The following is a 50,436-nucleotide window of genomic DNA, read 5'->3' on the forward strand; positions in this document are numbered from 1 at the left end:
CCGCAGCCGGGGGGTGCGCCGGACTGGGGGGGGGGGCGCCCTGCGCCCCCCCCCCCCCCGCGGCCGTCGCCCCGCTGCCCGGTGCGCCGTGCCGCGCGCCGGGGCGCCCCTGAGGCGCGTTGTCGGTGCCCTGCCCTACCCTGCCGCCATGGTGACGTTCGACGAGTTCCGCGCGATGGCCCTGGCCCTGCCGGAGGCCGCCCAGGAGCCGACCTGGGACATCGAGACGCTGCGGGTCCGCGGCCGGATCTTCGCGATGGGCGCGCCCGACGGGGACCGCGTCACCGTCAAGGCCTCCCCCGAGGACCAGGCCGAACTGCTCGCCGCCGAGCCCGAGGTGTTCTCCTCCGCCCCGTACGTCGGGCGGCACGGCTGGGTGAGCGTCCGGCTGGGCCTGGTGGACCGGGACGAGCTGCGCGACCTGGTCACCGAGGCCTGGCGGCGGACGGCGCCGAAGCGCCTGGTCCGGGAGTTCGACGCCTGAGCGCGGCCCCGACCGGGCCGGCCGGCGGTACACCACCGTCCGAACCACTGGGAGACGCCACGCGGACACCCCCGGTTCATGTGATCCATCCCACAGTTTAGGCGTTCCCGCCACCCCCTCCGGGCCCCCTAGGCTTGCCCAGGGAAGTCAGCAGAACCATCGCACCCTCCGGGCACCGCCCGCGAAACGGTGACGGGCCCAAGGGAGTTGGTGCGGTGCGCATCCGTCGGCGCTGGAAGCGGGTACTGATAGGGGCGTTCGCCGGCTGCGCGGTGCTCGCGGACGCCGGAGCCGTCGCCGCCGCGGCCGCCGCCTCCTCCGAGCAGCTGGCGATCTCCACCCCTCCGGCCGGCAGCGCCGCCTGGGTCCAGGACCACTCCTTCGGCCGCTCCCTGCCCGACCCGGCCACCACCACCCCGGCCGCCGCCGCGGCGTTCTTCGCCTCGCTCGCGCCCACCGAGCTGGACCGGCTGATCCAGGAGTACCCGCTGGTCGTCGGCAACTACGACGGCGCCCCGCTGGACCTGCGCTACCGCGCCAACCGGATCGCCCTCGCCGCCGAGCGCGACCGGGCCCACGCCCGCGCCGCCGACCAGGCGCTGGACTCCGAAACCCGCGCCCTGGCCGTCTCCCGCGCCAACGACGTCGAGCACCTGCTCGCCCCCGACCGGCAGATCCTCGCCTTCGACCCGCGCGGCCGCGGCCTGGTCACCGAGGTGTGGGGCGACCTCGCCGACGCCGAGCGGATCTCCGTGCTCGTCCCCGGCTCGGACGCCGACCTCGGCCACCACGACCAGGCCGCCGAGCCGCTGCGCTCCCCGGCCGGCATGGCCCGCGCCCTGTACGCCGAGGAGCGCCGCCAGGCCCCGGACACCCGGACCGCCGTGGTCTCCTGGACCGGCTACGTCACCCCCTCCGGCCTCGGCCCGGACGCCGCCACCTCCCGGCTGGCCGACGTCGCCGCCCCCCGGCTGGAGCGGCTGCTCGCCGGGCTCAAGGAGACCACCCGCCCGGACGCGCCGCCGGCACTGCTCTGCCACTCGTACGGCTCGGTGGTCTGCGGCACCGCCGCCCCGGACATCCCGCGCGCGGCCGCCTCGCCGTCCGACACTTCCGGCATCACCGACCTGGTGGTCTTCGGCAGCCCGGGCATGGGCGTGCAGAACACCACCGAACTGGGCGCCGGCGTGCACGTCTGGGCCACCCGCAACCCCAGCGACTGGATCGGCAACGTGCCGTTCCTGGAGGTCGGCGGGCTCGGCCACGGCGCCGACCCGACGGCGAGCGGCTTCGGCTCCGAGCAGATCTCCTCGGCCCGCGCGGCCGGCCACAACGGCTACTTCACCGAGGGCACCGAGAGCCTGCGCAACTTCGCGGCGATCTCCCTCGGCCGCTACCAGGACGTGGTCCGGGTCAACCCGGCTCCCTGAGCCGGCCCCGCTCCCGCCGTGCCCCGCTCCCGCTGTGCCCCGCTCCTAAGCTACGGTGCCTGGTCCTGGTACAGCCGCAGGGCGTCGGCCGCCGCCCGGGCCAGCTCGCGCCGGGCGGCCGGCGGGGCCAGCACCTCGACGTCCGCGCCGAAGGCCAGCAGCGACCGGACGGCGGCCGGAGCCGGGAAGGCCATCGGCACCTCGGCCCACTCCTCGGCCGGCCCGGCGGCCGGCTCCGGCGGCGGCCCGGTGACCCGCCCGCCGTGGATGCGCAGGAACATGTCCAACCGTCCGCGCCGGACCCGCACCCGTACCGGCACGTCCATCGGCAGCCGCTCCACCTGTTCGCGCAGCACCGCCCAGACCTCGCCGAGCCCCACCCCGGCGCGGCGCCGCACCGCCTCCTCGGTGGTGTCGGCGGCCAGCACCCGGTCGGCCCGGAACAGCCGCGGCTCGCCGTGCAGATCGGCGACCAGGTACCAGACCGCCGCCTTGCTCACCAGCCCGTACGGGTCGACGGTGTACTCCACCGGCGCGGGCGTGCCGCCGTGCCGGTAGCGCAGCCGCAGCCGCCGGTCGGCGAAGACGGCGTACTGCAGCTCGCCCAGGTCCGGCCCGGCGGCGGAGCCGGTCGCGCCGGGGGTCTGCATCCAGCGGGCCGGGTCGACCAGGATCCGCTCGCTGATCCGCTCGGCGGCCGGCCGGTGCGGGGCCGGCAGCGCCGCCATCACCTTGCGCAGCGCCGAGCCGAGCGCGCCGTCCAGCCCGAGGTCGCTGTGCGCGCCCTGGGCGGAGAGCACGAACAGCGCCCTGGCCTCGTCCGCGGTCAGGCCGGTGACGTCGGTGCGGTAGCCGGGCACCAGGCCGATGCCGCCGTGCCGCCCGCGCTCGGTGAACACCGGTACCCCGGCGGCGGAGAGCGACTCGACGTCGCGGTAGATGGTGCGGACGGACACCTCCAGCCGCTCGGCGAGTTCGGTGGCGGGCACCCGGCCGCGGGTCTGGAGCAGCAGCAGGATCGAGAGCAGGCGGTCGGCCTTCATGTCCCAAGAATCCCAGCAATCCTGACGGCGGTTGTCAGGTTTTACTGGGAGATTGCGTTCCGAGCCCGAAGAACCACCCGACACCAGGGAGTTGAGCACGGATGACCGCTCTCCAGGATGCCCGCCCGCAGTACCAGTCCGCCCTCGACCAGCTGGCGAAGCTGTTCGCCACCGTCACCCCGGCCGACCTCGAACGGCCCACCCCCTGCGACGAGTTCACCCTGCGCCAGCTGCTGAACCACGTGGTCGGCGGCATCCACCGGTTCGCGTACATCGGCGAGGGCGGCCACGCCCAGGACGTCGTGGCCGCGATCGAGGACCCCTCGGACGAGGGCTGGCCGGCCGCGCTGGACCGGGCCCGCGCCCGGGTGACCGCCGCCTGGGCGGACGACGCCGCGCTCGCCCGCCCGGCCGTCGCCCCCTGGGGCGAGGTGCCCGGCGCGATGGCGGTGGGCGGCTACCTGATGGAGCTGGTGACCCACTCCTGGGACATCGCCACCGCCCTCGGCGGCGGCTTCGCCCTGGACGACGAGCTGGCGCGGACCGCGCTGGGCGTCGCCGAGGCCGTGCTGACGCCCGAGCGGCGGGTGCCGGGCGTCCCGTTCGGCGCCGTCCGGCCGGTCGCCGAGGACGCCGACGTGCACACCCGGCTGGCCGCCTGGACCGGCCGTACGGCCTGAACCCTCCGGACGGCGTGACGCCGCCGGCCCGGGAGCGTCCGGCGACGCCCCGGGCCGGAGAGTCCCGGGCCGGAGACCGTCGGCCCGGAGACGCGCCGGTGCCGCCCGCTACTCGCGCGCCGCCGAGGTCGAGCTCATGTCCGCGTAGCGGTTCCCCGCCACCCGGTCGGCCACCGGCTCCAGCAGCGCCAGCTCCTCGGCGGTCAGCCGCAGCGTCGCCGCCGCGGTGTTCTCGGCGAGCCGGCTGCGCTTGCGGGTGCCCGGGATCGGCACGACGGCCAGCCCGTGCACCTCGGCCCGCTGGTGCACCCAGGCCAGCGCGACCTGGGCGAGCGTCACGCCGCGGGCCGCCGCGATCTCCCGCAGCGGGGCGAGCAGTTCGCCGTTGGCGGCCGCGTTGTCGCCGGTGAACCGCGGGTGGGTGCGCCGGAAGTCGTCCGCCGAGAGCTCCTTGGCGTCCTGGAAGGCGCCGGTGAGGAAGCCCCGCCCGAGCGGCGAGTACGGCACAAAGGCGACGCCCAGCTCCGCCGCGGCCGGCACCGCCGTGCGCTCGACGTCGCGGGCGAACACCGACCACTCGGACTGGAGCGCGGCGATCGGGTGGACGGCGTACGCCTCGCGCAGCTCCGCGCCGGTCACCTCGGACAGCCCGAGGTGGCGCACCTTGCCGGCCTTCACCAGCTCGGCCATCGCGCCGACCGAGTCGGCCAGCGGCACGGCCGGGTCGCGGCGGTGCATGTAGTACAGGTCGATCACGTCCACGCCGAGCCGGCGCAGCGAGGCGTCCACCGCGGTCCGGATGTACGCCGGGTCGTTGCTGATGCCGCGCACGGAGGAGTCCTCCGCCGAGCGCACGATGGCGAACTTGGTGGCGACCACCACCTTGTCCCGGTTGGCCCGGACGAAGGAACCGATCAGCTCCTCGTTGCGGCCGGAGCCGTACATGTCGGCGGTGTCGAAGAGGGTGACGCCGGCCTCCAGCGCGGCGCCCAGGGTGGCGAGCGCCTCGTCGGCGTCGGTGGGGCCGTAGAACTCGCTCATGCCCATGCAGCCGAGGCCCTGGACGCCCACCAGCGGGCCGCCGGTGCCGAGTTCGACGGCGGGAAGGATGGTCTGAGTCATGCGCTCTGCTCTTCCTCTGCGGGAGTGTTCTGGCACGGGACCGGGACGCCGGCGACGGCGGCGGCCCTTCCCGCATAGAGATCGATCTTGTAGTCGAGGACGGCGAGGGTGGCCTGCAGGTCGGCGATCCGCTGCCGGACCTCCTCGCGCTGGTCCTCCAGGAGGCGCTGGCGCTCCGGGTAGGTCCGCTCGCCCTGGCGGGCCATGTCCACGTACCTGAGCATGTCCGCCACCGACATGCCGGTCAGCCGCAGCCGGCCCAGGAAGGCCAGCCGGTGCAGATCGGCGTCGCAGTAGCGGCGCTGGCCGCCCGCCGCCCGGTCCACCGGGTCCAGCAGGCCGATCCGCTCGTACCAGCGCAGGGTGTGGGCGGTCAGCCCGCTGGCCGTGGCGACCTCGCTGATGGTGTGCCTCGGCGTCCGGTCCGGATCGCCGGTCGGGCGGCTGAACACCTCGGCGCAGCTGCGCAGGTCGATCTCGATGCGTGCGGGTGCGGCCATCGCTCGTTTCCCCCTGTCCTGTGCGACGTCACCGACGCTACCGAGTTGGAGTGCACTCCAAGCAAGCCCGGTACGCGGGTGGCCCCACCACCACCTTTTCCGGCGGTTTTCCCGGCGACTACAGTCGGACCCCATGGAGAGCTTGCGGATGATCGAGAACTGGCCGGTGCCCCACGCCGCGGCGGCGGTGGTCCGGGGGACGGACGGCGCGGTGCTGGGCGCGCACGGGCCGCGGCAGCACCTGTTCCCGCTCGCCTCGGTGACCAAGCTGCTCACCTCCTACGCGGCGCTGGTCGCCGTCGAGGAGGGCGTGTTCGAGCTGGACGACCCGGCCGGGCCGCCCGGGGCGACCGTCCGCCACCTGCTCGCGCACACCTCCGGCCTGGGCTTCGACGAGGACCGGGTGTTCGCCGAGCCGGGCAACCGCCGGCTCTACTCCAACGCGGGCTTCGACGCGCTGGCGCGGGCGCTGTCCGAGGCCGCCGGGATCGAGTTCTCCCGCTACGTCGCGGAGGCGGTGTTCGAGCCGCTGGGCATGGCGGACACCCTGATCAACACGGCCCACAAGTCCCCGGCCGGCGCCGGCGGGCTGTCCACCGTCGCCGACCTCGCCCGGTTCGCCGCCGAGCTGCAGGCGCCCAAGCTGCTGGACCCGTCCACCCTCCGGCAGGCCACCCGCGAGGTCGCCTTCCCCGGCACCGGCGGCGTGCTGCCCGGCTACGGCCACCGGCGCCCGAACGACTGGGGCCTCGGCTTCGAGATCCGCGACGGCAAGAGCCCGCACTGGACCGGCACCGCCAACTCCCCCGGGACCTTCGGGCACTTCGGCCAGTCCGGCACCTTCCTCTGGGTCGACCCGCAGGCCGGCGCGGCCTGCGTCGCGCTCACCGACCGGGACTTCGGGCCGTGGGCCGTCGAGGCCTGGCCGGCCTTCTCGGACGCGGTGCTCGCGGACCTGCGGGGCTAGCGGAGCCGACCTAGCCGTACGAGACCGGCGAGTGCATCTCCCAGAGCAGGAGTTCGGCGCCGTTCTCGCCCGCCGTCGGGTCGGCGAAGGCGTCGCCGGTGATCCGCACGCTGTCGCCCGGGACCATCGAGCGGCCGCCGCCCTTGGGCCCCGGGACGGTCCGGTAGCCCAGCGCGCCGGCCGTCAGGTGCGCGTACCGCCAGGGCGCCTCGGGCAGCCGGGGCAGCGGCTGCCACGGCCCGGCGGTGGCCAGCCAGAGCGCGGCGTCGCCGCGGCGCAGCCGCAGCGCGTCCGTCCCGGCGTCGCGCTCCAGGCCGGAGGCGAGCAGCGTCAACCCGCCGTCCGCCGGTTCCACCCTGCGCAGGCCGTACGCGGGCGGCGCGTCGAACTCGTCCGGCTGGAGCCACATCTGGACGAAGCGGACCGGCCCGGTGGCACCGCCGACGTTGCGCTCGGTGTGGGTGACGCCGGAGCCGGCGCTGAGGTGCTGGACCATCCCGGGGCGGACCACCCCGCTGTGGCCGTTCGAGTCCCGGTGGGCCAGCGCGCCCTCCAGCACCCAGGTGAGGATCTCGGTGTCCCGGTGCTTGTGCTCCTCGAACCCGGCCCCGGGGGCGAGGAGTTCCTCGTTGCACGCGAGCAGGGCGCCGAAGTGGGTGTTCTTCGGGTCGTAGTGGCCCGAGAAGGAGAAGGCGTGCCTGGTCTCGACGCCCTCGGCCGGGGCGGAGCGGTAGCGCTCGGCGGTGCGGCGCAGGTCGGCACGGGGGCGGTCGGCGGCTTCGGTCACGCTCCCACCGTAGTGGCTGGGGCGCGGGGTGTGACCCTTGCCACCGCGCCGCTCCACCGGGGGGTGTGCACGAGCAGTCACTCGCGTGAGGCAGTCTTGTCCTTGTGCCAGCCGCTTCCGCGAACTCCAAGAGCGAACCCAGTCCCAGCCCCGCCGCCGAACCCACCGGGAAGGGCCCGGCCGCCCGGTCGGGCCGTGACCGTCCGGGCCGCGCGGCGCCCCGCCTGACCGCGCAGGAGCGCAGAACCGCCGCCGAGCGCGCCGAGCGCCGGGCGGCGACGCTCAAGCGGCTGGAGAAGTCCGCCGGCAAGCTGGCCACCGCCGCGATCTCGCGGATGGACGACCAGCTCGGCTGGTACCGGCGGATGCCGCCGGAGCACCGGTCCTGGATCGGCCTGGTCGCCCAGGCCGGCATCGCCGCCTTCACCGAGTGGTACCGCCACCCCGAGTCCGCGAAGGCGATCTCCACCGACGTCTTCGGCACCGCCCCGCGCGAGCTGACCAGGGCGATCACTCTGCGCCAGACCGTCGAGCTGATCCGCACCACGATCGAGGTGATGGAGGAGGCCATCGAGGAGGTGGCCGCCCCCGGCGACGAGGCGGACATGCGCGAGTCGGTGCTGGTCTACGCCCGGGAGATCGCCTTCGCGACCGCCCAGGTGTACGCCCAGGCGGCCGAGGCGCGCGGCGCCTGGGACGCCCGGCTGGAGGCGCTGGTGGTCAACTCGCTGCTGTCCGGCGACGCCGACGAGGGCGTGCTCTCCCGCGCCGCGGCACTCGGCTGGGGCCAGCCCAGCCAGATCCGGGTGGTGATGGGCAGCGCGCCGGACGGCGACAGCGAGCTGGTGGTGGAGGCGATCCGGCGGGCCGCCCGGTACGCCAAGCTGAACGTGCTGACCGGGGTGCTGGGCAAGCGCCTGGTGGTCGTGGTCGGCGGCGACAAGGAGCCGGTGCAGGCGGCCCGGGCGCTGATCGGCCAGTTCGCGCCGGGTCCGGTGGTGGTCGGCCCGACGGTGCCCGACCTGCTCTCCGCGACCCGCTCGGCCCACGCCGCCGCGGCCGGCCTGCGCGCCTGCGCGGCCTGGCCGGACGCCCCCCGCCCGGTGCTGGCCGACGACCTGCTGCCCGAGCGGGCGCTGGCCGGCGACCAGGCCGCGCGCCGTCAGCTGGTGGAGGAGATCTACACACCGCTGGACGAGGCCGGCTCCGCCCTGCTGGAGACGCTGAGTGTCTACCTGGAGCAGGCCTCCTCGCTGGAGGGAGCGGCCCGGATGCTCTTCGTCCACCCCAACACGGTGCGCTACCGGCTGCGACGTGTGACTGATGTCACGGGGTACGCCCCCTCCGACGTACGTTCGGCGTTCACTCTGCGGATCGCCCTGGCCCTCGGCCGGCTGGGCACCGCCGGGGAGCCCGGCTGAGCCGGAGTGTAGGGACCATACAATCCCGGATGGTTTTCTTCGTTACCGTCGCCTACCCGCCCCTGGGCGCCTGGCGAGAGAGGGTTGAACCGTGCTCGTAATCGTCGCCCCTGGACAGGGTGCCCAGTCCCCCGGATTCCTCAGCCCCTGGCTGGAGCTCGACGGCGTCGCCGACCGCCTGCGCGGCTGGTCGGAGGTCGCCGGGCTCGACCTGGTGCACGCCGGCACCGAGGCGTCCGCCGAGGAGATCAAGGACACCGCCGTCGCCCAGCCGCTGCTGGTCGCGGCCGGTCTGGTGACCGCCCGGGAGCTGTTCCCGGACGAGGACGCCGCCCGCAAGCTGGTCGGCGCCGTGGCCGGCCACAGCGTCGGTGAGATCACCGCCGCCGCCGGCGCCGGGGTGCTCAGCGCCCACGACGCGCTGACCTTCGTGCGTGAGCGCGGCCGGGCCATGGCCGAGGCCGCCGCCGTCACCGAGACCGGCATGCTCGCCGTGCTCGGCGGCGAGCCGGAGGAGGTCGCGGCGAAGCTGGCCGAGCACGGCCTGACCGCGGCCAACAACAACGGCGGCGGCCAGATCGTCGCCGCCGGCACGCTGGCCCAGCTGGAGGCGCTGAAGGCGGACCCGCCGGCCCGCGCCAAGCTGGTCTCCCTCAAGGTGGCCGGCGCCTTCCACACCGAGCACATGGCCCCGGGCGTCGAGCGGCTGGCCGAGCTGGCCCCGAGCCTGACCGCGGCCGACCCGCAGGTCCGCTACGTCTCCAACAAGGACGGCGGGGTCGTGGACTCCGGCGCCGAGGTGCTCGCGCGCCTGGTGTCGCAGGTCTCCAACCCGGTCCGCTGGGACCTCTGCATGGAGACCCTCGGACAGCTGGGTGCGACGGCCGTGATCGAGCTGTCCCCCGCGGGCACCCTCACCGGGCTGCTCAAGCGCAACCTCAAGGGCGTGGCCACGCTCGCCCTCAAGACCCCCGCCGATCTGGACAAGGCCCGCGAGCTCGTCGCGGAGCACGGCGGTCAGGAGCAGGAGACCCAGGCATGACCAAGCCCCAGATCCGCCCGGTGACCGGCGCCCAGTACTCGCGCATCCTCGGTGTCGGCGGCTACCGCCCGGTCCGGGTGATCCCCAACTCCGAGGTCCTGGAGTGGATCGACTCCTCGGACGAGTGGATCCGCACCCGCAGCGGGATCGCCGAGCGCCGCTGGGCGGGCCCGGACGAGTCCGTCGCCGAGATGTCGATCCAGGCCGCCGGCAAGGCCATCGCCCAGGCCGGGATCTCCGCCGACCGGATCGGCGGCGTGATCGTCTCGACCGTCTCGCACCTCAAGCAGACCCCCGCGATCGCCACCGAGATCGCCGAGCGGCTCGGCTGCGGCAACGCCCCGGCCTTCGACATCTCGGCCGCCTGCGCCGGCTTCGGCTACGGCCTGGGCCTGGCCGACGGCATGATCCGCGGCGGCAACGCCGAGTACGTGCTGGTCATCGGCGTCGAGCGGCTCAGCGACCTGACCGACCAGTCGGACCGCTCCACCGCCTTCATCTTCGGCGACGGCGCCGGCGCCGCGATCGTCGGCCCGTCCGACACGCCCGGCATCGGCAAGCTGATCTGGGGCTCGGACGGCTCGCAGTCCGAGCTCATCACCCAGACCCAGGCCTGGGACACCGCCTTCGCCAAGTCCGACGCGATCAACGGCGCGGGCGAGGAGACCAAGTGGCCGGCCCTGAAGATGGACGGCCAGCCGGTCTTCCGCTGGGCCGTGTGGGAGATGGCCAAGGTGGCCCAGCAGGCGCTGGACGCCGCCGGGATCACCGCCGACCAGCTCGGTGCGTTCATCCCCCACCAGGCCAACATGCGGATCACGGATGCCATGATCAAGGCGCTCAAGCTGCCGGAGTCGGTGCCCGTCGCCCGCGACATCGCCGAGACCGGCAACACCTCCGCGGCCTCCATCCCGCTGGCGATGGAACGCATGCTGGAGAGCGGTGAGGCCCACAGCGGGGACCTGGCCCTGATCATCGGGTTCGGGGCGGGTCTCGTGTACGCCGCGGCAGTCGTTACTCTCCCCTAGGCGCATTCGCCCGAATCACAAGCCTGTGTCCGGCCGCCGGCCGGACGCGTTCAACACCGAAGAGGAGCAGCCAGTATGGCTACCAAGGACGAGGTCCTGGAAGGTCTCGCCGAGATCGTCAACGAGATCGCCGGTATCCCGACCGAGGACGTCCAGCTCGACAAGTCCTTCACCGATGACCTGGACGTCGACTCGCTGTCCATGGTCGAGGTCGTCGTGGCCGCCGAGGAGCGCTTCGACGTCAAGATCCCGGACGACGAGGTCAAGAACCTGAAGACCGTGGGCGACGCTGTGGACTACATCCTCAACGCCTGAGCGATCGACTCGTTCGACCCGGTCAGCCCGTCCGGCGTCCCGTACGCCGGCCCGGGCTGACCCACCGGCCCGGCTCGTCGAGCCCGGCCGACCCTCCGGCCGGGACGCCCTCACCGGGGCGCCCGGCCGGGCCCGTCCTCGGCCACGCCGCCGACCCCCCGCACACGTGAGAGAAGAAGAAACCAGTGACCGCTGAAAACCGCACCGTGGTCGTCACGGGTATCGGCGCCTTCACGCCGCTGGGCGCCGACGCCGCCAGCACCTGGGAGAACCTGGTCGCCGGCCGGTCCGGCGTGGCGGCCCTGACCGAGGAGTGGGCCGAGGACCTGCCGGTGAAGATCGCGGCGAGGTCCGCCGTCGAGCCGGGCGAGATCCTGCCCCGCCCGCTGGCCCGCAAGCTGGACCGCTCGGCCCAGTTCGCGCTGATCGCCGCCCGCGAGGCCTGGGCCGACGCCGGCTTCGAGACGCCCGCCACCGACGAGTCCTCCAAGCTCGCCCCCGAGCGCCTGGGCGCCGTCATCGCCTCCGGCATCGGCGGCGTGACCACCCTGCTCGACCAGTACGACGTGCTGAAGGCGAAGGGCGCCCGCAAGGTCTCCCCGCACACCGTCCCGATGCTGATGCCCAACTCCCCGGCGGCCAACGTCGGTCTGGAGGTCGGCGCCCGCGCGGGCGTACACACCCCCGTCTCCGCCTGTGCCTCCGGCGCCGAGGCGATCGGCTACGCGATCGAGATGATCCGCACCGGCCGCGCCGACGTCGTGGTGGCCGGCGGCACCGAGGCGGCGATCCACCCGCTGCCGATCGCCGCGTTCGCCAACATGATGGCGATGTCCAAGAACAACGACGAGCCCGAGCGCGCCTCCCGTCCGTACGACAAGGGCCGCGACGGCTTCGTGCTGGGCGAGGGCGCCGGCGTGGTCGTGCTGGAGTCGATCGAGCACGCCGAGGCGCGCGGCGCCCGGATCTACTGCGAGGCCGTGGGCCAGGGCCTGTCCTCGGACGCCCACCACATCGCCCAGCCCGAGCCGACCGGCGCCGGCGTGGCCCGCGCGCTGGCCGACCTGTTCGAGCGCAACGAGCTGGACAAGGCCGAGATCGTGCACGTCAACGCGCACGCCACCTCGACCCCGCAGGGCGACACCGCCGAGCTGAAGGCGCTGCGCAAGGAGCTGGGCGACGACCTCGACCACATCGCCGTCTCGGCCACCAAGTCGATGACCGGTCACCTGCTGGGCGGCGCCGGCGGCATCGAGACCGTCGCCACCGTGCTGGCGCTGTACCACCGGATCGCCCCGCCGACCATCAACGTGGACGAGCTGGACGAGGACGTGGACGCCGACATCGTCCGCGACGAGCCCCGCACGCTGCCCGAGGGCCGGATCGCCGCGCTGAACAACTCGTTCGGCTTCGGCGGCCACAACGTGGTGCTGGCCTTCCGCACCCGCTGACGCCCACGGCGAAGGGGCCGGCGCTCTCCGCGAGCGCCGGCCCCTTCGTCATGTCCGCTCCGCCGGGTCCGTCCGGCCGTCGGGGCGGGCTCAGACCACCTGGTGCAGCCAGCGCACCGGCGCGCCCTCGCCCGCGTACCGGAACGGCTCCAGCTCGTCGTCCCAGGGCTTGCCGAGCAGCCGGGCGACCTCGGCCTCCAGGTCGGCGCCCTCGCTGCGGGCGCGCACCAGGACGGCGCGCAGCCGGTCCTCGGGGATCAGGATGTCGCCGTGGATGCCCGTGACGGCGTGGAAGATGCCGAGCGAGGGCGTGCTGCTGTACCGCTCCCCCTCCACCGTGGCGGAGGGCTCGCTGGTCACCTCGTACCGCATCAACTGCCAGCCGCGCAGGGCGGAGGCGAGCTTCGAAGCCGTACCGGGCTCCCCCTGCCAGGAGAGCTCGGCACGCCAATGCCCGGGTGCGGCCGGCTGGCGGATCCAGTCCAGGCTCACCCGCACACCGAGCACCCCCGCGACGGCCCACTCGACGTGCGGGCACAGCGCGCGGGGCGCGGAGTGGATGTACAGAACTCCACGTGTCGTCACCGGGACCTCCAGGCTGTGGACGAGGGTCGCCTTCCCCAGCTGCCTCGTGCCTGCAGTCGATCCGCAGTTACCCACGTTAGCCGACATTAAGCTACTAAATTGAGCAAAACGGACAGGCTTTCGCTCAATGCTAGTCGAATCCTCAACGAGGTCTACCCCTCGGCCGGATCTCTCCCCCGAACGGCCCCATCGCCGGCGGGACCACCGTACCGCGCGGCACCGCGGGATGGATGACGCACTTTCGGATCCGACCGGAATGCGGTAGTGCGGCCGGAGCGCCCGCACCCGACCGCGGACCGCCCCACAGCAGACCGCCCCGCCGCCCGGTCGGGGCGGCGGGGCGGTCAGCGCTCCTGACGGCGCGTCAGCCGTCCAGGCGGACGACCATCTTGCCGGTGTTGACGCCGCGCAGCAGGTCGAGGAAGGCCTCGGTCGCGTTCTCGAAACCGTCCACCACGGTCTCCTCGGTGCGCAGTTCACCGGACGTCAGCCAGCCGGCCACCTCCGCGACGAACTGCGGCTGCAGTCCGGCGTGGTCGGCCACCAGCATGCCCTCCAGGCGCAGCCGCTTGCCGATGGCGAGCGCGAGGTTGCGCGGGGCGGCGGGCGCGGTGGTGTCGTTGTACTGGGCGATCGCGCCGCAGAGCACCGCGCGGCCGTGCGCGTTCAGCGCGCCGATCGCGGCCTCCAGGTGGTCGCCGCCGACGTTGTCGAAGTAGAGGTCGATGCCGTCCGGGGCGGCCTCGGCGAGCTGCTGGGCGACCGGGGCGTCCTTGTAGTTGAAGGCCGCGTCGAAGCCGTACTCGTCCACCAGCTTGGCCACCTTCTCCGCCGAGCCGGCCGAACCGACCACCAGCGAGGCGCCCTTGAGCCTGGCGATCTGGCCGACCAGCGAACCGACCGCGCCGGCCGCGCCGGAGACGAAGACCTTGTCGCCCTCCTTGAGGCCGCCGACGGCGAGCAGGCCGGCGTAGGCGGTCAGGCCCGGCATGCCGAGCACGCCGAGGTAGGCGGAGAGCGGGGCGGCGGCCGGGTCGACCTTGACCGCGCGGGTGGCGTCCAGGGTCGCGTACTCGCGCCAGCCGAGGCCGTGCAGCACCGCGTCGCCCGGGGCGAAGCCCTCCGCCTCGGAGGCGACGACGTAGCCGACCGCGCCGCCGTCCATGGCCTGGCCGAGCTGGAACGGCGGGACGTACGACTTCACGTCGTTCATCCGGCCCCGCATGTACGGGTCCACCGAGAGGTAGGCGTTGCGGACCAGGATCTCGCCCGGGCCCGGGGTCCGGACCGGGGCCTCGACCAGGGCGAAGTCGGCGGGCACCGGCCAGCCCTGCGGGCGGGCGGCGAGGTGCCATTCGCGGGCGGTCGAGGGGGCGGCGGCGGTCTGCTCTGCCATCGGGGGCACTCCTTGCGGTTCGGGTGCGGGTTCGGGTGCTGCCCAGGTGCGGTTCGGGCACCTGAAAGGTTGAGCAACTGAAGTAACGATGGGCATGAAAGGTTCACCTTGTCAACTTTTCAGGTAGACTCTCGACCATGGAGACTCAGCCGATCGAGGACGCCACGCAGCAGCCCGACGAGATCACCCGCGAGGTCGTCGACCTGATGGCCAACCTGGTCGCGCTGTTCCACCGCGAGTACGAGGACGCCGCCGCGGCCCGCTCGCTCACCGGCGCCCAGGCCAAGGTGCTCGCCCTGCTGCGGCGCGGTCCGATGCCGATGCGCCAGATCGCCCAGACCCTCAGCTGCGAGCCGTCCAACATCACCGGCATCGTGGACCGGCTCGAATCGCGCGGTTTCGTCACCCGCGAGGCCGACCGGCACGACCGCCGGGTCAAGCTGGTCGCCGCCACCGACACCGGCGCCGCCGCCTCCGAGGAACTGCGCGAGTCGCTGAACTTCGCCCGCGAGCCGCTGGCCGCGCTCGGCCCGGACGAGCGGACGGCCCTGCGCGACCTGCTCCGCCGGATGCTCGCGGGCGCCTCCGGCCCCGGCGCGTGAGCAGCATCACAGGCCCAGCGGGCTATCCGTAGGCCCCAGGGGGGTAACCGAACCGCCTTCCGGAACGTCTAACGTTCGAACATCCGAACGCGAGATACCTGAAGACGGGGGGCACGGAGGATGAGCAGCAGCACGCGTCGGCGCCGCTACCTGCGCACCGCCATCGGCGTGGCCGCCGTACTGGTGCTGTCGGTCGTGGGCGGTGGGGCCTGGTTCTACCACCGGCTGGACAACAACATCACCACCTTCGACCCCGGCGGCGTCGCCACCGAGCGCCCGCCGGCCCCCGTCCCGGCCACCCCCGGCGCCTCCGTCCCGGTCAACGTGCTGCTGCTCGGTTCGGACACCCGCGACGCGGGCAACGACTCGCTGGGCGGCGGTGACGAGGGCGTCGGCCACTCGGACACCGCGATCCTGGTGCACATCTACGCCGACCACAAGCACGCCGTCGGCGTCTCGATCCCCCGCGACACCCTGGTCACCATCCCGTCCTGCAAGCTGCCGAACGGCACCTGGACGACGCCGAAGACCGACCAGATGTTCAACTCCGCCTTCACCGTGGGCCTGGCCCCCAACGGCAACCCGGCCTGCACCCAGAACACCGTCGAGAAGCTCACCGGGCTGCGGATCGACCACACCGTGGTGGTCGACTTCAAGGGCGCGGCCGCGATGTCCGACGCCGTGGGCGGTGTGGACGCCTGCGTGCCCAACGACGTCAACGAGTACGGCATCCACCTCAAGAAGGGCCTCCAGAAGCTCTCCGGCCAGTCCGCGGTGGACTACCTGCGGATCCGCCACGGCATCGGCGACAACTCCGACATAGGCCGGATGAAGCGCCAGCAGGCCTTCCTCTCCTCGATGATCCGGAAGGTGCAGAGCCAGGGCTTCTCGCTGCCCACCCTGCTGCCGCTGGCCGACGCGGCCACCAAGTCGCTCACCGTGGACGAGGGGCTGGGCACCGCGATGAAGCTGGTGGACTTCGCCCGCTCGATCGAGGACATCAAGCTCTCCGACGTCTCCTTCGTCACCGCCCCCTGGCGCTTCGCCGGCGACCGGGTGCGGCTGGTCCAGCCGGACGCCGACGCCCTCTGGAAGCTGCTGCGCGAGGACCGCACGCTGGACGGGCAGAGCACCTCCGGGACGGGCCAGGTGACCTCCTCCCCCACCGCCGCCCCGGGCGCCGCGACCGCCCCGGGGGCCCCGCTGCCCGCGCTCACCCCGGAGCAGGCCGCGGTGCCGGTCACCGTGGTCAACGGGGTCGGCACGCCCGGCCTGGCCGGCTCCGGCGCCGAGACGCTCAAGGCGCGCGGCTTCCGGAACGTCGCGCTCGGCTCCAACTCCCCCGGCCAGCAGGCCACCCTGGTCTCCTACGACCCCGCGCTGAAGGCCACCGCCGACCAGGTCGCGGCGCTCTTCCCCGGGGCCAGGGCGGTCGAGGAGCCCGGCTCGGAGGCGATCACCGTCACCCTCGGCGCGGACTACCGCGCGGCGGGCACCCGGATCGACTCGGCGGCCGCCCCGAGCCCGGAGCCCGGCGCCCCGGCCGGTGCCGCGGCGGGCGTCCCCGCCCCGGGCGCCACCGCGGGCAGCACTCCCGGCGCCGTCCCGAGCGGCGTCCCCACCGGCATAGCGGAGAACACCCGCAACGCCGACAGCGACCCGTGCGCCAATCTGACCTTCGGCTGATCGGCCGACGAGACCCGACCATGCCCCGGGGACGGGAGCCCGGGAACGGGTGCTACTCCGGGTCCGGCAGCCCGGTGACGACGGCGGTGAGGCGGGTCCCGGGCGGGAAGGCGCCCGCCGCCGCCAGGTCGGCCAGCGCGGCGAGCAGCTTGGCGACGTAGCGGCGCTCCAGCGGGACGCCGTGGCGGCGCTCGAACCGCTCGGCGAAGGCCGCCAGCTCCGCCGGCACCCGGCCGTAGCCGCCGCCGTGGTGGTCGTGGTCGATCCGCCAGTTGTCGAACCCGCGTCCGTACGCGGCCCGGTGCAGCCGGGCGACCTCCGCCTCCAGGTAGCCCTCGCCGCCGCGCAGCACGGCCACCCCGAGCGCCCGCGCACCGGTCGGCAGGCCGGCCGCGATGCCGGCCAGGGTGCCGCCGGTGCCGACCGGGCAGCAGACCACGTCCCGCGCGCCGAGGTCGGGCAGTTCGGCCGGGATCGCGGCCGCGCCGACGGCGGCCAGGGCGTTGGAGCCGCCCTCCGGGAGCACCAGGCAGCGGCCCCAGCGGCGGAGCGGGGCATCCGCGCCGTGCTCTCCCCCGGCCCGGCCGGTGGCCTCCCGGTACTCGGCCCGGGTCAGGAACTCCAGCCGCATCCCCGCCGCCTCGGCGGCCCGCAGCGACCAGTTGCGCGGCCGGTCGGCCAGCTCCTCGCCGCGGACCAGCCCGACGCTCTCCAGCCCGAGCGCCCCGGCGGCGGCCGCGACGGCCCGCAGATGGGTCGAGTAGGCGCCGCCGAAGGTCAGCAGCCGGGTGTGGCCCTGTTCCACGGCGGCGGCCAGGTTGGGCGCCAGCTTGCGCCACTTGTTGCCGGGGACGGTCGGGTGCAGCAGGTCGTCGCGCTTCAGCCGCAGCTCCACCCCGGCCCGGGCGAAGGCCTCGTCGGTGCAGTCCACCAGCGGGGTCGGCAGCAGGGCGGGTTCGAGCATCCGGCCAGCATAGGCGGACGCGCGGAGCCCGGCCGCCGACCGGCGACCGGGCTCCACTCCCCTTCGCGCGGGCCGTCACCCCCCTGAACGGCCCGTCAGGCCCGTCAGGCCCGTCAGCCCAGGGCCGCGCTCTCCGCCGCGTGGCCCGCCAGCCGCCAGGCCAGCGCCGTGCCGAGCGCGCGCGGGACCGGGCCGGCCGCCGGGGCCAGCTTCGCGATCCTGCCCTGGTGCTCCCGGCGTTCCCCGGCGCTCAGGACCGAGCGGAGCTTCCCCGCCGCGACCAGGGCGGTCAGCGCCGCGTCGGCCGGGTCGACCCGGCTGAGCGGTCCCTTCAGCGCCCCGGCGACGGAGGCCGCCAGCGCCTCGCGGCCCCCCGGGTCGGCCGGGGTGACCAGGGTCACCGGGAACAACCCGGCCACCCGGTGCGGCCGGACGGTGATCCGGCCGGAGTCCACCAGGCCGTCCCGGACCCGGCGGATCGGCTGGTCCCGTCCGGTGCTCCTGGCGCGGCCGACCCACGCGTTCCAGCTGGCCGGCCGGGCCGCCCTGATCTGGCCCAACAGGCGGGCGCTGCAGGGGTCGAGGCCGACTTCGAGGTCCTTGCCGCGGACCCGGGCGACGGCCTTGCGGCCCTCCTCGGCCAGCAGGCCCCGGCGCAGCAGCTCGGTCAGCGCCGCCGCCTGCAGCAGCAGGTTGAGCGAGGAGTGCTGGGTGGTCCGCCGGCGCCGCGGGTCGTAGGCGAGCAGGTACAGCTTCTCGGGGAGGGTGGCGGGCAGGTCCATGTCGGTCTCCGAAAGGTCTTCGTGTGCCCGGCCGCCGGTCAGCTCTCTTCGGAGCCGCCGGGCTCGGGGTCGTCCCCGGCCGGGCTCTCCCCGGCCGGGGCGTCCTCGGCCGGGCTCTGCTTGGGCGGGCGTCCGCGCCGGGGAAGCCGGGCCGCGCCGCCGGGCATCCGGCCCGCGTCGCCGAGGGCGCGGCGGAGCAGGAACTCGATCTGCGCGTTGGTGCTGCGCAGGTCGTCCGCGGCCCATCGGGCGAGTGCGTCGTGAACTGAAGGGTCCAGTCGCAGCAGGAGCTTCTTCCGTTCCGTCGCCAAGGCCTCGCCTTTACTGGTAGAGGGAGCCCGTGTTCACGACGGGCTGGGTGCCGCGTTCGCCGCAGAGCACCACCAGGAGGTTGCTCACCATGGCGGCCTTGCGCTCCTCGTCCAGGTCCACGACATCGCGTTCGGCGAGCCGTTCCAGTGCCTCCTCGACCATGCCGACGGCGCCCTCGACGATCAGCCTGCGCGCCGCCACCACGGCCCCGGCCTGCTGGCGCTGGAGCATCACCTGGGCGACCTCCGGAGCGTACGCGAGCCTGGTGATCCGGGACTCGACGACCCGCACACCGGCCGAGGCGACCCGGGCGGCGATCTCGGCGGAGAGCTTGCGGGCGATCTCGTCCGCACCGTCGCGCAGCGACAACTGGCCCTCGTGGTGGGCGTCGTACGGGTAGCTGGTGGCGATGTGCCGCACGGCCGTCTCGGTCTGGATGGCGACGAAGTCGACGTAGTCGTCCACCTCGAACATCGCCATCGCGGTGTCCTCGACCTGCCAGACCACCACGGCGGCGATCTCGATCGGGTTGCCGTCCGCGTCGTTGACCTTGGTGGTCTCGGTCTCGTGGTTGCGGATCCGCAGCGAGATGTGCCGGCGGTTGGTGAACGGGTTCAGCCAGGTCAGGCCCTCGGCGCGGACGGTGCCCCGGTAGTGCCCGAGCAGCTGGACCACCCGGGCCTGGCCGGGCGAGACCACCGTCAGCCCGAAGGTCAGCAGCAGCGAGCCGAGCACCAGCAGCGGCCCGGCGACCACCAGCGCGATGCCCAACCCACTGGTCCTGGAGGATAGTTGGGCCGCACCGGCGACGATCGCGCCGATCCCGGCGAGCAGGCCGAGCAGCGAGCCGCCGAGCACCGGCAGGCCGGCCGCCCCGGTGATGACCCGTTCGGTGATCTTGGGGACCGGGAGGTCCAGGACGGGGCCGTCCTCGACGGTGGAACGCGGTGTGGTCATGAGACTGATCTCCCCCAGGGCGAGTGTTCGCTTGTGCCATCAAAGTGATATCACTTTTTCTGCGCACGCCGCCAGGGTCGGGTCGGGGGCATCCGTGCGAAACGGCGGAGAGCCCAGCCGCTGGAACCGGAGGCCGGGCCGGTCGAACGCTTCGCCGGTGAGCTGCGGGCGCTGCGCCGAGCGGCCGGCGGCCCGGTCTACCGGGCCATGGCCGCCCGGGCGCACGTCTCCCCGAGCGCGCTGTCGGCCGCCGCCTCGGGCGACCGGCTGCCCACCCTCACCGTGACCCTCGCCCACGTCCGGGCGTGCGGCGGTGACGAGGTTGTGTGGGAGGCCCGCTGGCACGCCGCGGCCCGGCTGTCGGGGCGGGCGCCGGGGCCGGTTCCCGCGCCGGGGCCGTCCGCCGGTCCGGCCCGGCCGGTGCCGCGTCCGCCGGGGCGGGTCTGGGGCCTCGCCGCGACCGCCCTGGGGACCGCGGCGGCCGTGCTGCGCTCCGCCGGCCACCCGGGCCGGCGGGCGTGACATCCGCCCGCGGCCGCGCGCGGCAGGTCCACTGGGCGGGTGAACTCCGGGTGTCGGAACGGGCTCCGGAAGCTCCGGGCGCTAGAGTGCCTGCGTGCCCTTCGGGCGTTTGCGCAGGTCAGGGCGGACGTCGTCGGACAGTCCGTCGGCTGTGCGAGGTGGGGCGGGTGGGACTCGAACCCACGACCAAGGGATTATGAGTCCCCTGCTCTAACCGGCTGAGCTACCGCCCCGGTTCGCCGCGCGCGCCGGTCGTCGGCACGGCAGCAGCAGACGGCCCCAGCGAGGCCGTCCCGGGCAGCATAGCCGGTCGATCACCCGTGGTGCGCGCCGGGGGCGCAGCTGGGTGCGGGAGGGTGCGCACCTCCCGGGCGGCGCAGCCCGGGTGGCGGCGGGGCACCCTTACGGGGCAGCCTGGGCGGATGACGACACGTGGGACGGGGGCGGCGGCCGCGGTGTTCGCCCTGGTGCTGGCCGCGGCGGGCTGCACCACCGCGGCCGGGCCGGGCGGGGGCGCCCCGACCGTCACCTCGGCACCGCCCGCCGGCGCCGCCCCCGACAGCCACGGCTGGAACCGGCAGCGGCTCCGGGACGCGGCCGGCCGGCACACCGGGGTCACCCGCACCGCCAAGCCGTCCGTGCTCAACGGCCTGGTCGGCGCGGTGTTCACGCGCAACGCCGACGGCGACCACTTCTGCACCGCCAGCGTGGTCGACAGCGCCGGGCTCAACCTCGTCGTCACGGCCGCCCACTGCGTCTGGGACCCGGGGCTCGGCCGGCGCGCCGACCTGGTCTTCGTCCCCGGCTACCGCGACGGCGAGACCCCCAGCGGCGTCTGGCCGCTGCTGGCCGTCACCGTGGACGAGGGCTGGAGCGACCACGCCGACCCGGACGTGGACGTCGCCTTCGCGGTCGTCCAGGCGCAGGGCGGGCGGCAGGTCCAGCAGGTGCTCGGCGCCAACCGGCTGGGCGTCAACCGCGGTTACCGGCTCCCGGTGAAGGTCACCGGCTACCCGAGCAGCAGCGGCGTCCCGATCACCTGCGCCACCACCACCGCCCGGCAGAGCCCCACCCAGCTGCGGATCGACTGCCCCGACTACACCGGCGGCACCAGCGGCAGCCCGTGGGTCACCGACTTCGACCCGGCCACCAGGACCGGCACCGTGGTCGGCGTGATCGGCGGCTACCAGGAGGGCGGCGCGAGCCCGGACACCTCGTACAGCAGCTACTTCGGCGACCGCGTCCAGGCCCTGTACGACCGCGCCACCGGCTGACGAACGGCGGGCGGAGGGCGGGCGGAGGGCGGGCGGGCACCCGGCGCTGGCGCCGCCGGGCGCGGCCTGGTAGATCTTCCTCACGAACGGCGGAACGCACGGCCCCGGTGCCCGCCCCGAGGAACGAGACGGAGCCCCGATGGCCTCCCGCCCGGCCCGGCCCGCGCGCCCGGCACGAACGGTCGCGCTGGCCGCCCTGCTGCTGGCCGTCGGCACCGCGTGCGGCGGCCAGGACGGGGGGCCCACGGCCGAGGTCGCGCAGCGGAGCCCCGCCGGGGACCGGGTCGGCACCCTCTCCATCCACACCGCGCAGGGCCCGCGGGCCTGCACCGCGAGCGTGGTGCACAGCCCCCGGCGCAATCTGCTGGTCACCGCGGCGCACTGCGTGCAGACCCGCCGGATCGGCCTGCTGGACGGCCTGGTGTTCACCCCCGGCTACCGCAACGGCGCCACCCCGTACGGGACTTGGCCGGTGCAGGCGATCACCGTCGACCCGCGCTGGGCGGCCGACGACGACCCCGAGTACGACGTGGCGTTCGTCACCGTGGGCGCGGTCGGCGGCCGGCAGGTCGAGGACGCGGTCGGCGGCAACCCGCTCGGCACCGGGCAGGGCTTCGGGCTGTCCGTCTCGGTCACCGGTTACCCGAACGAGAGCGACGAGCCGATCACCTGTGCCGCCCGCACCAGCTCGCAGAGCGCCACCCAGGAGCGCTTCGACTGCGGCGGCTACACCGACGGCACCAGCGGCAGCCCGTGGGTCGCCGGGGACGGCGCGGTGGTCGGCGTGATCGGCGGCTACCAGGAGGGCGGGAGCACCCCCGGCACCTCGTACAGCGTCACCTTCGACCAGCGGGTCGCCGACCTCTACCGGAGGGCGACCGCCTGACCCGGGCGTCGCCGAGCGATGCCAGGCCTGGGCGGCACCCCCGTGGTGTCGTACGTCACGCCGCGGATCCGGGCGGGGACAACACGAAGGCCCCCCGGTCGACCGAGGGGCCTTCGCTCTGAGCAGTCACCGGGCGGACCCGGTGCAGCTCCCGCAATTGGACTCGAACCAATAACCTGCCGGTTAACAGCCGGCTGCTCTGCCAATTGAGCTATGCGGGATCGCGGTACTCAACTTCCGCACCACGGACGGGAACAGAGCCCCGAAGGGCCTTCTCCCGAGCTCCCCCAATTGGACTCGAACCAATAACCTGCCGATTAACAGTCGGCTGCTCTGCCAATTGAGCTATGGGGGATCGGCTTCCGCCTCGGCCCCCGGTTTCCCGGGCTCCTCGGCGCTCGCTGCGGGACATACATTAGCGCACTCGGGGGGGTGGTCCGCCAATCGCTTTCCCCGGTTGCCGCCCGGCCGGCGCCCGGCGTGCCCCGCGCGCGCCCGGCGACGGGGGCGGGGATGCTGGGGCGCGGACGGTTCGCCGTCCCGACGGACGGGTAGGGCAATGCGGCAGAGGCCGCCAGGAGAGGGTGGATCCGACCATGTGGAAGCTGTCGTTGGCCGCGGGTTTCGCGGCCGGCTACGTCCTCGGCTCGCGGGCCGGGCGCCGGCGCTACGAACAGATCGCCAAGGTCACCCAGCAGATCGCCCGGAACCCCGCGGTCCGGAGCGCGACCGACCGGGCCCGCCAGCAGGCCGGGGCGGTGGCCGGGAGGGCGGCCGGCGCGGTCGCGGACCGGGTCGGCGACCGGCTGCCGAACGCCGTCACCGACCGGGTGCCGTACTTCAACCGCTCCCGGGCGGAGGACGACGGCTGGGGTACCTTCCGCCCGTGACGGGAAGGTGACGCCAGGGCGAAGCGGACCCCACCCCGGGGTCGCGAACCGGCAACGGCTCACCCGGCCCGGACGCGTCCCGGGCCGGGCTGAGGCATGATCTCGACATGGCCATCGTCGCGGGGATAGACAGCTCGACCAACCGCACCCGGATCGTCGCGTGCGACGCCGACACCGGTGCCGTCCTGCGCTCGGGCAAGGCCCCGCACCCCGTCCCCGAGGACCAGGACCTGCGCCCGGGCGAGGCCGACCCGCAGGTCTGGCTGCACTCGCTCGGCGACGCCGCGACCGGCGGCCTGCTGGAGGGCGTCCGGGCGATCGGGGTCAGCGCCCAGCAGCACGGGATGATCGGCCTGGACGCGGGCGGGGTGCAGGTCCGCCCGGCGCTGCTGTGGAACGACCCGCGCTCCAGCGGCGCCGCCGCCAAGCTGCTGGACGCCCTCGGCGGCCCGGCCGCCTGGACCGCCGCGATCGGCGCCGTGCCCGCGCCCACCTACACCATCGCCAAGCTGCGCTGGCTGGCCGAGTTCGAGCCGGCCAACGCCCGCCGGGTCGCCGAGGTGCTGCTGCCGCACGACTGGCTGGTCTGGCAGTTGCTCGGCCACCCCAAGCGCCGCACCACCGACCGCGGCGACGCCTCCGGCACCGGCTACTGGTCGCCGATCACCGGCGAGTACCGGCAGGACCTGGTCGAGCTGGCGCTCGGCCACGAGCTCCGGCTGCCCGACGTCCTGCCGCCGGCCGAACCCGCCGGGCACACCCCCGAGGGCCTGCTGATCTCGGCCGGCACCGGGGACAACATGGCCGCCGCGCTGGGCCTGGGCCTCGGCCCGGGCGACGCGGTGGTCTCGCTCGGCAGCGCCGGGACGATCTTCGCGGTGCACGAGGAGGCCGTGGTGGACGCCTCCGGCCTGGTCTCCTCCTTCGCCGACGCCAGCGGCCGGCACCTGCCGATGGTCGCCACCCTCAACGCCGCCCAGGTGCTGCGCTCCACCGCCGCGATGCTCGGCCGGGACCTGGAGGGCCTGAGCGACCTCGCCCTGCACTCCTCCCCCGGCGCCTACGGCCTGGTGCTGCTGCCCTACCTGGACGGCGAGCGCACCCCCGCGCTGCCGCACGCGGCCGGCACCCTGACGGGTCTGCGGGCCGAGGCGATGACCCCTCAGCACCTGGCCCGGGCCGCCGTCGAGGGCATGCTGTGCAACATCGCCGACGCCCTCGACGTGCTGCGCGCCCAGGGCGTCGCGGTGAAGCGGGTGTTCCTGCTCGGCACGGCCGGGCGGCTGCCCGCCGTCCGGCACATCGCCCCGATGCTGTTCGGCGTCCCGGTCGTGGTGCCGCCGCCGGGCGCGCACGCCGCCCGCGGGGCCGCCCGGCAGGCGGCCTGGGCGCTGGCCGGCACCCCGGAGCCCCCGGAGTGGGAGCTGCCGGACGCCGAGACCGTCGAGCCGGACGGGGAGCAGGACCTGGCGATCGGTTCGGCGGTGCGCCGGCAGTACCGGGCCGCCCGCGACCAGATCCACCCGGAGGCCGCCGCCTGACCCGGGGTCGGGGCCGACGGACCGTGCGGATGCGTCACCCGGCGCCCGGTGGCAGCGTGGGACGGGACACGGCCACCGGAGCGAAGGGCGGCAGGACGCCATGGCGCTGCACCAGGGGGCCGGCGGCGACCGCCGGCTGAGCATCGGCCCGTACCCGACCGTCGCCGACCCGCTGGGCGCGATGAAGCTGGCCCCGCCGCTGCACCGGCTCGGCGAGGGCCCCGTCCCGGCCGACACCGCGTACCAGCTGATCCACGACGAACTGATGCTGGACGGCAACGCGAAGCTCAACCTGGCGACTTTCGTCACCACCTCGATGGAGGCCCAGGCCACCCGGCTGATGACCGAGTGCCTCGACAAGAACATGATCGACAAGGACGAGTACCCGCAGACCGCCGAACTGGAGCGGCGCTGCGTGGCGATCCTCGCCGACCTCTGGCACGCCCCCGACCCGGACGCCGCGGTCGGCTGCTCCACCACCGGCTCCAGCGAGGCCTGCATGCTGGCCGGCATGGCGCTCAAGCGCCGCTGGATGCGCCGCAACCCCGACCGCTACGCCGCCGGTGCCCGGCCCAACCTGGTGATGGGCGTCAACGTGCAGGTCTGCTGGGAGAAGTTCTGCAACTTCTGGGAGATCGAGGCCCGCACCGCGCCGATGGAGGGCGACCGCTTCCACCTGGACGCCGAGCGGGCGGTCGCCCTGTGCGACGAGAACACCATCGGCGTGGTCGGTGTGCTCGGCTCCACCTTCGACGGCTCCTACGAGCCGGTCGCGGAGATCTGCGCGGCCCTGGACGCCTTCCAGGAGCGCACCGGCACCGACGTCCCGGTGCACGTGGACGGCGCCTCCGGCGGCATGGTGGCCCCCTTCCTCGACCAGGAGCTGGTCTGGGACTTCCGGCTGCCCCGGGTGGCCTCGATCAACACCTCCGGCCACAAGTACGGCCTGGTGTACCCGGGCGTCGGCTGGGCGCTCTGGCGCGACGGCGAGGCGCTGCCGGAGGAGCTGGTGTTCCGGGTCAACTACCTGGGCGGCGAGATGCCGACCTTCGCGCTCAACTTCTCCCGGCCCGGCGCCGAGGTGGTGGCCCAGTACTTCGTCTTCCTGCGGCTCGGCCGGGAGGGCTTCCGCGCCGTCCAGGGCGCCTGCCGCGAGGTCGCGAGCTACCTGGCCGAACGGATCGGGCGGCTGGACGGCTTCCGGCTGCTGACCCGGGGCGACCAGGTGCCGGTGTTCGCCTTCACCACCGAGGGGGACCTCCCGTTCGACGTGTTCGACGTCTCACGGCGGCTGCGCGAGCGCGGCTGGCAGGTGCCCGCGTACAGCTTCCCGGCGAACCGGGAGGACCTGTCGGTGCTCCGGGTGGTCTGCCGCAACGGCTTCTCCCGGGACCTCGCCGACCTGCTGCTGGCCGACCTCGACCGGCTGCTGCCGGAGCTGCGGCGCCAGCCCGTCCCGCTCAGGGAGCTCGGGGTGCCGGCCCGGCCCGGCTTCCACCACTGACCGTTCGCACACCCGGGGAGACCTCACGGCGGGGAGGGCGCGGCGAAGCGCCCTCCCCGCCGGAGCATCCCGGTCGTCCCGGGGCAGCCTCCCCCCGCGAGGCTGCCTCGGAACGGTGGGGGAACCGGGAGCGGGTGCGGTCCGACGACGGGTGATCGAACGGCGTCCGAACGGTTCCACCGACGGGTGGACCGCACCGGCCAGAGAACTCTGCACGATGACCGCGTGATGGTGCGAGCGTCTCCGGGGGTTGTGAGACACTTCCGTCCGTCTCAGCGCCATGACCTGGGGTTTGGGACGCCAGGCCGATCAGGTTGGAGAAGCGGAGACGCCGAACGGCCCGGGCCGGGGCCCTGCCGCTCACCCGTTTCCCGTCCCCCGTTTCTCGAATTTGGAGCGCCCCCATGGGTTCCGCCTGGAAGCAGCTGCCCGAGGAGCTGTCCGAGCCCGCCAGACGCCTGGCGGAGGAGCTCCGGGCCGTCAAGGACGCCGCCGGACTGTCGCTGTCCGAGCTGGCCGCCCGGACGCACTACAGCCGGGCCTCCTGGGAGCGCTGGCTCAACGGCAAGCGGATCGTCACCGAGCAGGCGCTGGACGCGCTGGTCGGGGCGGTCGAGTGCGACGGGGCCGTGCTGCGGACGCTGTGGCGGCAGGCGGTGGCGGGGCCGGCCGAGGTGGTCGCCCCGACCGAGGTGGTGACGCCGCCGGGCGTCGCCGAGGAGACCCCGGTGGCCGCCGCTGGAAAGGTGCCCGCGGTCGAGGAGGAGCCGGTCCGGGAGGAGCCGGTCCGGGAGCCCGCCGTGGTCTGGTGGCGGCGCCCGGTGGCGCTGGTCTCCGGTGCGGCCGTGCTGGCGCTGCTGCTGGTGCTGGTGGGCCTGCGGATCAGCCGGCACGACGGGGAGGCCGCGGCGGCGGACGAGCCCACCGCCGACGTCTCCCCCAGCGCCAAGCCCGTCCCGGCCTCCCCGACCTGCCGGGCCGTCGGCTGCGCGCACAAGGACCCGAAGACCACCGGCTGCGGCAAGGACGCCCGGACCCTGCAGACCCAGGTGATCGGCAAGCGGGTCGTCTACCTCCGGTACAGCCGGACCTGCCAGGCCGCCTGGGGCGCCATCACCGAGGGCCAGCCCAAGGACTACGCGACGATCACCGACAGCACCGGCGACAGCGAGACGGCCCTCATCCACTGGGGCTACGACAACTACTCGCCGATGCTGAACGCGGCGGACCCGACCGTCACCTTCCAGGTCTGCGGCTACCAGCCGGACGGCCACGACTGCACCGCGGCGGTGTCCGACCTGGCCATGGTGGTGGACTCCACCCCGATCCCGATCGGCCCCGCCTCTCCCCCGCCGGGCACCGGCGCGGCGGCGCCCACGACCCCGGCCCCGGCCACCCTGGCCGACCCGGCGCCGACCGAGTCCGCCTCGGCCGACCCCACCTCGGCCGACCCGGCGGCGCCGGCCGGGTCCGCGGCTCCGTCCCCGGCGGTGCCGGCCGCCCCGGCCCCGGCCGTCGGCTAGTCGAGGTAGCCGCGCAGCTGCTCGGCGTAGGCGTGGTCGCGGAGCTTGACCAGGGTCTTCGACTCGATCTGCCGGATCCGCTCCCGCGTCACGCCGAACACCGCCCCGATCTCCTCCAGGGTGCGCGGGCGCCCGTCGTCCAGCCCGTAGCGGAGCTGGACCACCTGGCGCTCCCGCTCGCCCAGGGTGGCCAGCACGGCCTCCAGGTGCTGGCGCAGCAGCAGGAAGGTCGCGGACTCGGCGGGCGAGGCGGCGTCGGCGTCCTCGATCAGGTCCCCGAGCGCGACGTCCTCCTCCTCGCCGACCGGGGTGTGCAGCGAGATCGGTTCCTGGGCCAGCCGGAGCAGCTCGCGCACCCGCTCCTCGGTCAGCTCCAGGGCGGCGGCGATCTCGGCCGCCGTCGGTTCCACGCCGCGCTCCTGGAGCAGGCCGCGCTTCGCCCGGACCACCCGGTTGATCAGCTCGACCACGTGCACCGGCACCCGGATCGTCCGGGCCTGGTCGGCCAGCGCCCGGCTCATCGCCTGCCGGATCCACCAGGTCGCGTACGTGGAGAACTTGAAGCCGCGGGTGTAGTCGAACTTCTCCACCGCCCGGATCAGGCCCAGGTTGCCCTCCTGGACCAGGTCCAGCAGGGTCAGCCCGCGGCCGACGTAGCGCTTGGCGACGGAGACCACCAACCGCAGGTTCGCCTCGATCAGCCGGCGCTTGGCGATCCGGCCCCGCACCACCAGGGTGTCCAGCTCGCCGGCCAGCGGGTCGGGCGGCGGCGGGTCGCCGTTCAGCCGCTCCTCGGCGAAGAGGCCGGCCTCCACCCGGCGAGCCAGCTCGACCTCCTCCTCGGCGGTGAGCAGGCGGATCCGGCCGATCTCCCGCAGGTACTGGCGCAGCAGGTCGGCGGCCGGCCCGGTGTCCTCGGCCCCGACCCGCGCTCCGGCCCCGGGCCCTGGCCCGGGCTCCGGCTCCGAACCGTCCGGTCCATCCGAGACGTCCGAGACGTCCGGACTGTCCGGGTGGCCCTCCGGCAGGCCCTGGGCCGGGACCCGGGCGCCGTCCGGGGGCGCCGCCCCGGCCCGGCCGTGGTGGGTCTCCTGCTCCCCGGCCCCCGCCGGTCCGGCGGGGTTCACGCGCGTGCTGGTGGTGGTCGCTGCGACGAGGCCGTGCTCCACGGGCATCCCCTCGGGGCGGGCGCGACTCTGGCGGACCCGCGCTGGACGGAGGTGGGCGCCCTCCAGTGTGCGGTACGCCACACTCCGCGGCCGAGACTCGTGCGCCGGTTTTCTGTGTGCAGGTCCTGCGACGAACGGCGCGCCGGGCGTCACAGCCCCGCCGCACCCCGGCTCTTCAGCTGGTCACCGTACTGCTGGAGCTGCCACAGCTCGGTCTGCACCGCGTGCAGCTGCTCGGCCTCGGCCCGGGGGCCGAGCCGCTGGAGGTAGCCGCGGACCTCGGTGATCCGCCGGTCCACCGCCAGCAGGCGCAGCTTGACCAGGAACTCCCCCGCGTAGACCGCGTCCGCCTTGCGGCGCGAGCGCACCGGCTCCACGGTCAGCTCGGTGACCAGCGAGCGCACCCGGTCGTCCGGGGCCGCCTCGCGCACCGCGCTGGTGAAGTCGGGCAGGGTCGCCCCGTACGCGGCGCCGCCGGCCTTGGCGATGGCCTGCCGGACGGCGGTGTACGGCGGGGTCGGGAACTCGTCCTCGCCGTAGTGGTCGAAGGCCGGGCTGACCAGGTCCGGGTGCTGCAGCGCGAGCTTGAGCAGCTCCCGCTCGACGAACTGGGCCGGGTCGCGCGGGTTGAGCCGGAACGCGGGCTGGGCGGGGCGCTGCGGCTGGACCGGCTCGGGGCGGCGCTGGGCGGCCGCGCCGCGCGGGTTCTGCTGCCGCTCGCGGTCCCAGCGGGCCAGCTGGGAGATCCGGCGGACGACGAACTGCTCGTCCAGGATGCCGAGCATGCCGGCCAGGCGGACGGCGTACTCGTGCTGGATCGAGCGGTCCTTGATCCTGGCGACGATCGGGGCCGCCTCCTCCAGCGCCGCCGACCGCCCCTCCGGGGTGTCCACCCGGTGCCGGGCCACCACCGAGGTCAGCGCGAACTCGAACAGCGGGACCGGGTTGTCGATCAGGTGCTTGACCGCTTCGTCGCCCTGGGCCAGCCGCAGCTCGCACGGGTCCATGCCGCCCGGGCTGACCGCGATGGAGGTCTTGGCGGCGAACTTCTGGTCGTCCTCGAAGGCGCGCAGCGCGGCCTTCTGGCCGGCCGCGTCGCCGTCGAAGGTGAAGACGGTCTCGCCCCGGTACTGCGAGGTGTCCATCAGCAGCCGGCGGATGATCTTGATGTGGTCCTCGGCGAAGGCGGTGCCGCAGGTGGCCACCGCCGAGGTGACCCCGGCCAGGTGGCAGGCCATCACATCGGTGTAGCCCTCGACCACCACCGCGCGGCCCGACTTGGCGATCTCCTTCTTCGCCAGGTCGATGCCGTACAGCACGTGGGACTTCTTGTAGATCGGCGTCTCGGGGGTGTTGAGGTACTTCGGGCCGTTGTCGTCCTCGCGCAGCCGGCGGGCGCCGAAGCCGACCACCTCGCCGGCGATGTCCCGGATCGGCCAGACCAGCCGGCCCCGGAAGCGGTCGATCAGGCCGCCGCGCTGGCCCTGCGAGGCGAGGCCGCCGAGCAGGATCTCCTTGTCGGTGAAGCCCTTGCCGCGCAGGTAGCGGACCAGGTGCTCCCACCCAGCCGGGGCGTAGCCGACGCCGAAGGCCTTGGCGGCCTCCTCGTCGAAGCCGCGCTCGGCCAGGAAGCGGCGGCCGATCTCCGCCTCCGGCGAGCCCAGCTGCTCCTGGTACCAGGCGGCGGCCACCTTGTGCGCCTCGACCAGCCGGGTGCGCTCGCCCTGCTGGTGGCGGGGGCTGTAGCCGCCCTCCTCGTAGCGCAGGGTGATGCCGGCCTGGGCGGCCATCCGCTCGACGGCCTCGGCGAAGGTGAAGTGCTCGATCTTCATCAGGAACGCGATGGTGTCGCCGTTCTCCTGGCAGCCGAAGCAGTGGAAGACGCCCTTGGCGGGGTTCACGTAGAAGGAGGCGGACTTCTCGTCGTGGAAGGGGCAGACGCCCTTGTACTCGCCACCGCCACCGTTGGTCAGCTGTACGTAGTCGCCGACCACCGCGTCGATCGGCAGTGCGCTGCGCACCGCCTGTACGTCTTCGTCCCTGATCCGCCCGGCCACCCCGGAAGTCTACTGGGGTGGCCGGGGTTTCGAGCCGGGGCCGGCGGCCGGGGGCGCGGGCCGCCGGCGTCACGCCCAGGCGGCGCCGACGAGCTTGGCGTGCAGGGCCAGGGCCGAGGCGTCCGTGAGGGTGGCGATCTGGTCGATGACCGTGCGCAGCGCGGCGCGGTCGTCCTCGGCCTCGCGGTACATGGCGGCGAACACCGGGTCCAGCCCCTCGGGCGCGCGCTGGGTGAGGACATACGCCAGCTCGGCGATCACGATCCGCTGGCGGGCCCGCAGCTGGGCCTGCTCGTCGCGCTGCATCACGTAGCGGACGGCGACCGCCTTGAGCACCGCGCACTCCAGCCGGACGTCCCGGGGCACCACCAGCTCGGCGGCGTAGCGGGTGAGCCGCCCGGGGCCGTAGCGGGCGCGGGTGGCCTGCTCGGCGGCCAGGCAGAAGCGGCCGATCAGCTGGCTGGTGAGGTCCTTGAGGCCGGCCCGGGCGCGGGCGGTGCCGTCGTAGGAGCGGGGCCACCACTCCTGGGCGAGCAGCCGGTCCAGGGCGGCGGCCAGCTCCGTCGGCTCGGCGTCCGGGGCGTAGCGCTCGGCGACCTTGAAGAGTTCGGCGCGCTCGCCGGGGGCGCGCAGGGCGGCCGGGTCGATGTGGCCGGCCTGGAGGCCGTCCTCGACGTCGTGGGTGGAGTAGGCCACGTCGTCGGACCAGTCCATCACGGTGGCCTCGAAGCACTTGCGCCCGGCCGGGGAGCCGGCCCGCAGCCAGCGGAAGACCGACAGGTCGTCGGCGTAGACGCCGTACTTGGGCGAGTGCGGGTCGGTGGGGTGGGCGCCCTTGCTCCACGGGTACTTGGTGGCGGCGTCCAGGGCGGCCCGGCTCAGGTTGAGGCCGACGCTGCGGCCCGGCCAGGGGGCGAGCCGGGTGGCGGGCGGCTCCCCCTGGGGCGCGAAGCGCTTGGGTTCGAGCCGGGTCAGGATGCGCAGCGACTGGGCGTTGCCCTCGAAGCCGCCGCAGGCCTCGGCGGCCTGGTCGAGGGCCTCCTCGCCGGTGTGGCCGAACGGCGGGTGGCCGATGTCGTGGGCCAGGCAGCCGGTCTCCACGAGGTCCGGGTCGCAGCCCAGGGCGGCGCCCAACTCCCGCCCCACCTGGGCGCATTCGAGGGAGTGGGTGAGCCGGGTGCGGGGGAAGTCGCTGCGCATCGGGGCGACCACCTGGGTGGTGCCGGCCAGCCGGCGCAGCGCGGCCGAGTGCAGCACCCGGGCGCGGTCGCGCTGGAAGGCCGTGCGGCCCGGTCGCTTGTCGGGTTCGGGGACCCAGCGGGCCTCGGCGGCGTGGTCGTACGGGATCGGGGCGGCGAGGCGGTGCGTGGTGTCATCCATATGCCCCTCACGGTACGCCGGGCCCCCGACACGCGGGGGGTGCCGCGCGCGAAGCGGCGTGGACCGGGGCGTGAACGGTGCGGGGCGCGCGGGTGCCCGCCGCGGTGAGCCGGGCCCACCCGGACGGCGCAGCCCCGCGCGCCCCGTCCGTCCCACGCGCCCGGCCGCTCAGGTCCTGCGCGCCCGGGCCGCTCAGGTCCTGCGCGCCCCGTCCGTCCTCAGCCCTTGACCGCCTTCAGGACGACGGCCGCCACCGCCTCCTGGCCCCTGGCGTTGGGGTGGATCGGCGCCAGCCCCTGGGCCGGGAGCGGCGGCTCCACCCAGCGCTTGTCCTCCCCCGCGCACATGTCGTGCCCGGCCGAGGCCCCGGCGAGGTCCACGAACACCGCGCCGGCCGCTTCCGCCCGCTTCCTGAGCATACCGTTGAGCTGCTGCTCCTTCTCCACCAGGAAGCCCAGGTCGGAGGCGGCCACCGCGTTGCCGAGCACCGGCAGGCAGCTCGCCGGATCGGCCGGGAGCAGCCCCGGGTACCCGATCACGTACACCTTGGCCTTCGGCGAGCGCTTCCTGACGTCCTGGAGCACCTGGCCGATCCGGTCGCCGGCCGCGTCCACCTTGCGCTGGACCTCGTCGGTGCCGTTGCCGGCGGCGTAGTGGTCACGGCAGGGCGAGCTGCTGATCCGGTCCTGGCTGTCGGTGATCACGCCCTTGACGATGTCCACCAGGTTCTCCTTGGCGCACTCCGTCACGACCTCCATGAAGCCCGCGTCGTTGCCGCCGATCCCCAGGGTGACCAGCCGGGTGTCCGCGGTCAGCGCGTCCAGCTGGGCCGGGTTGGTGCCGTCGGCGACCTTCTGCGGGCCGGTCAGGTCCCCGGTGCGGGCGCTGCTGCAGCTGACGTCCTTGAACTGTCCGGCGGCGAGCGAGAGCCCCTTCGCCACCAGGGACGGGTAGTTGGCCCCGGAGCGGTAGCAGCCGCCGGGCTCGCCGATCTGCGGGGGGATCTTCATCCCGGCGGTGTAGGAGTCGCCGAGCGCGACGTACGGGCCGGTGGGCGGCGGGGCGGTGGTCGGCGACGAGGCCGCCCCCGCCCGGGCACCGGCGGGCGTCGTGCCCGCGGCGGCGCTCGCCCCGGTGTCCGAACCGGCGTTGTCGGTGCAGCCGGCCAGCAGTACTGCGGCCAGTCCGACGGTCAGGGCGATGGTCGGGCGTGCGGTCCTCGGCATGGTCTCCCCCCGGGGATACGGGTCGTGGTCGGCTCCTTACGGCGGCCCGTCCCCCGGGCACACCAGGGGCCAACGAACGGCCGTGGCCGATCACTCCCGCCCGGGCGAAACGGCCTTCCGGCGCGCCCGAACCGGCCGGAATCCGACCCGGCCCGCCCGGATCCGGCCGCTGCCCCGCTCGGCCGCCGGTCCCCGTCGGCCGCGCGCCGGCTACTCGGCGCCGCGCTCGTGCTCGGCCAGGAACTGCTCGAAGCGCCGCCCCAGTTCGTCCGCCGAGGGCAGGTCCACCGGCTCGGCCAGCAGGCTCTCCCGGCCCTCCGCGCCCGCCACCGCGTCGTACTGGCCCTCCATGCCGCGGATCGCCGAGCGCAACTCGCCGTCCCCCTGGGCCAGCTGCTCCTCGATGTCGGCGTAGACCTCGGAGACCCGCTCGCGCAGCCGGGTGCCGGGCAGCACCAGCCCGGTGGCGGACTGCGCCGCCTCCAGGATCTGCACGGCCGCCGCCGGGTAGGCGGAGCGGGCCACGTAGTGCGGGACGTGCACGGCGAAGCCCAGCACGTCGTGCCCGGCCTCGGCCAGGCGGTACTCCACCAGCGCCTGGGCGCTGCCCGGGACCTGCGCCTGCTCGAACCACTGCGGGTAGCCCGGGGCGAGGTCCAGCCGGTTGCCGTGCGGCGTCAGGCCGACCGGGCGGGTGTGCGGCACGCCCATCGGGATGCCGTGGAAGTCGATCGAGAGCCGGACCTCGAAGCGCTCCACCAGCTCGCGGACGGCGCGCGCGAAGCGCTCCCACTCGACGTCCGGCTCGGGGCCGGTGAGCAGCAGGAACGGCGCGCCGGCGGCGTCGTGGACGAGCTGGAGCAGGATCTCCGGCGGGTCGTAGGACGTCCAGCGGTCGTGGTCGAAGACCATCGACGGGCGGCGGGCCCGGTAGTCCACCAGACGGTCGTGGTCGAAGCGGGCCACCACCTGCGGCGACCCCGTCTCCAGCAGGTGGGCCACCACCTGGCCGCCGGCCTCCCCGGCGTCCATGAAGCCCTCGAAGTGCTGCAGCAGCACCAGGCCGGCACCGGTGTCGCGCAACTGCTCGTTGGCCGTGGCGACGGCGGCCACGCCCTGCTGATCCAGCTCGTACAGCGCCTGGAAGTCACGCACCGCGCACCCAACCCCGTTCTCTGCTCGTTCCGGTCGACCGGCTTCTCGTCCTCTCCAGCGTGCCGGGCGCCGCCGGAATTCCCGCCGCGGCCCCCGTCCTGCGCACGACCCGTCCGGGCACCACTCCGGGGCCCGTCCGGCGACCGCCCGCGGGGCGCGCCCGGGGGCCTCGGCCGACGGCTCCGGACCATGATCGCACCCGAAGGAAGAGCCCCTGGTCACGGGCCTGGAAGGGGCTCGTCCACGGGGCCCGGGAACGGCCCGCGCGGCCATTCGCGTGCCGCGAAGTGACGCACCGCCTTCTGACGGGTATCGTCCTCTCGCTGCCTCGCATCGTCGCGTCGTCGTCACGTCGTCCGTAACGCCGTCGGCCACGTCCCGGTCCGGTGCTCGGCCAGCCACCCACGACGCATCTTGCCTTCACCTGGCCGCCTGCTTCCCTTCGCGCTCTCGTACCCTTCTCGGCCATCTCGCGGACGCACACTGTCCCCTCGCTCTTCCCGCCGGACCGGTCCGAGGACCCGTGTCCGTTCCGGCACCCCGCGCCGCCCGTTCCGGGCCGCCGCCCCCACCCCGCCCGACCGGACTCCGGCGTGCGCGGGCAACCGGCCGGCGGACCCGGGCCCAGGCGTACCCAGCCCAGCGCACCCCGTGCCGTACCCCGGCCCGGGAGGCACCCTCCGACCGATGAAGGACCAAGGTTCCGTGCCCGTACCTGTCATCCTCACCGGCCGCACCGTGCGGCTGGAGCCACTCGCCGCGCACCATGCCGAGGCCATCGCCGAGGCCGGCGCCGAGGACCGTACGACCTACGCCTTCACCCCCGTCCCGCACGGCCTGGAAGCCGCCCGCGACTACGTCGCGCGGGCGCTCGCCGACCAGGCCGCGGGCCGTTCGCTGCCGTTCGCGACGGTGAACGTCGCCGACGGCCGGGTGGTCGGCTCCACCCGGTTCCTGGAACTCGACTACTGGCAGGGCCCGCTGGTGTGGCCGCCCGCGCCCGGCGTCCCGTTCGGCGACCCGGCCACGGCCGTCCCGGACGCGGCCGAGATCGGCAACACCTGGCTCTCGCCGCGCGCCCAGGGCACCGGCATCAACACCGAGGCCAAGCTGCTGATGCTGCGCCACGCCTTCGAGACCTGGGGCGTGCAGCGGATCTCGCTGCGCGCGGACGCCCGCAACCTGCGCTCGCGCACCGCCATCGAGCGGCTCGGCGCGACCTCGGAGGGCGTCCGCCGGGCGCACTCGCGCGGGCTGGACGGGGTGGTGCGCTCCACCGCCTTCTACTCGATCCTCGACGACGAGTGGCCGGCCGTCCGGGACATCATCGAGCTGCGGATCGCCGCCGCCACCTCGCCGAGCGCCCCGGATCCGGCGATCAACCAGGAGTGCCTTAGACAGGGCGGCAGCGGCGCCGGGCAGCTGATGATCACGGCCTGAGCGGGGCTCCGGCTACCGGCCGTAGCCCCTGGCGGCCAGGTCGAGGATCCGCGCCAGGAGGTCCGGGTCGGGAGCGCCCTTGTACCGGTCGGGATGCGTCTCGGCCAGGGCCGACACCGGCCGCCAACCGCTACCCCCCGCCGGGGCCACCGACACGCGCCAGATCTCGAAGCCGGTCCAGCTGCGGTGCAGGTGGAGGACGCCCTCGGCGGTGTACGACTCCCACCTGTGCTCCGTCTCGCGGGAGCGCAGCCCGGCCCTGATCCGCCGCCACTGCTCCTCGGTCCACACCACGTCCGGCACCGGGCAGGGGCGGGGCAGCAGCATGGGCTCGAGGAAGCCCTGCGTCGGAGCCGGCCGGACCGCTCCCGGCGCGTGGGGCAGCCAGTCGGGCAGCGGCTCGCGGGCGGCCAGCCAGGCGGCCGGGATGCCCTCGGTACCGGTGTGCGCGGCGACCACCCCGCCGGTGACGGCGGCAACGGTGTCCATGTCGCCGCCGGCCGCGATCGCCTCCCACACCGCCGTCCGGTAGTCGGCCAGGTTCCGGGCGGCGCACCAGAGGGCGTACGGGACGGTGTCGACGGCGGAGGTCCGGCTGCCGTTGCCGAGCACCCGCGCGACGACCGGCGGATCCGGCTCGGCGAGCAGGCCGATCGCCTCGGTCAGGGCGTCGTGGACGGCCCCGCGCGGGGTGAGTGCGGCGACCGCGGCCAGGAAGGTGCTCGGCGTCACGGCCTCGGTGCGCGCCCGCACGGCGTACGCGGCCGCCACCGCGACCGCGATCGCGCCGTCGACGGCCTGGGGGTGGGTATGGGTGATGACGGCCGTGTCGGCGGCGGGCCGGACGACGGCGGCCGGGTCCTCGGCGTACGCCGCCCCCAGCGGGGCGACCCGCATCGCGGCGCCGTTGCCGTAGGAGCCCTGGCCGTCGAAGAGTTCGGCGGCCAGCCGCTTCGCGTCGCCGCCCTCCCGGACCAGCCGCAGCAGCCGGTTGGCGGCCGGGCCGTAGCCGCGGTCGAAGTCGTGGCGGCGGGCGAAGGCGTGGGTGAGGTCGAAGGTGTCGATCGCGCCGCGTTCGGTGTGGGCGGCGTACACCGAGCAGGCCATCTCGGTGTCGTCGGTCCAGGGCCAGGGGCTGTCTCTTGGATTTTGTCGGATCAGGGCGCGGCGTTGGGGTGCGTGCATCGCAAGGCGGAGGAGGGAGCCACTGCGGAGCATTGGCGACCGACGACAACGCGGCGAGGTGCGTGCCCCGGCGTCGCGCACCCGGCAAGGGTCCAAGAGACAGCCCCTACGGGCTTGGCGGGTCGGTGCGGGCGGCGAGGTGGGCCCGGGCGGTCTCCGGGACGAAGAACTGGGCGCCGAGGGCGTCGCCCACGGAGAGGCCGAGGAGTGCGTCCAGCGCGGGGCCGGCGTGCGTGGATGGAATGGTCATATGGCCTCCAGCTCAGCGGCTCGTCGGCCGGTCCGTCAACACCCGTGACCGCCGGCCCCACCGACGGGGGATGTTTCGCATACCTCCGATCCCGGCGGGCAGGCCCCGGGCATGACCCGCGCGAACCCGCTCGACCCGGTCGCCCTGCTCGGCGCCGACCAGCAGCACATCGCCACCCGGGCGCAGCTGCGCCGGCTCGGCGTGCCCTCCGGCACCATCGCCCACCGGCTGCGGCCGGGCGGGCCCTGGCAGCAGGTGCTGCCCCGGGTGATCTGCCTCCAGAGCGGACGGCTGACGTTCCACCAGAAGATGCGGGCCGCCCTGGCGTACGCGACGCCGAAGGGGCGCGAGCCGCGGGCCGGGGAGGTGCTGCTGACCGGCTTCGCGGTGCTGGCCGAGGCCGGGCTGCCGAGTGCCGGGCACCCGTCCGACCTGACCTCGGTCGACATCCTGATCCCCGGTCAACGGCGCGTCTGCGACCGGGAGTTCGTCCGGATCCACCGGGCCTCCGGGGCGATGCCGGGCGGCTTCGAGCGGGACGACGGGCTGTGGAGCACCACGGTCGCCCGGGCGCTGGCGGACCTCGCACCGAAGGAGACGGGGCAGCGCCGGTTCCGGGCGCTGTGCGCGGAGGCCGTCCAGCGGCGGCACTGCGAACTCGGCGAGCTGCTCGACCAGTTGCTGTCCCGGCCGGGTGCGCTCGGGCTGCCCCAGGTGGCCCGGGTGGTGGAGGACCTGACGGTCGGGGTGCGGTCGGTGGTGGAGGGCGAGGCCCGCGAACTGCTGGCGCACGCGGGGCTGCCGGAGCCGCTGTGGAACCCGGTGCTCTTCCTGGACGGCCGCTTCCTCGCCGTCCCGGACGCCTACTGGCCGCACGCCTGCGTGGCCCTGGAGATCGACTCCCGCGCCTGGCACCTGCGCCCGGCCGAGCACGAGCGGGGCCTGGCCCGGGCCAACCGGCTCACCGCCGCCGGCCTCCCGGTGGTCCGCACCACCCCGACCCAGCTCCGCCGCGACCCGGCCCCGGTGCTCCACGAGCTGACGGCCCTGGTCACCACCGGCCCGCACCAGCCGCACCCCCGGGTCACCTGGCGGCGGGCGCGGTGAGGGGTGCCGTGCCCGCCGCCCCCCGGTGCGGTCCCGCTCAGCAGCGGGAGTCGATCTCCTGGAAGGTCGCGTAGTGGTCGGCGGACCAGTACTGCTCGCCGGAGTTGCCGGTCACCACCCGGCGGGTGCCGCGGTCGTTGGAGCCCGGGGTGACCACGGTGTACTCGTGGTAGTAGCCCTCGGCCTTCCTGGGGAGGCGGCTCTCCCGGTTCTCGAAGACGATGCCGTCGCGGCTGTACGGGTAGGGCCCGCCCTTGGCGATCAGACCGAGGGTGTCCACGGCCTGGCTGGGGAGCTTGCTGCGGCAGACGTCGGCCATGGCCGGGTCGGTCGGGACCCAGGTGCCGGCCGGGGCGGGGGTGGTGGCGCCCCCGGCGGGCGGGGTCGGCTTGGGGGCCGACGGCTTGGACGTCGCGGACCCGGACGCCGTGGCACCGGCGGTGGCGCTCGCGCCGGCCTTGGGGTGGTCGCTCCCCTGGTTGCCGGCGAGGAGGTACCCGACCCCGGCGAGGAGCGCCAGGAGCAGCACGGCCACGACGACGAGCGGGTTTCTGCGGTTGGTCATGCGATCCAGCTTGGCAGGCGGCCGGTCCGCACCGGGCGAGCTACACGCGTGGCCGCGGCCACACCGGGTGCCGTGCGGCTCAGCACCTCGTACGGCTCTGGGCCGCGTGTGCGCCCGGGCGCACACGTACGGCCGGGCGCACACGTACGGCCGGGCGGGAACGGACGCCGTTGTCCGTTCCCGCCCGGCCGTGTTCACGTACGCCGGTTCTCCTGCGCCGAGCTCCGGTGTACGCCCTCCCGACGGGAGGGGGAGCGGTCAGTCGTACCCGCGCGTGCGGAGGGGATGCCTACCCTCCTCAGCGCGAGTCGCTGCCCGCCGACTCGATGGCGGCGCGGCCGGCCTCCAGGCGCGCCACCGGGATCCGGAAGGGGGAGCAGGAGACGTAGTCCAGCCCCACCTCGTGGAAGAAGTGGACGGAGTCCGGGTCGCCGCCGTGCTCGCCGCAGACGCCGAGCTTGAGGTCGGGGCGGGTGGCCCGGCCGGCCTCGACGGCGTGCCGGACCAGCGAGCCGACGCCGTCGCGGTCGATGGTCTCGAACGGGGAGACCCCGAAGATGCCCTTCTCCAGGTAGGCGGTGAAGAACGAGGCCTCCACGTCGTCCCGGGAGAAGCCCCAGACCGTCTGGGTCAGGTCGTTGGTACCGAAGGAGAAGAACTCCGCGGCCTCGGCGATCTGCCCGGCGGTCACCGCGGCGCGCGGCAGCTCGATCATGGTGCCGAGCTTGATGTCCAGCGTCACGCCGGTGGACTTGGCGACCTCGGCGAGCACCCGCTCGCACTCGTCGCGGACCAGCTCCAGCTCCTGGACGGTGCCGACCAGCGGGATCATCACCTCGGGGCGCGGGTCCCCGCCGGCCAGCTTGCGCTCGGCGGCCGCCTCGGCGATGGCGCGGACCTGCATGCCGAACAGGCCGGGGATGACCAGGCCGAGGCGGACGCCGCGCAGGCCGAGCATCGGGTTCTGCTCGTGCAGCTTGTGCACCGCCTGGAGCAGCCGCAGGTCGTTCTCGTTCGGGTCCTTGCGGGCCTCGGCGAGGGCGACGCGCACCGACAGCTCGGTGATGTCCGGCAGGAACTCGTGCAGCGGCGGGTCGAGCAGGCGGACGGTGACCGGCAGGCCGTCCATCGCCTGGAAGAGCTCCAGGAAGTCGCCCTTCTGCAGCGGCAGCAGGGTGGAGAGGGCGAACTCGCGGTCCTTGTCGTTGTCCGCCAGGATCAGGTGCTCGACCTCCTTGCGGCGCTCCTCGCCGAGGAACATGTGCTCGGTGCGGCACAGGCCGATGCCCTGGGCGCCGTAGCGGCGGGCGCGCGAGCCGTCCTCGGCGTTGTCGGCGTTGGCGCGCACGGCCAGCCGGCGGCGGCCGTCGGCGTGCGACATCAGCCGGTGCACGGCCTGGACCAGCCCGCCCTGGACGTCGGCGCCGGCGTGCAGGGTGCCCTCGAAGTACTCGACCACGGGGGACGGCAGGACGGGCACCTCGCCGAGGTAGACCTTGCCGGTGGCGCCGTCGATCGAGACGACGTCGCCCTCGTGGATCACCTGGCCGTCGGCGGTGGTGAAGCGGCGGGCCTTGGTGTCGACCTCCAGCTCCTCCGCGCCGCAGACGCAGGTCTTGCCCATGCCGCGGGCGACCACGGCCGCGTGCGAGGTCTTGCCGCCGCGCGAGGTCAGGATGCCCTCGGCGGCGATCATGCCGTCCAGGTCGTCCGGGTTGGTCTCGCGGCGGACCAGGATGACCTTCTCGCCGGAGCGGGACCACTTGACGGCGGTGTACGAGTCGAAGACGACCTTGCCGATCGCGGCGCCCGGCGAGGCGGCCAGGCCCCAGGCGATCTGCTGCGACTCGGTGTTCGGGGCGAAGCGGGGGAACATCAGCTGCGAGAGCTGGCCGCCGGTGACCCGCATCAGGGCCTCGTCCAGGTCGATCAGGCCCTGGTCGACCAGCTGGACGGCGATCCGGAAGGCGGCCGCGGCGGTGCGCTTGCCGACCCGGGTCTGCAGCATCCAGAGCTTGCCGCGCTCGATGGTGAACTCGATGTCGCAGAGGTCGCGGTAGTGGTTCTCGAGCTTCTGCATGATCGCCATCAGCTCGTCGTACGACTTCTTGTCGAGCTTCTCCAGCTCGGCCAGCGGCAGGGTGTTGCGGATGCCGGCGACGACGTCCTCGCCCTGGGCGTTGGACAGGTAGTCGCCGTAGACGCCCTGGGCGCCGGTGGAGGGGTCGCGGGTGAAGGCGACGCCGGTGCCGGAGTCCTCGCCGAGGTTGCCGAAGACCATGGTGCAGACGTTGACCGCGGTGCCCAGGTCGTTCGGGATGCGCTCCTGGCGGCGGTACAGCCGGGCGCGGTCGCCGTTCCAGGAGTGGAAGACGGCGTGGATGGCGAGGTCCATCTGCTCGCGCGGGTCCTGCGGGAAGGCCCGGCCGGTCTCGCGCTCGACGATGCCCTTGAACACCTCGACCAGGCCCCGCAGGTCGGAGGCGTCCAGGTCCAGGTCGTTGACGGTGCCCTTGGCGTGCTTGGCCTCGTCCAGGGCCTCCTCGAACAGCTCGCCGTCGACGCCCAGGACGGTCTTGCCGAACATCTGGACCAGGCGGCGGTAGGAGTCCCAGGCGAAGCGCTCGTTGCCGGACTGGGCGGCGAGGCCGGTCACCGAGGCGTCGGAGAGGCCGATGTTGAGGACGGTGTCCATCATGCCGGGCATGGAGAACTTCGCACCGGAGCGCACCGAGACCAGGAGCGGGTTGTCGGCCTGGCCGAGCTTCTTGCCCATCTCCTGCTCGAGGGCGTCCAGGTGGGCGCTGATCTCCTCGTGGAGGGAGGTGGGCTCGCTACCGGTCTCCAGGAAGACCTTGCAGGCCTCGGTGGTGATGGTGAACCCCGGAGGGACGGGGAGGCCCAGGTTGGTCATCTCGGCCAGGTTCGCGCCCTTGCCGCCGAGAAGGTCCTTGAGGTCCTTGTTTCCTTCGGTGAAGGAGTAAACAAACTTCTGCTGGGACGTCACGGGAAGGTCTCCTCGTAAGCGGTTGCCCTGACGCCGGAGAACATACCCATTTCGAAGGCACTTCTCTGCCCTGAATAGGCCACCCGAGGCTGGTACCGAGCGGTAACCCGCTAGATCGAATGCACATAAAGGCGTTCACCTCTGTTGGTGAAATCGTCCTCCTGACGCGAGCCAGCGTTCAACTCTTGAACGCAGCGAAACCTGACGATCACATGATCCGGACGCACGGTGACCACCGTGGGTCCACGGCGTTGCCCCGGCTTGATTTCCTGCACCCGAATCGCCCGACCGGCGGCCGACCGGCTTCGGGAAGCGATCCACAGCCGACCTGTCCATTTCGTCCACTGACCGGCCGTCAGTCCCCAGCGTATGTGGCAAGCGTCACCAGCGCATCTCACGGGTCGAACGTAGAGCGCCTCCGCCGAACGTCGCACTGCGTCCAGAAACGTGCCCGCTCCGTGACATTCGACCGACGAAAAGGAGCCCTCTTGTCCAGAATGGACAAGAGGGCTGGGACCTAGTGGCAGTCGGCCTCGCGGGGCCCATTTCGCCGGTTCGTACAGATCATCCGCCAGAGGTGTCCGATTCGGCGTCGGCACCCGGCCGGGCGCAGTCGTACGGATCGTCCAACCAGCCCTCGGGCAGGACCACCCGGTTGTTGCCGCTGGTCCGCCCGCGCGGGCCGTCCGCACCGGCCGGCCAGCCCTGGGACTGCTCCACCTCGGAGAGGGTTTCGGCCAGTTCGGCCAACGAGGAGGAGTTGGCGAGCCGCACCCGCAGCTCGGAGCCGACCGAGAAGCCCTTGGTGTACCAGGCGACGTGCTTGCGGAAGTCGATCACACCGCGCGCCTCGTCGCCCAGCCACTCGCCGAGCAGCTGCGCGTGCCGCACCATCGCCCCGGCCACGTAGCCGAAGTCGGGGCGGGCGTAGTCCACGTCGCCCTCGAAGATCGCGACCAGGTCCTTGAACAGCCACGGCCGCCCCAGGCAGCCGCGGCCCACCACCACGCCGTCGCAGCCGGTCTCGCGCATCATCCGCAGCGCGTCGTCGGCCGACCAGATGTCCCCGTTGCCCAGCACCGGGATGTGCGCGGGGACGGACTCCCGCAGCCGGGCGATCGCCGACCAGTCGGCCGTCCCGCCGTAGTGCTGGGCGGCGGTGCGCCCGTGCAGGGCGATCGCGGCCACGCCCTCCTCGGCGCCGATCCGGCCGGCGTCCAGGTAGGTGAGGTGGTCGTCGTCGATGCCCTTGCGCATCTTCATGGTCACCGGCAGGTCGCCCGCGTTGGCGACGGCCTCGCGCAGGATCTCGCGCAGCAGGTTGCGCTTGTACGGCAGAGCCGAGCCGCCGCCCTTGCGGGTGACCTTGGGGACGGGGCAGCCGAAGTTGAGGTCGATGTGGTCGGCCAGGCCCTCCTCGGAGATCATCCGGGCGGCCTTGCCGACGGTCACCGGGTCCACCCCGTACAGCTGGATCGAGCGCGGCTTCTCGCTCGGGTCGAACTTGATCAGCTGCATGGTCTTGGCGTTGCGCTCGACCAGCGCCCGGGTGGTGATCATCTCCGAGACGTACAACCCGCGGCCGCCGCTCTGCTCCCGGCACAGGGTGCGGAACGGCGCGTTGGTGATGCCGGCCATCGGCGCCAGCACGACGGGCGGCCACACCTGGATCGGGCCGATGTCGAGCGGCGCGAACTCGGTGTCGGACGCGGTGGGTGCGGGCGTGGCTGTCATGCGCGGCTGACCTCGGGTGCTGGGGACGGGACTCTCCATTGTCCCCCACCCGGGTGAGCGGCCTCCGCCCGCGCCGGGGTGACCGGCTACGGCGCCGGGGACGACGTCGCCGCGGACGGTGTCGGCTCCGGCGGCTCCGGCGACGACGACTTCGACGGGTTGATCGAGATCGACCCCGAGGTGACCGCGGCGTGCACCCGGTTCCGACTGGAGGCGTCCGCCAGCACCGGGTCGATCCGGCCGTGGCCGCTGCCGACCTCGCTGGAGAAGGCGTACCGGCTGTCCTTCGGCACCGTCATCTCCACCGAGCCGGAGGTGGCCGTGGCCTCCACCGCGCTCGGGGCCCTGGCGAACTCCAGCGACACCGTGCCCGAGCCCACCTGCGCCGTCACCCGCCGGGAGCTGAGGTTGCCGCCCTGCACCAGCCCGGAGGTGGCGTGCGCGACCACCTCCCCCGAGGTGTCGGACAGCAGCAGCTGGCCGGAGGTCAGCTCCATCCGCACGTTCCCGCTCAGGCCCTCCACCTGGACGGTGCCGGAGCCCACCGCGCCGGACACCTCGGTCGCGGCCGGCACCTCCAGCTCGATCTCGGCGCCGCAGCCGAAGTCCGCGAACGGCAGGACCCGGCGGCAGCGCATGGAGACCTCCAGCACCCCGTCGACGACGACCGCGGACACCACCGGCTTGCGCACCAGCCAGTCCAGGCTCTGGCGGACCACCACGTGGCGGTCCCGGCCGGCCCGCACCCGGACCGAGGCGTTGCCGGTCTCCAGGTTCACCCGGTGGATCTCCACGTCGTACGGCCGGCTGGTGGTGGTGCGCTGCTGCACCGCCATCGACCAGGTCTGCAGTCCGGCGCCGATCATGACCAGGACGGTCACGACCGTCCCGGTGACCCGCCAGGCCGCCTTCCCCCCGCTCACGGCTACCCGACCTCCAGGAAGCGCAGCACCGCCATCACCCGGCGGTGGCTGTCCTCGGCCGGCGGCAGGTCCAGCTTGGTGAAGATCGAGTTGATGTGCTTGGCCACCGCGCTGTCGCTGACCACCAGCGAGCCGGCGATCGCGGCGTTGGAGCGGCCCTCCGCCATCAGGGCGAGCACGTCGCGCTCGCGCGGGGTCAGCTTCTCCAGCGGGTCCCGATGGCGGCGCACCAGCAGCTGGGCGACCACCTCCGGGTCCAGCGCGGTGCCGCCCTCGGCGACCCGCTGGAGCGCGTCCACGAAGTCGTCGACGTTGGCCACCCGCTGCTTGAGCAGGTAGCCGACGCCACTGGTGTTGGTCGCCAGCAGGTCCGCGGCGTAGCGCTCCTCCACGTACTGGGAGAGCAGCAGGACGGCGGTGTCCGGCCACTGCCGGCGGATCACCATCGCCGCCTTCACCCCCTCGTCGCTGAAGCCCGGGGGCATCCGGACGTCGGCGACCACCACCTTCGGGCGGTGCTCCTCGACGGCGGCCAGCAGTTCCTCGGCGTCCCCGACGGCGGCCACGACCTCGAAGCCCACCGCCTCCAGGACCTTGACCAGGCCGACCCTCAGCAGGACCGAGTCCTCGGCGATCACAGCGCGCACGGCAACTCCACGGTGATGGTGGTGGGGCCCCCGAGGGGGCTGAGAACGGACAGCGTGCCGTCGACCGAGGCGGCGCGCTTGCGCAGACCGGTGAGCCCGGTGCCGCGCGAGGGGTCGGCGCCGCCCACGCCGTCGTCGCTGATGACCAGGCGCAGTCGGCCGCCGGCCGTCCGCACCGAGAGGTCGACCCGGTTGGCCCGGGCGTGCTTGGCCACGTTGGTGAGCGCCTCGGAGGCGGTGAAGTAGGCGACCGCCTCGACGGTCGGGGCGATCTGCTCGGAGAGGTCGACGTCCAGGCGCACCGGCAGCGGGGCGCGGGCCGCGATGCCGGACAGCGCCGCGTCCAGGCCGCGGTCCTCCAGGACGGCGGGGTGCAGGCCGCGGACCAGGTCGCGCAGCTCGTCGATGGCCGCCTGGGCCTCCTCGTGCGCGTCGACGATCACCTGCATCGCCTCGGGCGGCACGTCCTTGAGGGTGCGCCGGGCCAGGCCCAGGTTCATCGCGAGGGAGGTGAGCCGCTGCTGGGCCCCGTCGTGCAGGTCGCGCTCGATCCGGCGGCGCTCGGCGTCCACCGCGTCGACCAGCCCGGCCCGGCTCTCGGCGATCTCCTCGACCCGCTGCTCCAGCACCTCCGCCCGGTCCGGGCCGAGCAGCCGCCGGGCCACCCACGCGTCCAGCCGGGCCAGCTGCGTCCCCGGGAGCGGGAGCACCGCCAGCAGCAGCAGCCCGCCGAGGGTGAGCAGGACGTCCTCCCCCGCCAGGCCGGAGCGCAGCGCGGTGCCGGCGGGCAGCAGCCAGACCCAGCCGTACACGGTGGCCAGCACCACGGCGGCCGCCCAGGCGTACAGCACCGCCAGCGCGCCCACCGCCAGCAGCGGGCCGGCCACCAGGTGGTAGAGGACCTGACGCCAGGTCGCCCCCAGCAACCAGAGCCGGCGCCCGGTCGCCGGCCGCAGCGGCGGCACCTCCACCCCGTGCAGGGCGCGCAGCCGGCCGCGCTGGAGGGAGGTCAGCGGGCGGGTGCAGAGCAGGGCGGCGGCGAGCACCGGGAAGAGCAGCTTCGACTCGGTGACGGCCAGCCAGACCGGCAGCGCCATGGGTATTCCGGCGGCGGTGAAGCGGACGTCCCGCCAGACCTCGGGCGACCACAACGGGCGCCGGAGGCTCCTGACGAGTGCTCGGCGCAACGTGGTGGAGGGCATGCCGGACAGCGTAGGGCCCGGTGATCACGGGCCGCCATGAAGGGGGCTTCCCGGTGGGGGTGTAGCTGGGTACACCCCCGATTCGGGGCGAGGCACCACCGACAGGACGGGGGTCGCGGCGGAAGGCTTGGGGGTATGACGAGCACTGCACCGCACTCCGCCACTCCGCCGCACGGACGGCCCGGCCCCGGGAGTGCTTCCGGAGCGTCGGCGCCGACGGGGGCGCGGGCGGCGGAGGCGCTGCCGGCGGGGGCGTTCCTTCAGGAGGGGGCGCTTCCTGAGGGGGCGTTCCTTCACGAGGGGGCGCCGCTCCGGCAGGCGCTGCCGGAGGGCGCGCTGCCGGTCGGGGCCGGGCCCTGGTCGGTCCGCAGCGTCGGGTCCGGCCGCGGCCGGGCCGCGCTGGAGCTGTACCAGTACGGGGAGTTGGCCGACGTCCTGGTCGCCGCCCGGCTCACCCCGCAGCTGCTGCGCGGGGCCCGCCGGTGCCCGTCCGCCGGGCGGAGCCGGCACGTGCTGGCCTGGGGCCGGCTCGCGGCCGACGGCGCGGCGCCCGCGGTGGTGTTCACCGGGCGGCGGCGGTTCCGCCGGGTGCGGGCGACGGCCGAGGTGGTCACGGTCGCCGGGCGGTTCTGGCTGGCCTGGGCCGAGGGGGCGTTCACCGCGGTACGGGTCGAGCACGCGGCGGGCGGGACGGCCGAGCGGCTGCCGCTGGAGCGCGTGCGGGACCGGAACCGGGGTGCCGCGTGAGCACCACCGCCGTCCTCGCCGTCCGCTCCACCCCCTCGTACCTCCTGCCCGCACGCTTCGCCCAGGTCCCGGTCACGGCCGCGGTCGCGCTGCTGCCCTGGCTGGCGGTCCTCGCCGTCTGCCACGAGACCCCGTGGGTCGTGCTCGACCTCACCGAGTTCACCGCCCTGCTCTCGCTGGACGCGCTGCTGCGCCGGCGCAGCCCCGCCGCGCTGTGGGCGGGCGCGGCGGTGGCCCTGCTGCTCAGCGGGGACGCGCTGGCCGACATCGCCTGCGCCGGGCCGGGTTGGCCGGTGCTCGCCGCGCTGGTCATGGCCGTCTCCATCGAGCTGCCGCTCGCCGTGGTGTGCCTGTGGCTCGGGCGGGACGCGGCGGCGCGGGGCTGACGGCCTATCGGGTGGGCAGCTCGTCCATCAGCGCGCGGGTCTCGTCGTCCAGCGGGGTGTACGTGATCATCCGGGTGCCCAGCCGCGGGCTGAGCCAGAAGTTGGTGTACTCGCAGCGCAGCAGCCCGACGCCCGGCACCAGGAAGCGCTTGACGCCGTTGCCCGGCCGCATCACCTCGTGCCGCTGCCAGAGCTCCGCGAACTCCGGCGAGGCCTTGAGCACCCGGGCCAGCAGCGCCTTCCAGGCCGGCTCCGAGCTGTGGTCGGCCATCGCCGAGCGGAACCGGGCCACCATGCCCAGGCGCTCGGTGCGGTAGTCGATCAGCACCTCGCGGAACTGCGAGGGCGTGAACGCCATCCAGAGCACGTTCCGGTCCTCGGGGGCCATCGCGTCGAGGTCGCCGACGATCGCCGTGTACGGGGCGTTGTGCGCCAGCACGTCGTAGCGGGAGTTGAGCACCACGGCCGGGTACGGCGCGAGCCGGTCCAGCAGCAGCCGCACGCTCGGCGTCACCGAGGGGCACTCCTTCACCGGCGCCGGGTCGTCCGCGCCGGCCAGGGTGAACAGGTGGGCGCGCTCGCTCGGGTCCAGCAACAGCGCGCGGGCCACCGAGTCCAGCACCTGGGTGGACACCTGGATGTCCCGCCCCTGCTCCAACCACGTGTACCAGGTCACCCCGACCGCGGCGAGCTGCGCGACCTCCTCCCGGCGCAGCCCCGGTGTCCGGCGGCGGCCGGTCATCGGCAGGCCGACCTGCTCGGGCGCGAGGCGCTCGCGGCGGCTGCGCAGGAACGCGGCCAGCTCGTGCCGGCGGGCGTCGCCGGGGGTGGTCCGTAGGTGCGCGGCCGGGGTCATCAGGCTCATGCTCCCCAGCATGCGGCAACCGTGAGCCTGTTGCCAGGTACTCGTTATACCTGGATAACCACACTCTGGTACCAGGGTACGGAGCGGCGGATCGTATGACCCGTGACCCAACGACTCGCCGCCGCCCCCGCACCGGGCCGCACCGCCGCCACCCCTGGCGGAGCGGGCACCCATACCACCACCCCCGCCACCCCCGCCGCTCCCGGCAGCACCCGTCCTGCCGCTCCCGGCACCACCGCTCCCGCCGCCACCCTCGGCACCGCCGGGCTGGTCACCGTGCTGCTCGGCGCTTTCCTGCCGATGCTCGACTTCTTCATCGTCAACGTCGCCCTGCCCACCATCGACCACGACCTGGCCGCCGGGCCCGCCGTCCTCGAACTGGTCGCCGCCGGCTACGGCATCGCCTTCGCGGTGCTGCTCGTCCTCGGCGGCCGCCTCGGCGACAGCTACGGCCGCCGCCGGCTCTTCGTCGTCGGCGCCGTCTCCTTCGCCGTCACCTCGCTGGCCTGCGGCCTCGCCCCCGACGCGTGGTCCCTGGTCGCCGCCCGGGCCGCCCAGGGCGCCTCGGCCGCGCTGCTGATCCCGCAGGTGCTCGGCACCATCACCGCCGCCACCGAGGGTGCGCGGCGCGGCCGTGCGCTCAGCGTCTACGGCGCGGTCGGCGGGATCTCGGTGGTGATCGGGCAGGTGCTCGGCGGGATGCTGGTCGCCGCCGACCTGTTCGGCACCGGCTGGCGCTCGGTGTTCCTGCTGAACGTGCCGTTCGCGCTGCTCGCCGTGGTGCTCGCGGTCCGCTACGTCCCGGAGAGCAGGGCCGCCGCGGCCGCCCGGGTCGACGTGCCCGGCACCGTGCTCCTCACCGGCACCCTGCTCTCCCTGCTCATCCCGCTGATGGAGGGCCGGGCCGCCGGCTGGCCGCTCTGGTCCTGGGTGCTGCTGGCGCTGTTCCCCGTCCTCGCCACCGCCTTCGCCGCCGTGGAGCGCCGCGCCGAGCGGCGCGGGGACACCCCGCTGGTGCCGCCGTCCCTGCTGCGGATCCCGGAGATGCGGCGCGGCCTGGGCATCGCGCTCCCCTACTTCGCGGGCTTCGGCGGCTTCATGTTCGTCATCGCGGTCGCCCTCCAGCAGGGCCTCCGGCTCGGCCCGGTCGCGGCCGGCTGGGCGCTCGTTCCGATGGCCGTCGGCTACTTCTCGGCCTCGCTGGCCGGCCCGCGGCTGATCGGCCGCTGGGGCAGCCGGGTGCTCAGCGCGGGCGCCGTCGTCCAGGCCACCGGCCTCGCCACCCTCGCCCTGACCGTGCTCGCCGACGGGGCGCACTTCTCCCCGCTGCGGATGGCCCCGGGCGTCGCCCTCGCCGGCATCGGGCAGGGCCTGATCGGCACCCCGCTGTTCCGGGTCGTCCTCGCCAAGGTGCCCGCCGCCCGGGCCGGGGTCGGCAGCGGCGTCCTGGCCACCGGCCAGCAGTCCAGCCTCGCCCTCGGCGTCGCCACCCTCGGGAGCCTCTACCTCTCGCTCTCGCCCGTCCTCGGCATGGACCGCGCCCTCGCGCTCTGCCTGGGCATCCAGCTCCTGGGGTCCTTCACCATCCTCTACCTGACCACCCGGCTCCCCCGCTCGATCGGCTGAGGCCGGGGGCCTGGGCCCTCGGCGGCGGCGCACGGCCCCGGGGGCCCGGACCACCGGCGCGGGGCGGCGGG

47 protein-coding genes and 3 tRNA genes are annotated in these 50,436 nt (G+C 74.4%); 23 read left to right on the forward strand and 27 right to left on the reverse strand.

Features of this window, described 5'->3' with window-relative positions:
• The first annotated feature begins 148 nt into the window (after positions 1-148).
• Both ABZW03_RS03200 and ABZW03_RS03205 read left to right on the forward strand, forming a co-directional pair.
• Positions 149-484 carry an MmcQ/YjbR family DNA-binding protein gene (locus tag ABZW03_RS03200; RefSeq protein ID WP_355251362.1) on the forward strand — a complete coding sequence of 112 codons (336 nt, stop codon included), beginning with the start codon at positions 149-151 and terminating at the stop codon, positions 482-484.
• 215 nt (positions 485-699) lie between these two features.
• Positions 700-1,914: an alpha/beta hydrolase gene (locus tag ABZW03_RS03205; protein ID WP_355251365.1), complete on the forward strand. Its 1,215-nt coding sequence runs from the start codon at positions 700-702 to the stop codon at positions 1,912-1,914.
• Between the two features lie 50 nt (positions 1,915-1,964).
• On the opposite strand, the gene ABZW03_RS03210 is transcribed toward ABZW03_RS03205, so the two are convergent.
• Positions 1,965-2,957: a WYL domain-containing protein gene (locus ABZW03_RS03210; protein ID WP_355251368.1), complete on the reverse strand. Its 993-nt coding sequence runs from the start codon at positions 2,955-2,957 to the stop codon at positions 1,965-1,967.
• Positions 2,958-3,058: 101 nt separating this feature from the next.
• Between ABZW03_RS03210 and ABZW03_RS03215 the strand changes: the two genes are divergently transcribed.
• A complete protein-coding gene (locus ABZW03_RS03215) occupies positions 3,059-3,637 on the forward strand; it encodes a TIGR03086 family metal-binding protein (RefSeq protein WP_355251371.1) in 579 nt (192 codons plus the stop codon).
• Between the two features lie 108 nt (positions 3,638-3,745).
• Here the strand turns inward: ABZW03_RS03215 and ABZW03_RS03220 are convergent, their stop codons facing one another.
• Positions 3,746-4,759: an aldo/keto reductase gene (locus tag ABZW03_RS03220; RefSeq protein ID WP_355251374.1), complete on the reverse strand. Its 1,014-nt coding sequence runs from the start codon at positions 4,757-4,759 to the stop codon at positions 3,746-3,748.
• Positions 4,756-5,259, reverse strand: coding sequence for a MerR family transcriptional regulator (locus ABZW03_RS03225; RefSeq protein ID WP_355251377.1), 504 nt, complete (start codon positions 5,257-5,259; stop codon positions 4,756-4,758). Before ABZW03_RS03225 ends, ABZW03_RS03220 begins: the two co-directional genes overlap by 4 nt.
• 133 nt (positions 5,260-5,392) lie before the next feature.
• Between ABZW03_RS03225 and ABZW03_RS03230 the strand changes: the two genes are divergently transcribed.
• Positions 5,393-6,226, forward strand: a complete 834-nt coding sequence (locus tag ABZW03_RS03230; RefSeq protein ID WP_355251380.1) for a serine hydrolase domain-containing protein — start codon at positions 5,393-5,395, stop codon at positions 6,224-6,226.
• A gap of 10 nt (positions 6,227-6,236) precedes the next feature.
• Here the strand turns inward: ABZW03_RS03230 and ABZW03_RS03235 are convergent, their stop codons facing one another.
• On the reverse strand, positions 6,237-7,013 hold the full coding sequence (locus tag ABZW03_RS03235; RefSeq protein ID WP_355251383.1) for a pirin family protein: 777 nt from the start codon (positions 7,011-7,013) through the stop codon (positions 6,237-6,239).
• Between the two features lie 224 nt (positions 7,014-7,237).
• Here ABZW03_RS03235 and ABZW03_RS03240 point away from each other — a divergent pair, with 224 nt between their 5' ends.
• From ABZW03_RS03240 to fabF, 5 genes are all read left to right on the forward strand, one after another.
• The gene (locus ABZW03_RS03240; protein ID WP_355251490.1) at positions 7,238-8,434 is read left to right on the forward strand and encodes a helix-turn-helix domain-containing protein; all 1,197 of its coding nucleotides are present in this window, start codon (positions 7,238-7,240) and stop codon (positions 8,432-8,434) included.
• A gap of 91 nt (positions 8,435-8,525) precedes the next feature.
• Complete coding sequence (locus ABZW03_RS03245; protein WP_355251386.1) at positions 8,526-9,476, forward strand: ACP S-malonyltransferase; 951 nt, start codon at positions 8,526-8,528, stop codon at positions 9,474-9,476.
• Positions 9,473-10,504 carry a beta-ketoacyl-ACP synthase III gene (locus ABZW03_RS03250; protein WP_355251389.1) on the forward strand — a complete coding sequence of 344 codons (1,032 nt, stop codon included), beginning with the start codon at positions 9,473-9,475 and terminating at the stop codon, positions 10,502-10,504. Before ABZW03_RS03245 ends, ABZW03_RS03250 begins: the two co-directional genes overlap by 4 nt.
• A 75-nt stretch (positions 10,505-10,579) precedes the next feature.
• Positions 10,580-10,819: an acyl carrier protein gene (locus ABZW03_RS03255; RefSeq protein ID WP_355251392.1), complete on the forward strand. Its 240-nt coding sequence runs from the start codon at positions 10,580-10,582 to the stop codon at positions 10,817-10,819.
• 185 nt (positions 10,820-11,004) lie between these two features.
• On the forward strand, positions 11,005-12,270 hold the full coding sequence (gene fabF, locus ABZW03_RS03260; RefSeq protein ID WP_355251395.1) for a beta-ketoacyl-ACP synthase II: 1,266 nt from the start codon (positions 11,005-11,007) through the stop codon (positions 12,268-12,270).
• A 90-nt stretch (positions 12,271-12,360) separates the two neighbouring features.
• Here fabF and ABZW03_RS03265 read toward each other — a convergent pair whose 3' ends face one another.
• Together ABZW03_RS03265 and ABZW03_RS03270 are read right to left on the reverse strand one after the other, a co-directional pair.
• Positions 12,361-12,855: a DUF3145 domain-containing protein gene (locus tag ABZW03_RS03265; protein WP_355251397.1), complete on the reverse strand. Its 495-nt coding sequence runs from the start codon at positions 12,853-12,855 to the stop codon at positions 12,361-12,363.
• 364 nt (positions 12,856-13,219) lie between these two features.
• Complete coding sequence (locus tag ABZW03_RS03270) at positions 13,220-14,251, reverse strand: NADP-dependent oxidoreductase (RefSeq protein ID WP_355251400.1); 1,032 nt, start codon at positions 14,249-14,251, stop codon at positions 13,220-13,222.
• A gap of 137 nt (positions 14,252-14,388) precedes the next feature.
• Here ABZW03_RS03270 and ABZW03_RS03275 point away from each other — a divergent pair, with 137 nt between their 5' ends.
• Together ABZW03_RS03275 and ABZW03_RS03280 are read left to right on the forward strand one after the other, a co-directional pair.
• Positions 14,389-14,853: a MarR family transcriptional regulator gene (locus ABZW03_RS03275; RefSeq protein ID WP_355251403.1), complete on the forward strand. Its 465-nt coding sequence runs from the start codon at positions 14,389-14,391 to the stop codon at positions 14,851-14,853.
• A 120-nt stretch (positions 14,854-14,973) separates the two neighbouring features.
• Positions 14,974-16,539 carry an LCP family protein gene (locus tag ABZW03_RS03280; protein ID WP_355251406.1) on the forward strand — a complete coding sequence of 522 codons (1,566 nt, stop codon included), beginning with the start codon at positions 14,974-14,976 and terminating at the stop codon, positions 16,537-16,539.
• A 52-nt stretch (positions 16,540-16,591) separates the two neighbouring features.
• On the opposite strand, the gene ABZW03_RS03285 is transcribed toward ABZW03_RS03280, so the two are convergent.
• The 4 genes from ABZW03_RS03285 to ABZW03_RS03300 all read right to left on the reverse strand — a co-directional run bounded on the left by ABZW03_RS03285 (position 16,592) and on the right by ABZW03_RS03300 (position 19,554).
• Positions 16,592-17,503, reverse strand: coding sequence for a pyridoxal-phosphate dependent enzyme (locus tag ABZW03_RS03285; RefSeq protein ID WP_355251409.1), 912 nt, complete (start codon positions 17,501-17,503; stop codon positions 16,592-16,594).
• A 113-nt stretch (positions 17,504-17,616) separates the two neighbouring features.
• Positions 17,617-18,285, reverse strand: coding sequence for a GPP34 family phosphoprotein (locus tag ABZW03_RS03290; protein ID WP_355251411.1), 669 nt, complete (start codon positions 18,283-18,285; stop codon positions 17,617-17,619).
• Positions 18,286-18,323: 38 nt separating this feature from the next.
• The gene (locus ABZW03_RS03295; protein WP_355251414.1) at positions 18,324-18,596 is read right to left on the reverse strand and encodes a hypothetical protein; all 273 of its coding nucleotides are present in this window, start codon (positions 18,594-18,596) and stop codon (positions 18,324-18,326) included.
• A 10-nt stretch (positions 18,597-18,606) separates the two neighbouring features.
• The gene (locus tag ABZW03_RS03300; protein ID WP_355251417.1) at positions 18,607-19,554 is read right to left on the reverse strand and encodes an SPFH domain-containing protein; all 948 of its coding nucleotides are present in this window, start codon (positions 19,552-19,554) and stop codon (positions 18,607-18,609) included.
• A gap of 120 nt (positions 19,555-19,674) precedes the next feature.
• On the opposite strand from ABZW03_RS03300, the gene ABZW03_RS03305 reads away from it, so the two are divergent.
• Positions 19,675-20,076, forward strand: a complete 402-nt coding sequence (locus ABZW03_RS03305; RefSeq protein ID WP_355251493.1) for a helix-turn-helix domain-containing protein — start codon at positions 19,675-19,677, stop codon at positions 20,074-20,076.
• A gap of 159 nt (positions 20,077-20,235) precedes the next feature.
• On the opposite strand, the gene ABZW03_RS03310 is transcribed toward ABZW03_RS03305, so the two are convergent.
• Positions 20,236-20,309 (reverse strand) — tRNA-Ile (locus ABZW03_RS03310).
• Between the two features lie 189 nt (positions 20,310-20,498).
• Here ABZW03_RS03310 and ABZW03_RS03315 point away from each other — a divergent pair.
• Entirely contained in the window at positions 20,499-21,350 is an 852-nt protein-coding gene (locus ABZW03_RS03315) for a hypothetical protein (RefSeq protein WP_355251420.1), read from the forward strand.
• A gap of 139 nt (positions 21,351-21,489) precedes the next feature.
• The gene (locus ABZW03_RS03320; protein WP_355251423.1) at positions 21,490-22,236 is read left to right on the forward strand and encodes a trypsin-like peptidase domain-containing protein; all 747 of its coding nucleotides are present in this window, start codon (positions 21,490-21,492) and stop codon (positions 22,234-22,236) included.
• A gap of 148 nt (positions 22,237-22,384) precedes the next feature.
• Here ABZW03_RS03320 and ABZW03_RS03325 read toward each other — a convergent pair.
• Positions 22,385-22,457 (reverse strand) — tRNA-Asn (locus tag ABZW03_RS03325).
• A gap of 61 nt (positions 22,458-22,518) precedes the next feature.
• Positions 22,519-22,591: transfer RNA gene (locus tag ABZW03_RS03330), tRNA-Asn, on the reverse strand.
• Between the two features lie 229 nt (positions 22,592-22,820).
• On the opposite strand from ABZW03_RS03330, the gene ABZW03_RS03335 reads away from it, so the two are divergent.
• The 4 genes from ABZW03_RS03335 to ABZW03_RS03350 all read left to right on the forward strand — a co-directional run bounded on the left by ABZW03_RS03335 (position 22,821) and on the right by ABZW03_RS03350 (position 27,694).
• Positions 22,821-23,126 (forward strand): hypothetical protein, encoded by a 306-nt coding sequence (locus ABZW03_RS03335; RefSeq protein WP_355251425.1) that lies wholly within the window; start codon positions 22,821-22,823, stop codon positions 23,124-23,126.
• A gap of 107 nt (positions 23,127-23,233) precedes the next feature.
• Positions 23,234-24,667 (forward strand): FGGY family carbohydrate kinase, encoded by a 1,434-nt coding sequence (locus tag ABZW03_RS03340; RefSeq protein WP_355251427.1) that lies wholly within the window; start codon positions 23,234-23,236, stop codon positions 24,665-24,667.
• 100 nt (positions 24,668-24,767) lie between these two features.
• Positions 24,768-26,171, forward strand: a complete 1,404-nt coding sequence (locus ABZW03_RS03345) for a glutamate decarboxylase (RefSeq protein WP_355251430.1) — start codon at positions 24,768-24,770, stop codon at positions 26,169-26,171.
• 404 nt (positions 26,172-26,575) lie between these two features.
• Positions 26,576-27,694, forward strand: a complete 1,119-nt coding sequence (locus tag ABZW03_RS03350) for a DUF2690 domain-containing protein (RefSeq protein WP_355251432.1) — start codon at positions 26,576-26,578, stop codon at positions 27,692-27,694.
• Here ABZW03_RS03350 and ABZW03_RS03355 read toward each other — a convergent pair.
• From ABZW03_RS03355 to ABZW03_RS03375, 5 genes are all read right to left on the reverse strand, one after another.
• On the reverse strand, positions 27,691-28,869 hold the full coding sequence (locus tag ABZW03_RS03355; RefSeq protein WP_355251435.1) for an RNA polymerase sigma factor: 1,179 nt from the start codon (positions 28,867-28,869) through the stop codon (positions 27,691-27,693). The genes ABZW03_RS03350 and ABZW03_RS03355 overlap by 4 nt on opposite strands.
• A 143-nt stretch (positions 28,870-29,012) precedes the next feature.
• Positions 29,013-30,920 (reverse strand): DNA primase, encoded by a 1,908-nt coding sequence (gene dnaG / locus ABZW03_RS03360; protein WP_355251438.1) that lies wholly within the window; start codon positions 30,918-30,920, stop codon positions 29,013-29,015.
• Positions 30,921-30,989: 69 nt separating this feature from the next.
• Positions 30,990-32,300, reverse strand: a complete 1,311-nt coding sequence (locus ABZW03_RS03365; protein WP_355251441.1) for a deoxyguanosinetriphosphate triphosphohydrolase — start codon at positions 32,298-32,300, stop codon at positions 30,990-30,992.
• A 218-nt stretch (positions 32,301-32,518) separates the two neighbouring features.
• The gene (locus ABZW03_RS03370) at positions 32,519-33,526 is read right to left on the reverse strand and encodes an SGNH/GDSL hydrolase family protein (protein ID WP_355251444.1); all 1,008 of its coding nucleotides are present in this window, start codon (positions 33,524-33,526) and stop codon (positions 32,519-32,521) included.
• 210 nt (positions 33,527-33,736) lie between these two features.
• Complete coding sequence (locus ABZW03_RS03375) at positions 33,737-34,681, reverse strand: PAC2 family protein (RefSeq protein ID WP_355251447.1); 945 nt, start codon at positions 34,679-34,681, stop codon at positions 33,737-33,739.
• 705 nt (positions 34,682-35,386) lie between these two features.
• On the opposite strand from ABZW03_RS03375, the gene ABZW03_RS03380 reads away from it, so the two are divergent.
• Complete coding sequence (locus tag ABZW03_RS03380; protein WP_355251450.1) at positions 35,387-36,121, forward strand: GNAT family protein; 735 nt, start codon at positions 35,387-35,389, stop codon at positions 36,119-36,121.
• 12 nt (positions 36,122-36,133) lie between these two features.
• Here ABZW03_RS03380 and ABZW03_RS03385 read toward each other — a convergent pair whose 3' ends face one another.
• Positions 36,134-37,228, reverse strand: a complete 1,095-nt coding sequence (locus ABZW03_RS03385; protein ID WP_355251453.1) for an ADP-ribosylglycohydrolase family protein — start codon at positions 37,226-37,228, stop codon at positions 36,134-36,136.
• Between the two features lie 184 nt (positions 37,229-37,412).
• Positions 37,413-37,556, reverse strand: a complete 144-nt coding sequence (locus ABZW03_RS03390; RefSeq protein WP_355251456.1) for a hypothetical protein — start codon at positions 37,554-37,556, stop codon at positions 37,413-37,415.
• 111 nt (positions 37,557-37,667) lie between these two features.
• Here ABZW03_RS03390 and ABZW03_RS03395 point away from each other — a divergent pair, with 111 nt between their 5' ends.
• Entirely contained in the window at positions 37,668-38,663 is a 996-nt protein-coding gene (locus tag ABZW03_RS03395) for a hypothetical protein (protein ID WP_355251459.1), read from the forward strand.
• 37 nt (positions 38,664-38,700) lie between these two features.
• On the opposite strand, the gene ABZW03_RS03400 is transcribed toward ABZW03_RS03395, so the two are convergent.
• The 6 genes from ABZW03_RS03400 to ABZW03_RS03425 all read right to left on the reverse strand — a co-directional run bounded on the left by ABZW03_RS03400 (position 38,701) and on the right by ABZW03_RS03425 (position 46,741).
• On the reverse strand, positions 38,701-39,228 hold the full coding sequence (locus ABZW03_RS03400; protein WP_355251462.1) for a ribonuclease: 528 nt from the start codon (positions 39,226-39,228) through the stop codon (positions 38,701-38,703).
• Between the two features lie 298 nt (positions 39,229-39,526).
• The gene (gene ppdK / locus ABZW03_RS03405) at positions 39,527-42,235 is read right to left on the reverse strand and encodes a pyruvate, phosphate dikinase (RefSeq protein WP_355251465.1); all 2,709 of its coding nucleotides are present in this window, start codon (positions 42,233-42,235) and stop codon (positions 39,527-39,529) included.
• Between the two features lie 564 nt (positions 42,236-42,799).
• The gene (gene dusB, locus ABZW03_RS03410) at positions 42,800-43,969 is read right to left on the reverse strand and encodes a tRNA dihydrouridine synthase DusB (protein WP_355251468.1); all 1,170 of its coding nucleotides are present in this window, start codon (positions 43,967-43,969) and stop codon (positions 42,800-42,802) included.
• Between the two features lie 86 nt (positions 43,970-44,055).
• Positions 44,056-44,892 carry a DUF4097 family beta strand repeat-containing protein gene (locus ABZW03_RS03415; protein ID WP_355251471.1) on the reverse strand — a complete coding sequence of 279 codons (837 nt, stop codon included), beginning with the start codon at positions 44,890-44,892 and terminating at the stop codon, positions 44,056-44,058.
• A 2-nt stretch (positions 44,893-44,894) separates the two neighbouring features.
• Entirely contained in the window at positions 44,895-45,539 is a 645-nt protein-coding gene (locus ABZW03_RS03420) for a response regulator transcription factor (RefSeq protein ID WP_355251474.1), read from the reverse strand.
• Positions 45,527-46,741 (reverse strand): histidine kinase, encoded by a 1,215-nt coding sequence (locus ABZW03_RS03425; protein WP_355251477.1) that lies wholly within the window; start codon positions 46,739-46,741, stop codon positions 45,527-45,529. Before ABZW03_RS03425 ends, ABZW03_RS03420 begins: the two co-directional genes overlap by 13 nt.
• A gap of 135 nt (positions 46,742-46,876) precedes the next feature.
• Between ABZW03_RS03425 and ABZW03_RS03430 the strand changes: the two genes are divergently transcribed.
• Both ABZW03_RS03430 and ABZW03_RS03435 read left to right on the forward strand, forming a co-directional pair.
• Positions 46,877-47,488 (forward strand): hypothetical protein, encoded by a 612-nt coding sequence (locus tag ABZW03_RS03430; protein ID WP_355251480.1) that lies wholly within the window; start codon positions 46,877-46,879, stop codon positions 47,486-47,488.
• Entirely contained in the window at positions 47,485-47,874 is a 390-nt protein-coding gene (locus ABZW03_RS03435; protein ID WP_355251483.1) for a hypothetical protein, read from the forward strand. Before ABZW03_RS03430 ends, ABZW03_RS03435 begins: the two co-directional genes overlap by 4 nt.
• A gap of 4 nt (positions 47,875-47,878) precedes the next feature.
• On the opposite strand, the gene ABZW03_RS03440 is transcribed toward ABZW03_RS03435, so the two are convergent.
• Positions 47,879-48,739 carry a helix-turn-helix transcriptional regulator gene (locus ABZW03_RS03440; protein ID WP_355251487.1) on the reverse strand — a complete coding sequence of 287 codons (861 nt, stop codon included), beginning with the start codon at positions 48,737-48,739 and terminating at the stop codon, positions 47,879-47,881.
• 276 nt (positions 48,740-49,015) lie between these two features.
• On the opposite strand from ABZW03_RS03440, the gene ABZW03_RS03445 reads away from it, so the two are divergent.
• Positions 49,016-50,365 (forward strand): MFS transporter, encoded by a 1,350-nt coding sequence (locus tag ABZW03_RS03445; RefSeq protein ID WP_355251496.1) that lies wholly within the window; start codon positions 49,016-49,018, stop codon positions 50,363-50,365.
• Positions 50,366-50,436: the final 71 nt, after the last annotated feature.

The organism is Kitasatospora sp. NPDC004799 (genome assembly GCF_040609095.1).
Taxonomy (GTDB): Bacteria; Actinomycetota; Actinomycetes; order Streptomycetales; family Streptomycetaceae; genus Kitasatospora.

Excerpts from the sequence above, each read along its gene's own strand:
- ABZW03_RS03210 (WP_355251368.1), bottom strand. The coding sequence starts at position 2,957 with ATGAAGGCCGACCGCCTGCTCTCGATCCTGCTGCTGCTCCAGACCCGC.
- ABZW03_RS03225 (WP_355251377.1), bottom strand. The coding sequence starts at position 5,259 with ATGGCCGCACCCGCACGCATCGAGATCGACCTGCGCAGCTGCGCCGAG.
- ABZW03_RS03430 (WP_355251480.1), top strand. The coding sequence starts at position 46,877 with ATGACGAGCACTGCACCGCACTCCGCCACTCCGCCGCACGGACGGCCC.
- ABZW03_RS03395 (WP_355251459.1), top strand. The coding sequence starts at position 37,668 with ATGACCCGCGCGAACCCGCTCGACCCGGTCGCCCTGCTCGGCGCCGAC.
- ABZW03_RS03285 (WP_355251409.1), bottom strand. The coding sequence starts at position 17,503 with ATGCTCGAACCCGCCCTGCTGCCGACCCCGCTGGTGGACTGCACCGAC.
- ABZW03_RS03215 (WP_355251371.1), top strand. The coding sequence starts at position 3,059 with ATGACCGCTCTCCAGGATGCCCGCCCGCAGTACCAGTCCGCCCTCGAC.
- ABZW03_RS03315 (WP_355251420.1), top strand. The coding sequence starts at position 20,499 with ATGACGACACGTGGGACGGGGGCGGCGGCCGCGGTGTTCGCCCTGGTG.
- ABZW03_RS03440 (WP_355251487.1), bottom strand. The coding sequence starts at position 48,739 with ATGAGCCTGATGACCCCGGCCGCGCACCTACGGACCACCCCCGGCGAC.
- ABZW03_RS03370 (WP_355251444.1), bottom strand. The coding sequence starts at position 33,526 with ATGCCGAGGACCGCACGCCCGACCATCGCCCTGACCGTCGGACTGGCC.
- ABZW03_RS03220 (WP_355251374.1), bottom strand. The coding sequence starts at position 4,759 with ATGACTCAGACCATCCTTCCCGCCGTCGAACTCGGCACCGGCGGCCCG.
- ABZW03_RS03300 (WP_355251417.1), bottom strand. The coding sequence starts at position 19,554 with ATGACCACACCGCGTTCCACCGTCGAGGACGGCCCCGTCCTGGACCTC.
- ABZW03_RS03355 (WP_355251435.1), bottom strand. The coding sequence starts at position 28,869 with ATGCCCGTGGAGCACGGCCTCGTCGCAGCGACCACCACCAGCACGCGC.
- ABZW03_RS03390 (WP_355251456.1), bottom strand. The coding sequence starts at position 37,556 with ATGACCATTCCATCCACGCACGCCGGCCCCGCGCTGGACGCACTCCTC.
- ABZW03_RS03250 (WP_355251389.1), top strand. The coding sequence starts at position 9,473 with ATGACCAAGCCCCAGATCCGCCCGGTGACCGGCGCCCAGTACTCGCGC.
- ABZW03_RS03365 (WP_355251441.1), bottom strand. The coding sequence starts at position 32,300 with ATGGATGACACCACGCACCGCCTCGCCGCCCCGATCCCGTACGACCAC.
- ABZW03_RS03385 (WP_355251453.1), bottom strand. The coding sequence starts at position 37,228 with ATGGCCTGCTCGGTGTACGCCGCCCACACCGAACGCGGCGCGATCGAC.
- ABZW03_RS03340 (WP_355251427.1), top strand. The coding sequence starts at position 23,234 with ATGGCCATCGTCGCGGGGATAGACAGCTCGACCAACCGCACCCGGATC.
- ABZW03_RS03270 (WP_355251400.1), bottom strand. The coding sequence starts at position 14,251 with ATGGCAGAGCAGACCGCCGCCGCCCCCTCGACCGCCCGCGAATGGCAC.
- ABZW03_RS03200 (WP_355251362.1), top strand. The coding sequence starts at position 149 with ATGGTGACGTTCGACGAGTTCCGCGCGATGGCCCTGGCCCTGCCGGAG.
- ABZW03_RS03320 (WP_355251423.1), top strand. The coding sequence starts at position 21,490 with ATGGCCTCCCGCCCGGCCCGGCCCGCGCGCCCGGCACGAACGGTCGCG.
- ABZW03_RS03255 (WP_355251392.1), top strand. The coding sequence starts at position 10,580 with ATGGCTACCAAGGACGAGGTCCTGGAAGGTCTCGCCGAGATCGTCAAC.
- ABZW03_RS03275 (WP_355251403.1), top strand. The coding sequence starts at position 14,389 with ATGGAGACTCAGCCGATCGAGGACGCCACGCAGCAGCCCGACGAGATC.
- ABZW03_RS03230 (WP_355251380.1), top strand. The coding sequence starts at position 5,393 with ATGGAGAGCTTGCGGATGATCGAGAACTGGCCGGTGCCCCACGCCGCG.
- ABZW03_RS03425 (WP_355251477.1), bottom strand. The coding sequence starts at position 46,741 with ATGCCCTCCACCACGTTGCGCCGAGCACTCGTCAGGAGCCTCCGGCGC.
- ABZW03_RS03290 (WP_355251411.1), bottom strand. The coding sequence starts at position 18,285 with ATGGACCTGCCCGCCACCCTCCCCGAGAAGCTGTACCTGCTCGCCTAC.
- ABZW03_RS03280 (WP_355251406.1), top strand. The coding sequence starts at position 14,974 with ATGAGCAGCAGCACGCGTCGGCGCCGCTACCTGCGCACCGCCATCGGC.
- ABZW03_RS03345 (WP_355251430.1), top strand. The coding sequence starts at position 24,768 with ATGGCGCTGCACCAGGGGGCCGGCGGCGACCGCCGGCTGAGCATCGGC.
- ABZW03_RS03350 (WP_355251432.1), top strand. The coding sequence starts at position 26,576 with ATGGGTTCCGCCTGGAAGCAGCTGCCCGAGGAGCTGTCCGAGCCCGCC.
- ABZW03_RS03400 (WP_355251462.1), bottom strand. The coding sequence starts at position 39,228 with ATGACCAACCGCAGAAACCCGCTCGTCGTCGTGGCCGTGCTGCTCCTG.
- dusB (WP_355251468.1), bottom strand. The coding sequence starts at position 43,969 with ATGACAGCCACGCCCGCACCCACCGCGTCCGACACCGAGTTCGCGCCG.